32 protein-coding genes, 2 tRNA genes and 1 rRNA gene (2 of these 35 running past the window's edge) are annotated in these 52,286 nt (G+C 30.7%); 5 read left to right on the top strand and 30 right to left on the bottom strand.

Annotation, left to right across the window (positions count from 1 at the left end):
• From J3359_RS17075 to ligA, 3 genes are all read right to left on the bottom strand, one after another.
• A 16S ribosomal RNA gene (locus tag J3359_RS17075) occupies positions 1-60 on the bottom strand (it extends 1,460 nt beyond the left edge of the window).
• An 829-nt stretch (positions 61-889) separates the two neighbouring features.
• Complete coding sequence (locus tag J3359_RS17070) at positions 890-1,630, bottom strand: DUF4294 domain-containing protein (protein ID WP_243765950.1); 741 nt, start codon at positions 1,628-1,630, stop codon at positions 890-892.
• Between the two features lie 76 nt (positions 1,631-1,706).
• Positions 1,707-3,704 carry an NAD-dependent DNA ligase LigA gene (gene ligA, locus J3359_RS17065; RefSeq protein WP_208078311.1) on the bottom strand — a complete coding sequence of 666 codons (1,998 nt, stop codon included), beginning with the start codon at positions 3,702-3,704 and terminating at the stop codon, positions 1,707-1,709.
• Between the two features lie 76 nt (positions 3,705-3,780).
• On the opposite strand from ligA, the gene J3359_RS17060 reads away from it, so the two are divergent.
• The gene (locus J3359_RS17060; protein WP_208078310.1) at positions 3,781-4,443 is read left to right on the top strand and encodes a hypothetical protein; all 663 of its coding nucleotides are present in this window, start codon (positions 3,781-3,783) and stop codon (positions 4,441-4,443) included.
• 104 nt (positions 4,444-4,547) lie between these two features.
• Here the strand turns inward: J3359_RS17060 and J3359_RS17055 are convergent, their stop codons facing one another.
• Both J3359_RS17055 and J3359_RS17050 read right to left on the bottom strand, forming a co-directional pair.
• A complete protein-coding gene (locus J3359_RS17055) occupies positions 4,548-5,117 on the bottom strand; it encodes a DinB family protein (protein WP_243765949.1) in 570 nt (189 codons plus the stop codon).
• Positions 5,118-5,300: 183 nt separating this feature from the next.
• Entirely contained in the window at positions 5,301-6,743 is a 1,443-nt protein-coding gene (locus J3359_RS17050) for a glyceraldehyde-3-phosphate dehydrogenase (protein ID WP_208078309.1), read from the bottom strand.
• Positions 6,744-6,985: 242 nt separating this feature from the next.
• Here J3359_RS17050 and J3359_RS17045 point away from each other — a divergent pair, with 242 nt between their 5' ends.
• Positions 6,986-8,008 (top strand): TlpA family protein disulfide reductase, encoded by a 1,023-nt coding sequence (locus J3359_RS17045; protein WP_208078308.1) that lies wholly within the window; start codon positions 6,986-6,988, stop codon positions 8,006-8,008.
• Between the two features lie 390 nt (positions 8,009-8,398).
• Positions 8,399-9,061, top strand: a complete 663-nt coding sequence (locus J3359_RS17040) for a peptidoglycan-binding domain-containing protein (protein ID WP_208078307.1) — start codon at positions 8,399-8,401, stop codon at positions 9,059-9,061.
• A 37-nt stretch (positions 9,062-9,098) separates the two neighbouring features.
• Here J3359_RS17040 and J3359_RS17035 read toward each other — a convergent pair whose 3' ends face one another.
• Positions 9,099-9,581, bottom strand: a complete 483-nt coding sequence (locus tag J3359_RS17035) for a nucleotidyltransferase domain-containing protein (protein WP_208078306.1) — start codon at positions 9,579-9,581, stop codon at positions 9,099-9,101.
• A gap of 197 nt (positions 9,582-9,778) precedes the next feature.
• Entirely contained in the window at positions 9,779-11,179 is a 1,401-nt protein-coding gene (locus tag J3359_RS17030; RefSeq protein WP_208080514.1) for an RtcB family protein, read from the bottom strand.
• 249 nt (positions 11,180-11,428) lie between these two features.
• On the opposite strand from J3359_RS17030, the gene J3359_RS17025 reads away from it, so the two are divergent.
• Together J3359_RS17025 and J3359_RS17020 are read left to right on the top strand one after the other, a co-directional pair.
• Positions 11,429-12,427: a helix-turn-helix transcriptional regulator gene (locus J3359_RS17025; protein ID WP_208078305.1), complete on the top strand. Its 999-nt coding sequence runs from the start codon at positions 11,429-11,431 to the stop codon at positions 12,425-12,427.
• Between the two features lie 22 nt (positions 12,428-12,449).
• On the top strand, positions 12,450-13,070 hold the full coding sequence (locus tag J3359_RS17020) for a metallophosphatase domain-containing protein (RefSeq protein ID WP_208078304.1): 621 nt from the start codon (positions 12,450-12,452) through the stop codon (positions 13,068-13,070).
• A 102-nt stretch (positions 13,071-13,172) separates the two neighbouring features.
• On the opposite strand, the gene J3359_RS17015 is transcribed toward J3359_RS17020, so the two are convergent.
• From J3359_RS17015 to J3359_RS16905, 23 genes are all read right to left on the bottom strand, one after another.
• Positions 13,173-14,273, bottom strand: a complete 1,101-nt coding sequence (locus J3359_RS17015; protein ID WP_208078303.1) for a slipin family protein — start codon at positions 14,271-14,273, stop codon at positions 13,173-13,175.
• A 316-nt stretch (positions 14,274-14,589) separates the two neighbouring features.
• Positions 14,590-14,682: transfer RNA gene (locus J3359_RS17010), tRNA-Leu, on the bottom strand.
• A 243-nt stretch (positions 14,683-14,925) separates the two neighbouring features.
• A tRNA-Tyr gene (locus J3359_RS17005) sits at positions 14,926-15,009 on the bottom strand.
• A gap of 116 nt (positions 15,010-15,125) precedes the next feature.
• Positions 15,126-15,662: a tetratricopeptide repeat protein gene (locus J3359_RS17000; protein ID WP_208078301.1), complete on the bottom strand. Its 537-nt coding sequence runs from the start codon at positions 15,660-15,662 to the stop codon at positions 15,126-15,128.
• Between the two features lie 204 nt (positions 15,663-15,866).
• Complete coding sequence (gene prfH, locus J3359_RS16995) at positions 15,867-16,559, bottom strand: peptide chain release factor H (RefSeq protein ID WP_208078299.1); 693 nt, start codon at positions 16,557-16,559, stop codon at positions 15,867-15,869.
• A gap of 78 nt (positions 16,560-16,637) precedes the next feature.
• A complete protein-coding gene (locus J3359_RS16990) occupies positions 16,638-18,029 on the bottom strand; it encodes an RtcB family protein (protein ID WP_208078298.1) in 1,392 nt (463 codons plus the stop codon).
• Positions 18,029-18,700 carry a hypothetical protein gene (locus J3359_RS16985; RefSeq protein WP_208078296.1) on the bottom strand — a complete coding sequence of 224 codons (672 nt, stop codon included), beginning with the start codon at positions 18,698-18,700 and terminating at the stop codon, positions 18,029-18,031. The genes J3359_RS16990 and J3359_RS16985 overlap by 1 nt, the downstream gene beginning before the upstream one ends.
• Before the next feature lie 810 nt (positions 18,701-19,510).
• Entirely contained in the window at positions 19,511-21,814 is a 2,304-nt protein-coding gene (locus J3359_RS16980) for a T9SS type A sorting domain-containing protein (protein WP_208078294.1), read from the bottom strand.
• Between the two features lie 766 nt (positions 21,815-22,580).
• A complete protein-coding gene (locus tag J3359_RS16975) occupies positions 22,581-24,083 on the bottom strand; it encodes an MFS transporter (RefSeq protein ID WP_208078292.1) in 1,503 nt (500 codons plus the stop codon).
• A gap of 9 nt (positions 24,084-24,092) precedes the next feature.
• On the bottom strand, positions 24,093-25,535 hold the full coding sequence (locus J3359_RS16970) for a glycoside hydrolase family 30 protein (protein ID WP_208080513.1): 1,443 nt from the start codon (positions 25,533-25,535) through the stop codon (positions 24,093-24,095).
• 43 nt (positions 25,536-25,578) lie between these two features.
• On the bottom strand, positions 25,579-26,598 hold the full coding sequence (locus J3359_RS16965) for a glycoside hydrolase family 2 TIM barrel-domain containing protein (protein ID WP_208078290.1): 1,020 nt from the start codon (positions 26,596-26,598) through the stop codon (positions 25,579-25,581).
• 11 nt (positions 26,599-26,609) lie between these two features.
• Positions 26,610-27,884, bottom strand: a complete 1,275-nt coding sequence (locus tag J3359_RS16960) for a glycosyl hydrolase family 17 protein (protein ID WP_208078288.1) — start codon at positions 27,882-27,884, stop codon at positions 26,610-26,612.
• Positions 27,885-27,972: 88 nt separating this feature from the next.
• Entirely contained in the window at positions 27,973-31,410 is a 3,438-nt protein-coding gene (locus J3359_RS16955; protein ID WP_208078287.1) for a 1,3-beta-D-glucan phosphorylase, GH149 family, read from the bottom strand.
• Positions 31,411-31,572: 162 nt separating this feature from the next.
• On the bottom strand, positions 31,573-33,195 hold the full coding sequence (locus tag J3359_RS16950) for a glycoside hydrolase family 16 protein (protein WP_208078286.1): 1,623 nt from the start codon (positions 33,193-33,195) through the stop codon (positions 31,573-31,575).
• Between the two features lie 10 nt (positions 33,196-33,205).
• Positions 33,206-35,305 (bottom strand): PKD domain-containing protein, encoded by a 2,100-nt coding sequence (locus tag J3359_RS16945; RefSeq protein WP_208078285.1) that lies wholly within the window; start codon positions 35,303-35,305, stop codon positions 33,206-33,208.
• A 14-nt stretch (positions 35,306-35,319) separates the two neighbouring features.
• Entirely contained in the window at positions 35,320-36,810 is a 1,491-nt protein-coding gene (locus J3359_RS16940; RefSeq protein WP_208078284.1) for a RagB/SusD family nutrient uptake outer membrane protein, read from the bottom strand.
• A gap of 11 nt (positions 36,811-36,821) precedes the next feature.
• Positions 36,822-39,824, bottom strand: coding sequence for a SusC/RagA family TonB-linked outer membrane protein (locus J3359_RS16935; RefSeq protein ID WP_208078283.1), 3,003 nt, complete (start codon positions 39,822-39,824; stop codon positions 36,822-36,824).
• Positions 39,825-40,033: 209 nt separating this feature from the next.
• The gene (locus J3359_RS16930) at positions 40,034-42,838 is read right to left on the bottom strand and encodes a helix-turn-helix and ligand-binding sensor domain-containing protein (protein WP_208078282.1); all 2,805 of its coding nucleotides are present in this window, start codon (positions 42,836-42,838) and stop codon (positions 40,034-40,036) included.
• A 480-nt stretch (positions 42,839-43,318) separates the two neighbouring features.
• Positions 43,319-45,436, bottom strand: coding sequence for a glycoside hydrolase family 97 protein (locus tag J3359_RS16925; protein WP_208078281.1), 2,118 nt, complete (start codon positions 45,434-45,436; stop codon positions 43,319-43,321).
• 2 nt (positions 45,437-45,438) lie between these two features.
• On the bottom strand, positions 45,439-47,097 hold the full coding sequence (locus tag J3359_RS16920) for an alpha-amylase family glycosyl hydrolase (protein WP_208078280.1): 1,659 nt from the start codon (positions 47,095-47,097) through the stop codon (positions 45,439-45,441).
• A gap of 63 nt (positions 47,098-47,160) precedes the next feature.
• A complete protein-coding gene (locus tag J3359_RS16915; protein ID WP_208078278.1) occupies positions 47,161-49,035 on the bottom strand; it encodes an alpha-amylase family glycosyl hydrolase in 1,875 nt (624 codons plus the stop codon).
• 138 nt (positions 49,036-49,173) lie between these two features.
• Entirely contained in the window at positions 49,174-51,591 is a 2,418-nt protein-coding gene (locus J3359_RS16910; RefSeq protein ID WP_208078276.1) for a TIM-barrel domain-containing protein, read from the bottom strand.
• A 132-nt stretch (positions 51,592-51,723) separates the two neighbouring features.
• Positions 51,724-52,286 carry the end of a glycoside hydrolase family 13 protein gene (locus J3359_RS16905; protein ID WP_208078274.1) on the bottom strand. 1,393 nt of this gene lie beyond the right edge of the window, so the window shows 563 of its 1,956 coding nt (coding positions 1,394-1,956); the start codon falls outside the window, past its right edge; it ends in the stop codon at positions 51,724-51,726.

The following is a 52,286-nucleotide window of genomic DNA, read 5'->3' as shown; positions in this document are numbered from 1 at the left end:
TTGCATGTGTTAAGCCTGCCGCTAGCGTTCATCCTGAGCCAGGATCAAACTCTTCATTGTATATTTTTAATAATATGAATGAATAAGTTTCAAAAGAATTTACATTATTTAATAATGTGGTTATTCTACTCTTTGTTTACGCTGTCAATTTCAATATTTTCAATGAACTTCTTAGGGTATCGCACTCATACTTATCGCACTCGTTATAAATCCTAATTTGTAGAAACGTTAGACTTGAACTAACTAATAATTATACTAACTATTATTCCAAAATTTCTCTGATCGTTTTTGCTATTTCTGTTAGCGGGTGCAAATCTAAAACTTATTTTTGATTTGGCAAGTAAAAAATAAAATAAATTTTACTTTTTTTTAACCCCTAAAAAATGAACTTTACTCCCCGCTAAAACGGACGGCAAAGATACAATCTTTTTTATTTATCAACCTAATTTAAAGTTTAGTTTTTTTATTCTTTTTTTATTGCTAAAAAATGAACTTAAAGCAACACTCCCTGCACAGTTAACAAAGCTAAAAACAACATCTCAATGAACTCCGCTAAGAAATCGTATTTCCGTTAGCGGGTGCAAATATACAACTCATTTCTACATACACAACCTTTTTTTTGAATTCTTTTTAAAATTGTTTTTATACAGTTTTAATTCATTGAAAATACGGGCGTTAGAATATGAGCTTTTTTGATGTTTTTTTTTAGTAGGAGTTAATCTGTGGATTGTGGCATGGGAAATTGAGCGAGTTTGTGTTAGGGACTGAATCTTTCGACTTCGCTCAAAACAGACTTTCTGTTTAAGCTCTTTTATTGCCCTGAAGGTAAATAAAAAGCGAGTAGCGAAAGCCCGACCTCGCTTTTTCGCGAGGAAACACACGAGAAAAATTAGTTCTTCTTCTTTCTTACTTTTCCTTTTTTGCGCATTTTGGCAAACATTCTCTTGTATTCTTCTACGTTTATTTCTCCTTTCTTGTTTAATAGAATTAAAGGAAAGTCGTAATTGAGTTTGGATTTCTGTGGTACTAATTTGCCATCCTGAAACGATCTTTGGAGAATGTCTTCGATTAAATAGTCTTCGTTAACGGATTCTGGATGGTATTCTGTTTTTAAGGATAGTTTAAAGAAATTGGCTGTGGCGTTATACCAAAATGCTTTCCAGCCACTTCTAAGTCCTTTTATGTTATTGAATGCTGTTTTGCCTGTTTGACGATGAATAAGCTTAATTAATATACGACCTTCTGTTGTGGTCATCTTTTTCATTTGGTCGGTAAATTCGCCTTCGATGTATTTTTGCACCAATTTTGTGTACTTTCTTCTCTTTCTTTTAGAATCTATACGCTCTAATCTCGCATTTAATGTGTCTAATCTTTCGGAAGCCAATTTTGCAAATGGATATGCTTTTTGGACTTTTCTTGTAAACCATAAATAGTAACGAATATCGTCACGAGATTTAAATTTATGTTTTGGCAACAACGTAAATTCATTTAATTCGATTGTTAATGTATCTCCTGGCTTTACAAAAACGTAATCGTCTATATTGTCTGGTAACGAATCTATTTCTCTCTTTTGCGAAAAGCTAAGAAATGAAATTGACATTATATATATGAATAAGAGTTTTTTTATCATTTTTACTTTTTACCGACTAAAAATAGGTTATAGGATTTACAAATACTCTATGCAAATTAGATACCAAAGTGACTTTTTAACTAATTTTATCTATAAATTCTTGTTCGGAAATTATGGAAATTCCTAAATCTTGCGCTTTTGTAAGTTTTGAAGGCCCCATATTATCTCCTGCAACTATAAAGTTTGTTTTTTTAGATATGGATGAGCTTACTTTCCCTCCATTATCTTCAATTGCTTTTTTTAATTCGTTTCTGCTCATTTGATGGAAAACGCCTGAAACTACAAAAACTTGTCTTCCTAACTTATTTGTTTTGTTTTTTAAACTTTCTGCAGAAACCTCTAGTTGAACTCCCACTGTTTTTAAACGATTTATTAGTTGAATATTTGCTAAATTGTTTGAAAAATCTACAATACTTTGTGCAATTCTGTCTCCTATTTCGTCTACACTCATTAATTCTTCGAAAGTTGCCGACATTAAATTATCTATGGATTTAAAATGCTTTGCTAATTTTTTAGCGACAGTTTCTCCAACAAAACGAATTCCGAGTGCAAACAATACTTTTTCAAACGGAATTTCTTTTGATTTTTCGATTCCTGCAATGATATTTCTTGCAGATTTTTCTGCCATCCTTTCTAACGGAATTATTTGGGCTACTTTTAAATCGTACAAATCTGCATAATTTTGAATGAGTCCAACTTTTCTTAACAAGTCCACAGTTTCACCTCCTAAACCATCAATATCCATCGCTTTTCTACTGATAAAATGTTGAATTCTCCCTGTAATTTGTGGAGCGCAACCAAATTCATTCGGGCAATAATGCTTTGCATCGCCTTCTGTTCTTACCAATACTGTATTGCATTCTGGGCAACTGGTTGCGTATATTGTTGGCTGAGAATCAATTGGTCGTTTTGTAAAATCTACCCCAATAATTTTTGGTATGATTTCGCCACCTTTTTCAACAAAAACAGTGTCTTTTTCTCGAATATCTAATTTTTCAATCTGATCTGCATTGTGTAAAGAAGCACGTTTTACAGTAGTTCCTGCCAATTGAACCGGTTCTAAATTTGCAACAGGAGTAATAGCACCTGTTCTACCAACTTGATATGTAATTTCATTTAAAACTGTAGAAACCTGTTCCGCTTTAAACTTATATGCGATTGCCCATCTTGGTGCTTTTGAGGTGTACCCTAACTCTTCTTGCTGTTGTAAATTATTCACTTTTACAACTACTCCATCTGTTTCGTAAGGTAAATCGTGGCGTTTTTTGTCCCAATGGTTTACAAAATCAAAAACCTCGTCTATTGATTTTGCCAAAGTGATTGTTTTTGGAACTTTAAAACCAACTTTTCTGGCATTCTCTAAAATTTCGAAATGCGTTTTATATTTGCGTTCTTCTGTAACCACTTGATACAATAAACAATCTAAAGGTCTTTTTGCAACTTCTACACTGTCTTGCAATTTTAAACTTCCGCTTGCGGTATTTCTGGGGTTTCTATATTCTTCTTCGCCATTTGCAACACGTTCTTTATTCATTTTATTAAAACCATCTAGTGGTAAAATAATTTCTCCACGCATTTGAAAATTGGAAGCAAAGTCTTTTTTGATCGATAATGGGATGGAACGAATTGTTTTTACGTTTGCAGTAACATTATCTCCTTGAAAACCATCTCCTCTTGTAACTGCTTTTATAAATTTTCCGTTTTCGTAGGTTAAATTTATGGAAGCACCATCGAATTTTAGTTCACAAGTATATTCTAAATCTTCTCTTCCTAAACCTTTTTGAACTCGTTTTTCCCAATCTAACAAATCTTCTTTTGAATACGAATTATCTAAAGAATACATTCTATTTTTGTGTGCAACTGTTTCAAAATTTTTGGTGATGGTTCCTCCTACTCTTTGTGTTGGCGAATTTGCATCGAAAAACTCTGGGTTTTCTGTTTCTAACTTTTCTAATTCTTTTAATTTTATATCAAATTCGAAATCGGAAATTGTTGCCTTGTCTAATACGTAATAATTATAGTTGTGATTATTTAATTCGTCACGAAGTAATTGTATTCTTTCTAAAACCGTCATATTATATCTAAAAAAAACTTGTTTTTAATATTGATATTTTGTATCTTTTCTCTTCATTCAAAAATGAATTAAAAAAATGAAATACGCTATAAAAATACATAAAATTTCTACAGTTAACGAACTTGAAAATTCTTGGAATATTAATGATTACAAAGAACTTTTAATACGTTTTGAATTACCTGGCGCAGAAACTAAAGATATTAATGAGTTAAAAGAATTGCTTTTTATGGCAATTTCAGATAAAGAACCAAATGAAGCCGCTGCAATTGTGTTAAATTATAAATTATCTGAACATTTAAATGAAGGGCAAATTGATTCGCTGTCTTATGAAATGTTAGTTGATAAAATTTCTGAAGAGTATCCTAAAATTGAATTGCATCAACAACTTTTTAATATCAATCAGTTATTATACAAGGCTTACAATGGAAAATTCCCAAACACGAAAGCAACAATTGTAGATTTTGATATTACTCCGAAGGCTAATGCCGATGAAAATATTACGAAAGAAATTGCATTAAAATGTTTTGCTCAAAATTTAGATAGTCATAATGTGGTAATTCGATTATTTGGACATCAATTAGATGCTAATGAAGCTTTTGAGGAAGCAAATAATGTTATTTGGGAATTACAGAAAAATGGCGATTCTTATAGGTTAATTACTTCGGAATATTTTATGAATAAAGAAGAGTTTTTGAAACCAGAATTTGAGGCAAATATTGCGTTTTTTGAGGAGGAATAATTTTTCATTTACCATATAAAGCCATAGAAAATGTAAAGTTTTTGTGTAGGAAATTGCTTTTAGCTCCTTCAGGTTTTTAAAATCTGAAGGGTCTTTATTTATTTCTACTCCCTAACAGTCCCAGAAAAATGATTCACTTTTGAATTGATTGGGTTTCCAGAGGAACGTCTAAAACTTGCTATTTGTCCTGTGTGCCAAATTGCATCTGCAATTGGTCCATTTATTACATTAAAAAACGGAGTGGTAACTTTTCCCTCTTTTTTTATTGAAAATTCTGATAATTCTTTACTTTCTTTTATGTTGTTGCTTAGTGCTTCAAAATTTAGTAGGGTTTGTTTTCTTATTTCTAAAAACGTCATTTTTTCTTTTTCCTTCTCTTGTTTGAAATCGGTTTTTGTTAAACGCAACATCATATTTGATAAGTCGTATATATGTATAATTGTTTTTAAGCAATTTCTACCTCCTCCTTTTGGTTGATATGCTAAATCTTCTGCTCGCAAACCTTCTGTTGACCAATAATATCGGAAGCCTAAACCATCGATCATTCTGCTTACTGTGTTTTGTGCGGAATAGCTTTCTTCCATTTTTGGAATTTCGTAGTAGGGTAATTTTTCTTGTGAATTCATGGAAATGGTAAAAAACACTATTGTTATTAGGAGGATATTTAATTTCATGTTTTGCTTTTTGCTAAATTAATCTTTTTTAAAACAAATATTTATAATTAACAAACATAGGATAACACAACAAGCTAAATACCTATATATTAAAAGATTAAAAAAGAGTTATATATTAATTCTTAAATCGAACTCACGTTAAGAGTATTTTAATATCCTGATATAAAATCAGGATTAGCTCAACTAATAATATGTAAATCTTCTAACTTTTGCGATGTGTTTCGCTAAACGAATTACTTGGTGTGAATAGCCATATTCGTTGTCGTACCAAACGTAAATTACAATAGAATCTCCGTCTGTAATGGTTGCTTTGCTATCGAAAATCGATGGTGCAGTCGTGCCAATAATATCCGAAGAAACCAATTCGTTGTCCATAGAATATTTAATTTGCTCGACTAAATCGCCTTCTAAAGCGTTTTGTTTCATAATTGCATTTAAAGTTTCCTTCGTCACTTTGGTACGTAACTGTAAACTTAAAATTGCCAAAGATCCATTTGGAACAGGGACTCTAATGGCATTGGAAGTTAGTTTTCCTGCTAATACTGGCAAGGCTTTTGCTACTGCTGCTCCTGCTCCAGTTTCTGTAATTACCATATTTAAGGCTGCTGCCCTACCTCTTCTATATTTACTGTGCATATTATCTACCAAATTTTGGTCGTTTGTATATGCATGAATGGTTTCTAAATGTCCTTTTTTAATTCCATAATTATCTTCTATAACTTTTAAAACTGGCGTAATTGCATTGGTTGTACAAGATGCTGCAGAGAAAACATCTACGTTATCTGAACTGTATTGTTTATGATTTACTCCGTGAACAATATTAGGAATTCCTTTTCCTGGTGCAGTAAATAAAACTTTGCTTGCTCCTTTCGACTGTAAATGCCTGCTTAATGCTTCTTTATCTCTGAAAGCTCCTGTATTATCGATAACTAATGCGTTGTTAATTCCAAATTTTGTATAATCTACGTCTTCTGGATTGTTCGCAGAAATCATGTGAACTGTGGTTCCATTGATAATTAATGCGTTATTTTCTACATCTATTTGAACGGTTCCTAAGAAATCGCCATGTACAGAGTCGATACTTAATAAAGAAGCTCTTTTTTCTAAAACAGTTTCATTAATTTCTCCACGAGTAACCACAGCTCTTAACCTCAATTGAGAACCTTTACCCATTTTGGTCATTAATTCTCTTGCTAATAAACGTCCTATTCTACCAAAACCATATAAAACAACATCTTTTGGCTCAATGTTTTTAGCTTCTGTAGCATTTTTTAATTTCTTTTTTACAAAAGCAACTTTGTCTTCGCAAGATTTTGGACTTAAATAACATTCGTAGGCTAATTTTCCAATATCTAATTTAGATGATGGTAAGTCTATCTGCTGAATTGCTTTAGCAATATCCAAAGCATCTAAAATTGTAATTGGCTTGCTTACAAATTCTCTTGCATAATCAATTAAATTTAAAACTTCACTAGCTCTTTTATCTACCAACGGATTTCTAAACAGTACTAATTCTATTGATTTATCGTACCATAAATCGTTTACAATGTTAATAAATTGAACGGTTGCTCTTCTTGTTTGCGCTTGCGATAAAACTTCTTTGTTGTAATCTATAATTGTTGACATAGTTGTGTAACTAAAAAATTAAATTTTCGGCAAAAGTATTTCTTTTTTTTACAATACGAAATCGATTTCGTGAAATTTTCGTAAATAAAACTAAACAATTCTTAGAGTCCTCTTATTTGATCTTATTTCAATGGATAAACATTATTGCTTTTAATTATGTTTTTTTAATATTCGATTCGCTAAATACAAGTTTTAATTGTAATTATAAACTTTATATTTGCAGAAAATTAAAAACATTATAAATGAAACATTTTAGTATTTTACTTCTTACACTTTTAATTTTGGCTTCTTGTAAAAAAGAGAAAGATTTTGTAAGCTTATCAGGAAAACTAAAAAATAATAAAGATTCTTTACTTACAATTGCTGGGCAAAAAGGGCCTATAAAAACAATTAAAATTAATGCTAATGGAACTTTTAAAGACACTTTAAAGGTTAATAAAGCAGACATATTTACACTACAAATATCTAAATATAAAAGAGCTCCTATTTATTTAAAAAATGGTTACGATTTAAAATTAGAAGGAGATGCTAATAGTTTTATGAACAGCTTTCAATTTTCTGGAAATGGAGCAGATAACAGTAATTTTTTAGTTTCTCAAATTGGCGAGAGTCAAAAAATTGGAAATCCGGCTTTAATTTTAAAATTATCTGAAGAAGAATTTAAAGAAAAGGTAAGTAGTATTGAAAATAAGTTTGATAGTATTTTAAATTCTTATAAAAATCTAGACACTGCTCTGGTTTCTAAAGCCAAAAAACAAACAGACTTAATGGTTACTTATTTTAAAACAGAATATAAAAAAATAGGTGTTGTAAGAAAAGGAAATCCTTCTCCAAAATTTAAAAACTATGTAGATTTTAAAGGAGGAAAAAAATCGTTAGACTCTTTTAAAGGAAAGTATGTTTATATAGATGTTTGGGCAACTTGGTGTGGTCCTTGTTTACAACAAATTCCTTTTTTAAAGCAACTAACGCAAGAATATAAAGATAAAAACATCGAATTTATAAGCATTTCTACAGACGAGCCAAGAAGAAGTGGTGGTTCTTGGGAAACTGCTGAAAAAAAGTGGAGAAAGATGGTAAAAAATCATGGCTTAAAAGGTGTGCAGCTATGGGCTGGAGAAGATTATTCTTTTCAGCAAGCATATAAAATTACAGGGATTCCAAGATTTATTTTGATAGATCCGAATGGAATTATTATAGATGCAAATGCTCCAAGACCTTCGCAGCCAAGTTTAAAAGAGTTATTCACTAAGTTAGGGCTATAGAGGTTAACAATAATTTTGGAAAACCGAAATTCGAAACTAATTTTATGAATACAAATAAAATTACTTTACTAACTTTTCAAAAATTATTTGACTTGATTGAGGAAAATTAATTTATAAACGAATTGTTTTATATTAGAAATTTTTCATTTTACTTAAGAGAGTAAATTTAAAGAAAAAAAAAATATCTATAAAATTGAATTATTATGACACAAATTTACATATGAAATTAGGTTTTTTATTATGTATAAATGAGTTGAAAAAGAATTAACTTGTCGTTAGAAAACAGTCATAAAAATGTTAAAATGATTTTTAAGTCTTTTAATTTTATATTTCTTTATGAATAGAATTAATTACATTTGCTTACAAAGTATATCAATTTAACCAACTATTATGAAACAAATAATTATATTACTTCTTCTTATAATCGCCTTTTTTATCGGTTTTGGAAAATACCAACAATACAAAAGGTACAACACACCTAAATTAGAGTATAAAACTGATAAAAAGATAGATATAGAATTTCATAATCAAGATTTAGTTTTTAATTATTTTAATGCTATAGAAGATTTAAATAGTTGGGTTAAATTGCAATGGACAGCTAATAATATTGATGTTGTTACACCTGAAGATGATGGTACTGAAACAAAATTTGCTGTAAAAAAATATGCTGAAAAATTAGCAAAAATTAAATATTATGAAGCTAGATTAGAAAAGTCGGCTTTTTTAAAAGAAAAAGGTTTCTCTAATAAAGAAATTAAATTCTTGGAAGAAACAGGTACAGGTTTAAAAACGCATCTTCAAGAAATAGAAAAAACATCTTTTAATAATAAATTAAAAACATTGTTTGCTGACTCTAAAAAAATAGTTTACAACCAAAAAACGGCATTAATTTATGAAGTGCAAAAACTATTGGTTAAAAATGGTTTCGATATTGCTGTAGATGGAATTTATAAAGCTGAAACTTCTAATGCTATTAAATCTTTTGAAGCAAAAAACAACCTTTTTGCAGATGGTAAGTTAGATTTGTTGACTTTAGATGCTTTGTTGGAGTAAAAAAACGAACTCTTTTGAATTCGTTTTTGTTTAACATTTAAATTGAATAAAACTTTTCTCTAATAGAAACTAATAATTTATTTATCAACTCTAAATTTGGCTTCTCTCTAAGATTAGACTTATCATAAATTAAATCAAGTTTATCTTTAATTTCTGTTGCTTTCAAAACTAAATCATCATATTCAAATGCTGCATTTTTAATGGATAAAAGATAATTTCTATCTGTTCTTTTTACATTTATTTCTCCTAATTCTCCAATTTCTTTCGCCATTAATAATAATCGAAAAGTATGCATCATATTTTTTGAGTCGTAATTTTTATAATGAGAAATATTACTTTTATAACGCTCCTCATTTCTCTTTTCTACCCAAGACCAATATTCTTTATATCTTTTGCAATACGTTGAATAGCCATCTAAATTGAAATAAAGTAACCCAATTGGTTCTTGCTCTTTCGGAATAGAACTTAAACAGACTTCATTTGCATTTTTTGTAGAAATACGTTTTAACCTTGTAAACAATAAAAACTTCTTCAGAAATTTCTTTTTCAACAATTTCTAACAATGGTTTTTTAAAACTCTCTAACCTAAAATTGATATTTACCAAATCAAAAAGCAATTTGTTTTTAATTAAATCTTCAGTTTTTACTTTCTCATAAAGCATCATCTCAAAATCTTATTTTGAGATGATGTCTAATAAAAGTTCTATCGCTTTTTCTTTAACTTCTTCCATTTTTTCCATTCCTTTTACCCTGTCTTCTCCTATTTTTCCAAGGAGCATTTTTCTGCCAGTTTCCAGCCATTATACAACCATAAGGTATTACTTCATCAATTACAGTTCCTAAACCAAATTCTTCCATTTGATTTCTTACAGTTTCTGCATTTTTATATGCGGATGGTAATTCTGTAATATCAATTTCATTCGAGAAAAAACGTACATCTAAATCTTTGGTTTCTTGTTCGAAAATTTCTTCGTTTGTGCCTGTTTTACTTTTTCTATGTTGTGTTCTACTTACATTTCTTCCTGCTCCATGAGGCGCAAAACCTAAATTACTTTTGGTTGTTTTTCCTTCTACAATTAAAACAGGTTCTGCCATATTTAAAGGAATTAATCTTGGCCCAGTAATATCTGGCATAAACTTCGCATCTAAAGGAGTGGCACCTTTTGCATGATAAAATAAATCCCCATCTTTAAAAACAAAATTATGCTCGTTCCAGAATCTATTTTCTTTTTCGATTCCTAACTTTTCTAAAGTTGCATTGTGCAAAACTTCGTGGTTTAACTTCGTCCATTTTCTAATAATTTGTAAGGCTTCCCAATACGCTTTTCCTTCTTCTGTTTCATAAGGAATCCATGCATTTTGTTTTAAGGTTTCTGGAGACAATTCTTTTCGGAATTTTTCTGCAACATGCATTCCTCTTCCATATAAATTCGCTCCAAAACCCCTACTTCCATGATGTGTAATTAACATCGTGTTTCCTGTATTTTTAGATTTCCCTACAAACAAAAAGTGATTTCCATCTCCTTGTGTTCCTAGATGACTTCTTGCAGCTGAAATACATTTTTGATTGTTCAGAAAAGCATTTCCTTCAATTTCTGCTAATAAATCCATAGGAAAACGAAATTGTGTATTTCTATCTCTTCCTCCTGGTCCAAAATGGGTTATCGAATTTGCAGCGTCTAAAACATCTTTCGGATTCGCTTTTCCGAAATCTGTTAATAGTACAGAGCAACAAATATCTGCACTGTGCATTCCTGGGTGAATGGCGTTTTTCGCAACCACAATTCCACCCACAGGAATTGTTCCTTCTGGTCCTGTTGGACAAGCATCTGGCATAATTGCACCATTAACAATGGTTGGTGTTTTCATTAATGTTTCCATAGAAGTTACTACAGAGTTCACATTAATTTCTTCCAATTCGTTCTCTGCTTTTATGTTGATAATCAATTCAGCAGGATTTTCCAATAAATCGATTGTTGGTGCTGGTTTAAATTGCTCTAAATAAGCTAACATTTCCACTTCTGTTAATTTGTTAGTGTTAATAAATTCAATGGCTTCTGGAAACCATTTTGCTGGTTTAAAACCTAATTCGATAATTTCTTTTCCTGATATATTCATTTTATTTTCCATTTTCTTGTTGGTTGTGCTCTGTGAACTCCTCGTTTCACAGAGCGATTACTTTCATAAAAAACTACTTTTTTATGATTCCGATACAAACATCTTACACAAATACGCAATCTTTTTGCGTAGCTAAAATTAATTGTTATTTTTATTCAAAATTTTACAATCAAATTGTTCTCGATACAATTTCGCAAAAAAATCGAAATCACTCGAACTGACAGTCTGTGAATTATAAAAACCCACAAAATGGCATCAAACAAAAATGCGCTTATTAGATATAAAACCATTGATTATTGTTTGCGAAACAAGTTTAAAAAATGGACTTTAGACGACTTAATTGAAGCCTGTTCTGATGCTTTGTACGAATATGAAGGCAAAGATGTAAATGTAAGTAAACGTACCATTCAGTTAGATATTCAGCTAATGCGAAGTGATAAATTGGGATATAACGCACCAATTGAGGTTTACAACAGGCGTTTTTATAAATATTCTGATAAAGATTACAGCATTATGAATATTCCTGTGACAGATAATGATGTAAAAATTATGAATGACGCCATTCAATTATTGCGTCAGTTTAAAGATTTTTCTTTATTTAAAGAAATGGACGGGGTTTTACAACGTTTGGAAGATTCTGTTTATTCATCACAAAAAGACAAAAAATCGATTATTCATCTAGACAAAAACGAACAATTAAAAGGATTGGAATTTATAGATCCTTTGTACAATGCTATTCAGCAGAAAAAAGTTTTAAAAATTCGATATCAATCTTTTAAAGCACATAATGCAAGTGATATGATTGTGCATCCTCAATTATTGAAAGAATTTAACAATCGCTGGTTTTTATTGTGTTTGAACAAAAGGAAATATTATACGTTAGCTTTAGATAGAATTATCGAAGCTTCTATAGAAGAAAATATAGAATATGTTGATAATAATGTTGATGGAGACACTTACTATAAAGATGTAATTGGAGCCACCGTTTCAAATTCAAGACCTCAAAGAATTCAATTTTGGATAGAAAAAAAGAATGCACCATACGTAATTACAAAACCTTTTCATAAATCGCAAAGAGTTATAAAATATACTGATGATGGTGTTATTTTCAACATTTTTGTGCAAATTAATTTTGAATTAGAACGTAAAATTCTTGGTTTTGGAGAACTGATAGAAGTTTTAAAACCAGGAAAATTTCGTAACAGAATTTTAGGAAAATTACATCAAGCGACTGCGAATTACAAATAAAAAACTCTAATTTTGGCTTTATATGAAAATCGTCCTAATTTCAGACACACATGGTAATCATAACATTCGAATTCCAGAAGGTGATGTTTTAATTCACGCTGGTGATGTTTCTTCACGTGGCAGAAAAACAGAAATTGATGCTTTTATAAAGTGGTTTCAATCTCAACCACACAAACACAAAATTTTTATTGCTGGAAATCACGACTTTTATTTTGAAGAAGCTACACAAAACAACATTAAAATAAACTATCCAAATCTTATGTATTTAAACGATTCTGGTTGTGAAATTGACGGAATTAAGTTTTGGGGCTCTCCAATTCAGCCTACCTTTTTTAATTGGGCATTTAACAGAAATAGAGGAAATGAAATTAAAAAACATTGGGATTTAATTCCGAATAACACAGATATTTTAATTACTCATGGACCACCACATAAAATTTTAGATCTCACAAAAAACGAGGAATATGCTGGTTGCGAAGAGCTAAAAAAGAAGGTTTTAGAAATTCAACCAAAATTACATGTTTTTGGTCATATCCATGAAGCGTATGGAAAAACGACTCGAAATAACACCCTTTTTGTAAATGCTTCTTTGTTAGACGAAAGATATCAAAACGTAAATACTCCTATTGAAATTGAACTTTAAATTGTAATTATATTTAAAAATGTCTGTTCGAGCGCAATCGAGAACTATTTAGATTATTAAATACAAATAACCTTTCGACTGCGCTCAAAGAGACAACTCCTTTTACTTATTCACAGAAAAAATTTCTTTTAATTGCTTTACCATATTACCATTTCCAGAGACAGTAATCTCGCCAATTTTATCAGCAATCTTCTCTACATACTCCATTTCTTTCAACTTAAATAACATTTCGTTATCTTCCATTAACTTAGCAGTATTTAACAAACTTCTGGTAGAAGCTGTTTCCTCTCTTCTGGTAATTACATTTGCTTGCGCTTTCTTTTGCGCAATTAAAACTTGATTCATAATCTCTTTCATATCTCCAGTTAAAATTACATCTCTCATACCGCAATTCAATACTTTTACGCCTAATTGGGCTGTATTTTTAGAAACTTCTTCAAAAACTGCGTTGGCAATATTTTCTTTGTTTTCTAACAACTCATCCAACGTAAAACCACCAACATAACTTCTTAAAGCCAACTGCATTAAAATGTATAATTGCTTTTCGTAATCTTTGTTATCTAACAACGCTTTTTCTATATCAACCACTTTATATTGTGTGTAAAAGTTTATTCTTACACTCGCTTTGTCTTTCGTTAACAATTCTTGGCCTGCGATTTCCAATTGCAATTGTCTCATATCTGCTTTTGCTATTTTAATGGTGGTATCGTTTTTCCAGAATCTGTATGCTCCACCTGTTAAGGTTTTTGTATACACATCATCAATTAATAAAATTGCTTTTTCGAATGTGGCAACTTCAAATAATCTGATGTATTTATTCATTTCAAAATTGCTAAACAAAGCTTTATCGATATTCTCCGTAATATATATTTTGCTTGTATCTATTTTTTGAAATTCTCTATTGATAAAACCTTTCCAAAAGAAATATCTACCAGCAGTTAACACTCTTTTAAAGTTGTTATTTTCGTATACTAAAACCAATTCTGCATCTTTTACTTCAACAACCTCTAACATCTCTGTTAAAATTGCATTTTTTAACAAAATTTCTATGGCTACAGATGCATAAAACTCTTGCGTTAAATCGTAAACTAAAACATTCTGATTTAAAAATAACCAATGAGTTCCTTGAGTAATTACGTTTTTAAATTCTCCATTTTTGAAGACCAAACCTACTTTTCCTGCATTAATTCTTACTCTTTTCATAATTCACTTGTTAATTAACCCTGAACTCATTTCAGGGTCTGTTATTCTTATTAATTTATTCATTTTAAAAACGATACGTTAAAATGCTCATTAACTAACGGAACTTTTTTATTGAAAAGAATAGGCTGTAATTCATTTTTAAAAATGGATTGAAATTATATCTAACTTCAATTGATTTATAAAAAATCGTTCTTTTCTATTTTTTAAAATAAAAACTTCAAGTACATTTTTTGAGTGTTTATTAAAAAACACATTAAAACGTATCGATTTTTTGTTTTCATCAGTTTTAAAAGATGATGAGCTTAATAGACTCTTTTGGGAGTCAGAAAATTGGACTCGAACCAACACGCCTTTCGGCTTACCATTAACCTACATTTTGAGTGTAGTGCTCTAACCAAACTGAGCTACAAGATCTAAATTTAGTGACCTTAACAGGAATCGAACCTGTGCATTTCTATTGCATTACCCAAACTTTGCTACATAACTTTCGTTAAGGAAGGATTCGAACCTTCGTACATAGAGTTGTAGGTTTATCTTTTGGTAGAAAACCTAAAAAACCTTCAAGACCAGTTGTATGTAAAAATCTAATACAAAACTGCAAGAATTTACACAATGGTGCTATACTGAAACACGCAACAAGACTTACTTGATGTGGAAGTAGTAGGACTCGAACCTACACGTTCTTTACGAAATCAGAGTTACAGTCTGACGAGCCAACCAGTTGCTCAATACTTCCTTTACTTTTTAAAAACCTCACTTTACTCGTCGTTAAAGTGAGGTGAACTTATTTTCTCTTTCTTAATAACTCTGCAAATATTTGATACTGTTACGCAACCTTTTTGCGCAGTAAAATTATTTTTTCTTTTTCTTACGTTTTTTATCATTTTTAGATGATTTTGCATTCTTTTTCTTTGGCATTTTACCTTTAATTCTTGTTTTTTCTTCATCTATACTTTCCATAAATTCTGAATTATACGTGTGCTCTTTTGCCAGTTTTATGAAAGTCAGCGCTTTTTTATAATTTTTTAATTGTTCATATAAAATAGCTTTCTTTACATACAATAACGCTTTGTCCGAACCTTTTACTGTTAATCCAAAATTGATAAATTCTTCTGCTTCTTTATAATCTTCGTTCCATAAAAGTACTTTTATATAAGGTATATAGATTTCAAAAGCGTTAATATTTTCTGCTAAAGCTTGTTTAAAATAAGAGATTGCTTCCTCGTATTTATAAAGTTTCTCTGCATAAACTCTTCCCATTAAAGTTAAAGCCATTGTGTTTTTATCGTCATAAGACAGGGCATAATTCAACGCTTCCATTACTTCTTCTAAATCGTAAGGGTAGTTTTCTAATGCTTTAAATACATAATTGTTTACTAATGTTCCCATTTTATTAAATTTTTATCCTGCAAGACCTTTCTGACCTTGTAGGTTTTACATTTTTCAATACTTTATTTAATACCTACTAGGTTTTTAAAACCTTGCAAGACGTAATAGATATAATTTATTCCAATTATTTTCGTTTGTTATCTTCGACCTTGTGGAGAAATCTCAAAAGAACTTTAGACTTCGCTTAAGGTGATATTTGATATTTTACTCCAATTGTTTTCGTAAATCATTTTTTAGCTCATTTCTTTTATTTTTAAATGATTTTTCTTTTTTTACTGCTTTAAAATCAGTCCCTTTAAAAACTCTCACAGGATTTCCCCTTTCTATTTCTTGGTGATTTTCCCACTGATTTTTCAATTGTTCTTTTTGTTGTATTGAATTAAATTCTGCTATTTTTTGCTGTAATCTCTGAATCGCTATTTTTTTATTTTGATGTTGAGACCTGCTGTCCATAACCAAAACCTGGATTCCAGTTGAAATATGTTTTGCTCTTATTGCAGAACTTACTTTATTTACGTGCTGACCACCTGCTCCAGAACTTCTAATGGCTTGAAATTGAATTTCATTCTCGTTAATTTCTAATAATTGCGAACTTTCAACTTCAAAACAACCAATAAACCAGTTTTTACGTTTGTGAAATTTTCTAAATGTTGAGGATCCAATCCACTGAATGGTACCCAACCAATTTGTTGTAAAATCAGTAAGATTTTTTCCTTTAATTTGAATGCTTACAGATTGCACTGTGCCATTTTCTATTCCGTTTTCTTTATGTAGAATTGTATAATCAATCTTATTGTTTGCCAATTCTTTTAGGAATATTTTTAACACTTTTGCAACTACAAAAGCACATTCTAAAGGGCCTTTTCCTGCTGATATTTGTATTATTTTAGTTTTCATTTTTTTCTTTTTAAGATGATAGAAAATAGACTGTTTAAAACTAATCATCTGTCTTTAATCTTACTTCTCTTTTCTATTTTATCTATCCATTCTTACAATTTTTGGTGTAAATGTGCCTAACACCTCTACCAATTCTTGCTGATTTGCCATCACTTTTTTAATGTCTTTATACGCCATTGGTGCTTCATCAATTCCACCTCCAATTAGTGTAACATCGTTCATTTTTAATTGATGCATGATATCACTTTTAGTAAACTTTTCTTTACACTTTCTGCGAGAATGTTTTCTACCTGCTCCATGTGAAGCAGATTGCAAACTCGCTGCATTTCCCAAACCACGAACTATAAAACCTGGTGCTGTCATAGATCCTGGAATGATACCCAACTCGTTTGTTTTTGCTGGTGTTGCTCCTTTTCTATGTACAATGCATTCTTTACCATTTACGGTTTCCTTCCAAGCAAAATTGTGATGATTCTCAATTTTTGCTACAGGTTTTGAACCGATTAATTTTGCAATTCTTGAGTGAATATCATCATGACAAGCCTTGGCATAATCTCCTGCTAAATTCATTGCTTGCCAATATTCTTGTCCATCATGTGTAAATAAATCTAACCAAGCCAAATGCTGTACATTTTTGGGTAAATGGCATTGTTTGGTTGCCAAATACGTGTAATGTTTTGCAATATTTGCACCCAAACCTCGTGAACCACTGTGTGATAAAACGCCTATATACTCGCCAATTTCCAATCCGAATTCGTCGTTGTTTTCTGTGATAGCAACTGTACCAAACTCTACAAAGTGATTGCCACTTCCTGAAGTTCCTAATTGTTTATACGCTTTGTCTTTTAAACGTTTTATTAACGGAATTTCTGTAAACTCATTTCTATAAAATATTTCGTGATCATTTTTTTTAACGTGCGTTTCTCGCATTCCGAATTTTGTATGATCTTTTAAAATATTTTCAAATTGATGTTGTTTCCCTTTCAAAAATGAAACTGGAATTGGATAAACCGTCAAACACATTCTGCAACCAATATCTACACCTACTCCATAAGGAATTACTGCATTATCTGTGGCTAAAACTCCGCCAATTGGTAAACCATAACCATAATGTGCATCTGGCATTAAAGATCCTTGCACTGTTATTGGTAATTTTAAAGCATCATACAACTGAAACTTTGCTTGCTCATCAATTTCGTTTTTGCCATAGATAGAAAATGGAACTCTGGTATTTTTTAATTGATGCATTTTTACTTCCACTGGTTTTACCAAACCTTCTGCAACTTTTCCCCAAATGGCATTTCCTTGAAACTTTTCAGGAGTTAATAAAACTTCTTTGGCTTCTTCTAAAATGCGCTCTTTTGCTTCTCTTTTTCTGTATCTATTAATTTGCCCTAAAGCAATATTGATACTATTATTCTTTGGAAAGCCTAATTTGATTAAGTCTTTTCCTTTTAGTTTATTTCCCATTATATATTTTCTTTTACTATATCTTTTATAGAATATTTTTTTAAATTTTTAAGTAATTTTTTTGATATCAATTTTTCTTTTTCAACATTTCTAAAATTCCAGTTATCTTTATATTTATAGAGTTTTTGTTCTGCTTCGTAATAACCCCTTTTTAAAAGTTGATTATTAAGTCTTGCAAACTCACTTTCTAATTTTGCATCAATTATTTTTGTGTGTGTTACATAAGCTCTTGTATACTTAATTTTATAAGCTCCTTTTGGAATTCTTACATAAAACCTCAACTTTAACTTTTTTTGATACCTGTAATAGAAAGGTGTGCATAGATTTTTTGCTTTATCACTTAACTTATTGAACTGCTTTTTACTTAACGTTGGTAAATCTTTATAAATAAGGTTTTTTGATATTTGATTTAGCCATTTTTTTTGAGCTTCTTCTTTAGTTCTGCCCCAAAACATTTTTTCAACTTTAGCGTACACTTCTAAAACAGCTTCTTTGTTCTTATACAATTCAATTTTATTAGTAATTGCTATTTCTTTAAACCAGCCATTTCTAATTGGTTTATCCAACTTTAGATATCCTAAATTCCTTATTTCCTCAGAGATTTGTCTTTGTCTTTTCCAAATTTTACGAACCTCTTGTAATCTTTTCGATTTGATATGTTTTGGTTTCATTTTCCAAATTTTGAATGTTTGATTCTATAGAACTCAACTTTTAGTTGATTCCAGTAACAGATTCCTGCCTCTGCAGAAATGACAAAATGTTTCGGAAAATAATTAGGAAATAAAATCCATAAGAAAAGTCCGAAATTTTTACAACTTCGGACTTTTCATATACAATAGAATATTGCTATTTGTAATTGTGAAAGTCACGAAGTAAACAAGAAACAAAACCTAGTTCTGTTTGTATGTTTTTGTTTAATGGATAATTGAACATTTTACTTCGTTTTTTTATACTGAACTTGTTTCTGTATCTTAACAATAATTCAGCGATTTTATATTTTTATTTTTACAATTCTTTACTCGGAATTGCAATGCAAACCTAAAACGTATTTTTGAATTACACAAATAAAATTTTAATTTATTTTTCTGATAATCAATCATTTAAATTGATTTTAGACAGTAGATTTCCTATCCGCTTTTTAGCAGATGCTAAGTTTAGAAGTAACTCTTTGGCTTTGTGATATGTAACTAAAATCTACATTTGGTATTATCATCTATAATTTTTTATAAAAAAAGCGTCCAAAAAATGAATTTTGGACGCTTTTTCTATTCTATTGATAGTTTTTAATCTAGAATATAGACTGGATTAGTCGCAAAAAGCGTCCGTTTTTATGTAGTTTGAATATATTCATCAATTAAAATTTTATACTTTTCTTATTGTTTTGAGTTGCAAATATGCAAAAAACTTTGGTATTTAAAAAATGCCCAAGAAATGAATCTTGAGCGTTATTATAATAATTTTAAAATCCCCCGATAATAAAACTATCTCTTTATAAATTTAGCAGTTCCAACTGAATTGTTAACAGTGAATTTAATTAGGTAAATTCCTGAATTCAAATCTGAAACATCGATATTTTTAGAAGTGTTATTTACAGAAATCGTTTTTACCACTTTTCCTAAAATATTAAATACACTTAACTTTTCGATAGTATTTTCCGCAGAAATTGTTACAAAACTTGTTGCTGGATTTGGATATAAACTAACATTTGCTAAAGTATTATCTTTAATACTTGCTGTTGCAGAATTTAACAAAGTAATATCATCTATATAAAAAGTGAAATTTGCAGAACCATCTCCCATCGTTCCATTATCGAAAATTGTAACAAACTTATCGTACGATTTTGTTTTATCTATTGCTGAATAATCGAACGTTAATGTTTCCCATGCATTTGCTTTTGTGGTTAACACTTCTTTTTCGAAGTTAATTCCTGAATCGCCAGAGTTTTCTACTTTTACCAAAACTTTTGCGCCTACTCTTGGCGAATATACTTTCATTGTAAAGGTATCGTTTGTTGCAAAATCCATCGCCGAACTTAAAACGATTGAACTTCCTCCCCAAGGTTGGTCTGCATTTTTAACCATTTTACCAACATTTGCAGAATTGTTGTCTGCATTGTTGTATGGGTTTGTTTCTGTAGTTACAACGCCTCCATTAAAATCTACCCAAGTAGTTGCGCTTTCGAAATCTAAAGGTAAAGCTACTGTTGGGCTCGTTGTTCCTGATTTTGATAAGGTAATATCATCTATATAAAAAGTGAAATTTGCAGAACCATCTCCCATCGTTCCATTATCGAAAATTGTAACAAACTTATCGTACGATTTTGTTTTATCTATTGCTGAATAATCGAACGTTAATGTTTCCCATGCATTTGCTTTTGTGGTTAACACTTCTTTTTCGAAGTTAATTCCTGAATCGCCAGAGTTTTCTACTTTTACCAAAACTTTTGCGCCTACTCTTGGCGAATATACTTTCATTGTAAAGGTATCGTTTGTTGCAAAATCCATCGCCGAACTTAAAACGATTGAACTTCCTCCCCAAGGTTGGTCTGCATTTTTAACCATTTTACCAACATTTGCAGAATTGTTGTCTGCATTGTTGTATGGGTTTGTTTCTGTAGTTACAACGCCTCCATTAAAATCTACCCAAGTAGTTGCGCTTTCGAAATCTAAAGGTAAAGCTACTGTTGGGCTCGTTGTTCCTGATTTTGATAAGGTAATATCATCTATATAAAAAGTGAAATTTGCAGAACCATCTCCCATCGTTCCATTATCGAAAATTGTAACAAACTTATCGTACGATTTTGTTTTATCTATTGCTGAATAATCGAACGTTAATGTTTCCCATGCATTTGCTTTTGTGGTTAACACTTCTTTTTCGAAGTTGATTCCTGAATCGCCAGAGTTTTCTACTTTTACCAAAACTTTTGCGCCTACTCTTGGCGAATATACTTTCATTGTAAAGGTATCGTTTGTTGCAAAATCCATCGCCGAACTTAAAACGATTGAACTTCCTCCCCAAGGTTGGTCTGCATTTTTAACCATTTTACCAACATTTGCAGAATTGTTATCTGCATTGTTGTGTGGGTTTGTTTCTGTAGTTACAACGCCTCCATTAAAATCTACCCAAGTAGTTACACTTTCGAAATCTAAAGGTAAAGCTACTGTTGGACCTGTTGTTGCTGGATCTGATAATTTCTCTGCATTAAATTTAATATTATCAATATAAATAGTACTATTTGCTTCTCTATCTGGCTTTCCCTCTGTCCAATGAACAAATACTACCATCTGACTAATATTAGTTAAATCTCCATTAAAATTAATTCCTGAAAGATTCCAAGTTAAGGTTTGCCATTCATCAACAATTGTATTTCCAACATTCTGATCTGTTATTTGAAAAGATGTTCCACCAGAATTAGTTCCCATTTTAATACCAACAGTACCAACATAATTTTTATTAACGTCTATACTTAAGGTTAAGTTATTAGAAACACTTGTATCTATTTTCCATGTTCCAAATTTTGAATCTTCCCATTTGTTATTTACGCCTGCATAAAATGCATTTCCTGGACCAACAACAACTTTCATAACTTTTGAAGCTGTAGCATTCACCCCATCTAAATCTGGATTATCAACAATTTCTGCTGCTACTGGAGTATTATCAAACGTAAACCAATTGGCAGCGACACCATTAGGACTACCTGCTTCAAAATCAAAAACATATTGCTGTTGTTGAGTATAACCTAAAGATGTTGTTAATAAAATGATTAGTAAAGTAATATTTTTCATATTTTTATGTATTTAATTAGTTATATCCCAAAAATACATACACTTTATTAAGATATTAATAATTATTACCGCAACAAAAAACATACATCATAAAATAAATACGGATTTTCTATTAATATTTTAACTAATTATCAACAGGAATCGGATTGTAAGAAGTATTTAAGAAATTCATAAAAATCTATAATATATTATTGAAAAATAATTTTGTATAGGTAATGTATTGCTAATAAAATAGACATTAAGCCCCTAGTAATCATTCTATTGATTTTTTTAGTTAAAAAAAACATCTAATGGCTACCTATTTACTTTTATTTAAATTACTGTAGTACAATATTTTATGGAGATTAATATTTTTAAATAATAGTATTTTACTAAAAAAGAGTTTTTAAATGAAATTAAATAAATCTCCATATAGTAAAATTCAATAGGATTCGCTTGTAATAGAAAGTATAATTAAAAAACTTAAGCAACAGAAAACTAAATTATTAGAATAAATTGAGGTCAAAAATTTACAAAACAGAATATAGACGCTTTTTTAATTAAATATCAGTTCAATTTACAGTAAATAAGAAGAGGCTGTCTGAAAAGTAAATTTAGTCGTAATTTTGAGCGAAGTCGAAAAATATAAAATATTGAAATTCAATAAATAAGATTTCTCCATTACAGTCGAGATGACAAATTCTAATACTTTTGAGATAGCTTCTATGTTTAAACAAAATCTCCCCTAAATATTTATTTATCAGTTAAGTCTAAATGTAATTTTAGACTATTTCTCTCCAACTGAAATTACATTATGGAATTCACTATTATTAATTATATTGTTGTCTCTTTTATTTATCTCCCTCCTTTTTACAATTACTCTCTTGTCTAATTCTATTCTAATTTCTCTCGATTTTTGCTCAGTAACACTATAAGTACGCATTATAAACATAGCAATTAAAGTTCCTAAAATTGGAAAACCTGAATAAAAAATTCTCAGTCCTGTAACAGCACCTTCTGCTTGTACAGAAGCACTTGCATCAAAGCCTACAAAAGTCATTATTGCTCCTGTTAACAAACCTGCAATTGCAAAACCAAATTTTACCATCCACCAGTAAATAGCTCCAAAAACCCCTTCCCTGCGCTTTCCTGTATTTAATTCGTCTAAATCAATTACATCTGCTGTCATAGACATCATTAAAGTGAATAAACTTCCAATTCCGAATGAGAAAAATGGCAACGCAAAAATAAACATATATGGCTTTCCTGGAATGAATAAAAACCATAATAAAATATAACCAATAATTGAAATACCTTGTGAAAGTAAAAATGCATTCTTTTTTCCCATTATTTTAGACATTTTTGTTACTATAGGAATTACTAAAAAAGTAGTTGCCAAGGCACCAATACTTCCAAATAAAGTTGGCCAAATTCCTGCTGCTCCTGCATCTCCATTAAATAAATAATACACCACTATAAAAAAGGAGAAACTTGCAATGGTATTAAATGCATTGAATATAAAAAAAGTAGCAATACATAATTTTCTAAAAGGTTCTGATTTAAAAGCCTCTTTAAATCCGTTTAATATTTCTTTTAAACTTCCACCAATATTTTTTATTGTTAATGGAGAATAATTTTCATTTAATGTAGGTTTACTTTTTATAAAAATAGCAGGTACCATTGCAAATAACATACAAATTATTCCGACCCAAATTGCTAAATCTCTTGTGGCGATTTCCGCCGTTTTAAACCAGCCTTTGTCGTACATAATTACCCAAAACCAAGGCGCTATTACCCAAGCCCATTGCCCAATCCATTGGGCAACTGCCATTATATTTGTACGTTCGTGAAAATCATTACTCATTTCATACCCCATTGCTACATAAGGTACACTAAAAATTGTGAGTCCTAAATAAAATACAAAAGACCAAAGTAAAAAATATATAAAATTATAATCGATACCATTTTCGCGATGTAATTGCCACATAATTATAAAAGATGCGCCCATAATAATGGCACCAATAAATACATATTGTCTCCTTCTGCCCCATTTTGATTTGGTGTTGTCTGAAATAAATCCCATAATTGGATCTGTAATTGAATCGAAAACCCTTGGTAAGAAAAATAAAACACCCCACATCCAACCTGGAAAACCTAAATCTTGTACCAAAACCACCATAAATATTCCTAAAACCGCTGGAAACATTTGGTTTGCCAACATTCCTATTCCGAATGCAACTTTTTGACCAAATGGAACTTTATTTTTAACTGTAGTTTTGTGATTTGACATATATTTTTTTTAATTTGGTATTATAATTGTTTGAAGTGCTTGCGCATTTATATGAATTTCTATTTCCTTTTCTCCTAAAAGGATTTTAAAGCTTTTTTCAGCTTTCCCTTCATTAAAAACAACAACTACAATTGAATGATCTGGGTTTTCTGCTGCTGTTACTTGTAAATTTTTATCAGAATTTTCTAAACCAATAACTTTTGCTTGTGGTCTGATATATTTGCTAAAATGTGCCATGATATAATAAAGTGGCGTAAAATAAACTTCGTTTTTTTTGGGGTTAACAATTATTGGAGCAACACACCAATTTTTAAACCAGTTTGGACCACCCTGCGTGTCTAAAACCATATTCCAATCTATCCAACCATCAACCCAATTATTTAAACAACCAATAATATCTCTTGCATACCTATTAACTGGTGCATATTTTGGATGTAAATATTTATCTTCTGCCGACGCCCAATCCCAACCCCAATCTGTTGCTTCTTTTTTCCAATACCAAGCATCATTTTTCCATTCTGGAACTTCAGAATCAACACAGCCCTCTGTTTCAATTAAATATTTATTTGGTGATTTATTATGTGCATATTGTAAGGCTTCAGGAAAAACTTCGTACGTACTTTCATACCAATGAATTGCCGTTCCATTAAAATATTTTGAAGTTGCTTCGTTTTCATACATGGAATTTACCCATTCTTTTAAACCAGCTCTATTTTGGTCATATCCTAAGATAACTTTATTACCAAACCCATCTTTTTCTAATTTTGGTCCTAAATGGTATTGTACAAAATTTGTCATTTCTTTTGGCGTATAATGCATACTTTCCCAATTATTTCCATTTCCATGAGGCTCGTTTTCTACTGTAAAGCCCCAAATATCAATACCTTCTTCTTTGTAAGCGTTTAAATACTTTAAGAAAAATAATGCCCAAGTATCGTAGTATTTTGGTAATAATTTACCACCAACCCATTTTCTGTTATCTTTCATCCAGGGAGCAGCTGTCCAAGGTGACGCAATTATTTTAAAACCATCTTTTGAGATTTTTATCGCATCTTTTATCATTGGTATTAAATCATCTTTATCTTCTTTTATAGTAAAATGCTTTAAATTTATATCCTCTTTTACGGGTGAATAAGAATATTGAGATAAGGAAAAATCACAAGAATTCATGTGTGTTCTTGTTAACGAATAATTAGCTCCTTCTCTTGAAAAATATGCCTTTAAAATTGTATCTCTATTTTTTTTACCTAATTTATTTAATAAATAGGCAGAAGATTCTGTAAATGCGCCACCAAAACCAGTAATAGTTTGAAAGGTTTTTGAAGTATCTAGTTTTATGATTGATGCATTTTTACTTGAAGTAAAATTTGAAACTTTTGTTAATTTATTTCCGTTTACGGAGGTTTCAAAAACTTCTACTAATAATTTATTTGAACTTGTTTTACAACTCATTAACAATGCATAAAACAAAAAGAAAGAAATATATTTTATATTTTTATTCATTAGAGGTTTGTTTTTTACTTAAATATTGCTCTTTTACAATAGTAAAAGCTTGTTTTTTATTTCTGTTAATACCTACAATTCCCCAAAACTCTTCATTCGGTGCTCCATCATAAGGGACACCAGAACTTTTTGGAGCCCAACCTCCAATATCTTGCTTCGTGTTATTTCCTGCTTTCCACCAACCATCTGTAAAAGAAAACAAGGTAACTCCAGAACAAATGTTTGTGTTAGAAAATGTTTTCGTTATAATTTTTAAAGTCGCATCTGCTTGTGCTTTTTCGTTAATTCCTTTTTTGTAACCTGATTTTTCAACAACCATATAACTATCTGCACCAGCTTCCGATAAATACATTGGTTTTTTAGTCACTTTTTTCCATTCCACAAAAATGGTTTCTGGATTATCCCATCTATAAACATTCATTCCCCAAACATCTATATTTTTAGCAATTGATAAAGCCACAGCATCTGGTAAATCTCCATGTGCAGTTGTGGTTGGATGATTTTTATCATTTTTATGAATCATTTCAGAAGCATCATTCATTGCCTTATACCAGTTTTTAATATCACCTTCAAACCATTCTGGATGATAATTATATTCGTTTCCAAGCTCCCACATTAAAATTGCATTGTGGTTTTTAAAAGCATTTACATAGTTGATAAATGTGCCTGAGAGAATATCATTTTTACCTCCTTGATTGTAGCCAAAACCGATAATTACTTTTATCTCTGCTTTGTCAATTTCATTTAAAACAGCAACTTCTTCAATAGGTTCGTACACTCTAATTGTGTTTATTCCTGCTTCTTTCATTAAAGATAAATCTTGGGTAAGATTGCCAAAATCTCTTTTATCACTTCCTTTTGGAACTGGATGATAACAAATTCCTTTAATTAAATAAGGTTGATTATTTACCATTATTTTTCTTCCTGAAACAGTTACTTTATCACTTTTAACTTCTTTATTACAAGAAATTAAAACAAGTAGAATTATAGGAATTAATAAGATTTTTTTCATCATTTATTCGTTTATCTTGGATACTCTGTGTTTGGTGTTTGTACACTTTTTATTAAACTATCCAGATTTCCATTATATGTTTTTGTAATTGGTTTTCCGTTTCTTTTCAATCCATTAAAAACGCCATTATCTACCATTTTCCATAAGGGATATTTAGCTTCATTCTTAAGATTTATCAACCCAAAATGATTTTCTGAACCTTCAGTATTATTTGCATCTTTCCACTGCTCATCAAAAGCTTCAAAATAAAAACAGGAAATTTTATTTTTATTAGTAAAATCTCTAATTAATTGATAATATTTTGCTTGCTTATATTCGTCTGTAGCTCTAGATCCATTTGCTCCATAATGTCCGTTTGAAATTGTTGCCCAACCCGTTTCTCCAATATGAATTTGTTTTGTACTGTCAATACTTTTTACGTATTTAAAAACATTTTTATATTGATTTTTCGCAAATTCCAACGCTCTTAACATTACTTTATCTACTTTTTCAATATCACTCAAATTTTCTTCATCTTTTGAAACTTTCCAAAAAGAAGGGTTGTAATGTGAATTGTGATAAGGATAAGTGTGCATAGAAACATAATCTACAGCTTTAATCAATTCTTCTAATTCTTTTACTTTATAACTCTCATCTCCTCCACCCCAAGAAGCAAAATCGTCTGAAGAAGTAATCCATAAATCTGTTGGTAATTCTCCTTTTTTCTTTAAATTCTGAAGGTGATGTACCCATTTTAAAATTACTTTTGGTTTTACATAATAACTGGTTGCCCATTTTACCATTGCTTCGTTACCAACCGCGATAATTTTTACAATATTTGGGTATTTCTTAGCCAATGAAACTGCAGTTTCTATCTCTTTTGCATTTCTTGGATTTTCCTTTTCGTGATTTGGGTCACCATTTTCTGAACTGAAAGAATTTTCGCAATCTATCCAAGCACCCAACATCACATACATTTCGAAATTTGTATCTTCTTTTTTAAGTTGATGGATAGCTTCCAACAAATTAGACGCTTGTGCCAAATGAACATTGTAGGTTCTTAAAACCTTAATATTCATCGCAGATAAAATTTTTAAATCGTCTTTTAATTCTTGAATGGTTGGTTGAACATCTCTCGATTTTTCTCGATAACCACCATAAGAAATTGCTAAATAATTAGGGTTTCCTAAAATATCTGAAGCCGTAATTTTCGTTTTAGAGTTTGCCGTTTTTTCCTTTTTTGAATTACAATTGTAACTCAAAATTAGCATAAAAAAAACCAATAAAATTCTAAAATTCCTTTTCATTTTATTTATTCAACTAAATAATATTTACGTTTAAAAACTTCTCGATACAATTCCTCAAAAAAGAGGAATCACTCGAAGTGACAACTCGTTATTTCTTTATGAACACAACTATTTTTTCAATTGTATTTTTTCTTTCAAAAATTTCTTTACTTATTGTTGTGTTTAATTGTAAACCTTCAACTTCTTTTTTGCTTCCATCATTATAAAATAATTGAATACCGTTTTTTGAAGCCAATTTATAAACCACAGGAACTTGACAAAATGTAAAAGCTAAATTACCTGATGTTAAACTTAGATTTTTGTTTTCTCCAGAAACTGCTACATAATTAAAGACATTTTTGCTCGTTAAAAATTCATCTTTCTTTAATAATATTGGATTGAAAACTATTTTTCCATCTGTAACGAAAATACCTAATTCTCCAAATCTGTTTAAAACATCTTCCTTTACCTGCCCAGTCATTCCTGGTTGCTGTGCACCTTTTCCTGCTGGTGTGTGCGAATAGGCATCTGTTGGAAAAGCACCATATAAATTTGGTGATTTATGTACACCAACTCCTGCATTTATTTCGTAATAATGGTCTAATAATCTTCCAATAATTGCTTCACTTTCGTTATTATTCACTGCCAATAAACAGTTTTCTTGCACTGCTAAAAGTAGTTTAGAAACCATGTGCCAATAAATAGACCCCAAACCTTCGTAACCGAAAAATGTTCCTGAACGACCTGTAAAAGATTTATGGTCGAAAACTTCTTCGAAAATGTTTAAAACATCTTGACTTCCCTTTTCTAAAAGATGTTGATATTTCTCTTTTGATAATTTATTTAACGCTTCTTTTACACTATTTGCATTGTTAAAATTCCCATTGAAATGATAGTTTCCATGAACATCTTTTTCAACAATTGTTACATCGTTATTTTTGATTAAAGTTGATAAAAGTTCCGAATTTTCTGCACGTTCTGAATCAATATTATTTTTCTTCGTAAATCTTGGTAATTCTTTATTTGGATATAAAATATAGCTGTATTGGTCTTCCCTGAATAATGCACTATTTTTTAATCCATCTAACAATGCTAATGCTTCTTTTGCAGTTAAATAACCGGAGCTTAAAACCGCAACTTGCCCTTCTAACATTTCAGACAAATACGAAATAGATACTTCTTCTTTCGAATTAATCGTCATTAAATTATAAGCGTGATACATATTGTCATTACGTTTATTTGCTCTAATTGTATGCTCTAAATAGGCTTTTGTAGTTTCGAAAAACTGTACTAAATTTTCTTTTGACAAGTTTTTTTTCTCTGTTGAAAATCCGTTTTTGTAAACAGTTTCTCTATAGATACTTGCAGGGGTTCCTAAACCGTCTAAAACCGTTTTTCTATCAATATCAGAGAAACTACCTGATAAAATGTGCTTATTCTCCTCTAATGTTTTTGATACTTTATGGAAAAAATCTGCTAATTCTTCAGAAATCTCAATGTTATCAACTGCTGATTTTTTTACTAAAGTCTCATAAAAATTGATAAAACGTCTCAGGTAATTTAAGGTAACCACAGAAACTCCATTTCCAACTAAAGCGTTGTTGGCATCGTTCCATTCTGGTCTTTGTGTGTTTAACCAAATTCCACCTTCTGGAATAAAGTTGGCTATTTTCGCTAAAACAGTCACTAATAATTTTTCTATTAGATTTACTTTGTAAATGGCGTTATTTTTATCTTCAATTAAAGCACCATCTGCTCCTAAAAGTGCTCTTTTTTCATCGATTTCTGCATTTAATTTATAATCGAAATCAATCGTGTCTTTAGGGTTTTTAAGAATATCTTGATATGGTTTTATTTTATAAGGCACATTTGCATATACAAAAATATTTTCTGTAAATAATTTTAATAATTCATTCGGATAATGATCTTCTATAAACTCTAAAAACTTCAACAAATAAATAATTTGATGATCGCCCCAATAACCAATATAAGACCAAGGATCATGTTCTTCGATAATTTCCCAATCGAAACCGCCTTTGGTAACTCTGTAAGGATTATACCCTTCGAAAGTAGTGGCATTTAAAAATTTATGAATCATACTCTCAATAAATTGAGGATATGAATGGGCTAAACCTTCCCAATTCTGGAAAATATCTCGCCAGTTTCCTTCGTAATCTAAAATTTTAGAACCATCAACTTCACTTTGTGTGTTTATTGAAAACTTGTTCCAAGGCCTACTTGGATCTCCATGTCTTCTACTAAATTTTAATGGTAAATATTCTAAAGAAAGTCTCTTAAAGTCTGAATTTGAATCTTTTTCGGCAAATTCTCGTAAAAATTCTAATGTAAATTTATCTGGTATTTTTTCTAATTCTTGTTTTTTATCCCCAAAAACAGTTTTGTTTGCTTTGGATAGATATTGACTAAAATCTTCTTTTTCAATGGTATAATTATCATCAAAAATTCCACCTCTCATAATGTTGAAAAGTGTGTTTGAAAAATGTCTTGTATTTACTAATTTGTCGTTTGTTAGTTGTAAACCATCTGCACCTGCAGTTAGTTTTATTAAGTTTTTGGTTCCTAACTCTACGTCTTTTTCAACAATTTCTTGTAGATTTTTCTCTGATGAAATTAAAGAAGAAATTTCATGAATTTGCGAAACAGTTTGATTGACCTCTGCAACCTGCTTCCAGTTTTTCTCTTCACCTGAAGAAAGTGAGAAATTAAACTGAGTTAAATATGCTCCTTTTTCTGCTTTTACATCTATTTCTTCCTCCAAAGAAATTCCTCTTCTAAAATTGTTCAATTGTAATGCAGATAATAAATAAGTAGGATTTTCAATACCCAAAGACCAAACAATATTCGCTTTTAAAGCTTCACTTGGTTCTGCTTTATCCACAATAATTGCACTTAACGCATAAATACCTAAACCAACTTCTTTTTCTAATTCACATTTCTTGTACGCATCTGCTAAATTACTGTAGTTCAATTGAAAATCTGAACCAATTCCTGCAGGCAACAGATCTTGAAAACCATCTAAAGCTTCCACAGAAATTTCATCCGAAGAATTGTTTAAAAATGTTGCTTTTCTTACAAAACCAAATTTATTACTGGAATTCCACTCGTATTTAAAAGTAAGTTCCAAATCGTGATTTATCTCTTCGAAAATTACTTTATTTCCGTAAACGTTTTTATATAAATTTCTTGAAATATTATAAAGTTCTGCCTGCCTTTCAGAGAATGGTTCCCAAAGAAAAGTTTGATTATTTTTAGTTATTCTAAAGATTGATTTTGTTCCAGAAGTTTCTGCTAAATCTGTAATTTTATCATCTGTATAATATGGAAACAAAGCATTTTGCGCATTTTTTCTACCAGCTGTTAACCCTCCATTGCTGGAAATAAACATCCAATGGTTCGCGTCTGAAACAATTGTCATAAAAAACGGACGCATTAAATGACTATTAGAAATTTTATAAAACGACTCGTTATTTATAGCAACTAATTCTCCATTAGCTTCTAATTTATTTTCTTGTAAAACAATGTTCATTAATATATTATGTATATTATTTTGATTTGAAAAAAGTGTACAAAAATTATGCACTACTTTTGAATCAAAAAGTGTATTTCATTTAAAATTTGTAGCACTTGTTTTTTAATGAAAAGGTCGAATAAAATATACTCGACCTTTTACAATCAAAACAAAATTTATTTATTGAAAAACTTTAACGTAATCGATTTCCATCATATCCTCAGTAAATGCAGGATCTACTGTTCCGCCTAAAGTACCACCCATTGCTACATTTAAGATAAAAAAGAAATCTGCATTAAAAGGAGTTGTTGAATCGTTATCGAATGTATGATACACAACATCGTCTATTGCAAATTTAATTTTTGTTGCAGACCACTCTACAGTATAATTATGAAATTCTGTTGTAGAAGTTGCCAATGTTGTTTTTTCTGATGGCCCTCCACCTCCAAAATTACCTGGATAATGTAGTGTACTTAAAACTTGTGTTTTATCTGCCCCTGTTTGTTCCATAATATCTATTTCTCCTGCTGCAGGCCAACTAACCGTACTAAAATTAGCGCCAAGCATCCAAATTGCAGGCCAAGTTCCTTGAGAAGCAGGCAACTTTGCTCTTACTTCATACCTACCATAAGTGAATTCTTGTAATCCTTCCGATTTTAATCTTGCTGAAGTATAACCACTTCCATTTGCTTTGGCTTTAATCTTTAGCATTCCACCTTCAACAATAACATTTTCTGCGTTATTTGTATAGGTTTGAAGCTCGTTATTTCCCCAACCTCCAGCACCTAAATCGTAGGTCCAGTTTGCTGTATTTGGTGCTCCATCTGTATTAAAATCGTCTTCCCAAACTAAAGTGTTGTAAGCTGAATTTAAGTTATTATTTACTACTGGTTCATTTGTTAAAACCACAAACCAAGCCAAGCCATCTGCTCCAATTGTCTTTAAAGTCATTTCTGTTGCAGACCTTGTAATGATTTGATAAGAATGACTTCCTCCAACATAAAATCCGAAAAATCCATTTCCAGAAAGAGAAATTGTTTCTTGCGCATTTGGTGCAGATAATTTCCAAGTTCCATCGAAATCGTCTAAAGGGTAATTTTCATATTCGTTCCCAGGATTTGCAGCAATTCCTATATTCCCTAATTCTTGATCCATAGGTGGCGCTTGACCGAAAATAGTACCAGAAACATCGATGGTAGGATCGTCGTTTGTGCTATTTGTAATATACTTTATAGTACCATCGACATTAAACACATATGCATCGTCGTACATTCCTGTAATAGATTTTTCTCCAGGTGCAGCAGCATACCAAATTGGTGATGTTTCTGTCTCTGGCCCCACACCAAAATGTCCTGGTGCTTCAGATTTTACTCTCCATGTTTGCGAACTATCGTTTGTAAGCATCGTAATTAAATCTGCAGGAGGAGCATAAGAAGAAAATACGGTTACTTCAATTATTTTACTTGAAGAAATACCTCCTGTACCAGTTGCTACAACATTTACACTGTATGTAATTGTACCTTCTGTACTGTAATTAATAGTTTGGATTCCAGAAGGAGAAACCTTTTTTTCGTCATTTGTATAAAAAGTATAAGAGACTGCATTATCTGCTTTTGCAGAAAATTTTACAACTCCACTTCCATCTCCATTTGGGTTTGCAGCATCTGCTCCAACAATTTGGAAATCTATAGTTATGTTCGATGGAGCTACAATCTCTCCAAACTGATATTCGTTTTCTTGACAACTAAAAAAAGTAGTCACAATTAAAACAAATAATAAATTGAATATTTTATTTTTTTTCATCATAATATTTTTATTGTTTTACTAAATTGTAAGTCCAAAACACACCACTACCAACTTCTATTATAATTTCCATTTCTGTATTATTATTAGAAAGTGTTACATTATAGGTAATACTATCTGGTGCATCTGCTGGGTTTGTTAATTCTGTAGCATTATTAACTTTAGGCAATCCCAAGTAGGCTCCTTTACCATTTAATTTAATTGTATTTGCAGAAGCATCGTATTCGAAAGTTGCAGCTGTAGAACCATTATGTGGTGCTACTGGAGTTCCACAAGCATCTGGGGTTGCTCCTTGCCAACCTTCTAACCATGTATCTGTACCTAATTTATTTTCAAAAGAACCTCCTGCATTAAAAACATACTCATCATCAAAATAACAAGCTCTTTGAGTTACTCCTGCCTCGTCAATTGAAAACCATTCTCCACTTCCTGCTGAAGGACCAACTCTAAGAGAACCTGCTTTTGCAGCCACCTTCCATGTACCATCTATTGGTGTCGTTGTTACACCTGTATCTTTTATCATTTTGTACGTCCAAAATACTCCAGAACCAGCTTCTATTCTAACTTCCATTTCTGTATTGTTATTAGAAAGCGTTATATCGTATGTAATTGAAGTAGGAACTGCTACGTTTGGCAACTCACCTGCATTATTAACTTTTGGCAAACCTAAAAAAGCGCCAGATCCTGTAATAGTAACTTTGTTGTTTGCAGCATCATGCGTAAAAGTTGCTGCTCCTCCATTGTGTGGTGCTACTGGTGCTCCACATGCTTCTGGATTTGAACCTTGCCAACCTTCTAACCATGTTTCGTTTCCTAAAACATTTTTAAAGCTGAAGTCTTTACCAAATACATATTCATCATCGAAATAACAAGCTCTTTGTGCAACTCCTGCTGCATCTATAGAAAACCAATCTCCACTTCCTGATGAAGGACCAACTTTTAAAGATCCTGGTTCTGCTGCAACTTTCCAAGTACCAGCTAAAACAGATGCTGCAGAAGGCGATTTGTAAAAGTAGAAATTGTCTACATAAACAACGCCTGCAATTCCATCCGAGTCAATTAAAATTTGAGTAATTTTTTCTTTGTTTGATAAATTACCTCCTTCGAAACCAGTCATATCTAATTCTACACTTTGCCAAGAACCTCCAACAGTAGTTCCTAAAGATTCTACATCTTCTCCACCATCAATCGTATTAACAATTTTTACAGACAACTCATTTGTAGTTCCATCTGGCACCCAATAATCGATGTGCAATTTTTCCATTTTAGAAACATCTATTCCATTTCCATAATTAGTTACTATACCTAAAAAATCTAAACTTGTAAGTTTCCAAACATTATTGCCATCTATTGTAGTTGCTTCGAAATTAGTAATTGACCATGAAGTTGGTAATTCGTCTAAATTTACGTTTGTATAAGCGTCACTAAAAATTGAAACTACATCTGCTGTAGCTCTTTTTGCAGGGTTTGGTGCATTTTTTAAAGGAGCTAAAATCTCTGTAACTTCGAAAGTAGCAGTGTATTCTGTTGTAGCAATAGCACCACCTTTTGCTACAACTTTTACATCGTAAGTTCCTGGTGTTTGATATTGATAATTTAAAACATCGCCATTATTCGCAGTAGCTACAGGTTGTGTAACACCAGATTCTCCTGAATAAAACTCGTAAGTAGCTGCAAAATCTGCTTCTGCTTTGATATTTACTTGTTTAGAAACTGCTGCATCATTCTCTATTGTAACCACTAAGTTTTGAGGTGCTTGAAAAGAAACGACTAAAGACTCTGTTAATTCTGTAGTTTTTCCAACTGAATTAAAAGCGACTAATTTTACATCGTAAGTTCCTTCTGCATAGGTGTGTGTAGCAGTTTTCCCTTGTTCTAACTTTACAGGCTCTGCTGTTCCATCTCCTAAATATACATCGAAAGATGTTGCGCCTTCTGCAGAGGGTGACATTGTAACAACTCCTGTATTATCTTGTGTTACTTTAAAAGATACAGCAACATTACTTGGAAGAGGAATGTTATCTAAAAAATCTAAGTTTTTTTCTTCTGTACAAGCATTTATTATAAGTAGTATAAGTAGTGCCTTGTATATTGTTTTTATTTTTTTCATATACTTAATATATTTTAGTTTGTGTATCCTTGATTTTGCATCCAATTTCCTTGAGAAAACTGAATTTCTTCGATAGGAATTGGAAATACTTCGTTTTTACCAGATGTAAAACCAGGAATTTCTGTACCTCTATTCGTTCTTACTAAATCGAAAAAATGATGTCCTTCTCCAACCAATTCTACTCTTCTTTCTTTGTAAATAGCTTCTGTAAGTAGTGGTCCACCAACAGTAACATCGTTATTTGTATTTCCAAAAGCACGTGCTCTAACTCTATTTAAATACAACCTTGCTTTCGTATCGTTTGCACTTGGTTTTCTATTATTTGCTTCTGCAGCCATTAATAACACATCTGCAAAACGAATTGCTCTATAATTATTAGGATTTGTAAGGTTTAAATCTCCTGCAGCATCTGCACTTCTTTTTCTAGGTATGTATTTTCTATTAAAATAACCAGTATGCTTGTAACCTGTTGTAAAACTTGCTCCTGTACTTGCTGCCCATGCATCAATATCTAAAATAGCTACATCTTTACGATTATCGCCAGCTTCAAATTGATCTACCATTTCTTGCGTTGGTACGTTAAAACTAAATCCAGAAGTATATAAGTCTCCTGAATAACCTCTTACTCCTTGAAAACCAACAGCTACATTACCTTCACTACACTGTAAGCATCCAAAACCAGCACCTTGTTTATCTGTATATTGTACTTCGAAAACTGAACCAACTCCATTTTCTCCTTGGAATTCAAAAATTTTGTTGTAATCTGTTTCTAACATATAAGGTCCTTTTGTAATTACGTCCTCTAAAGTTAAAGCTGCTTTTGTAAATTTATCTTGGTATAGATATACTTTTCCTAACAAAGCTTCTGCTGCTCCTTTTGTAGCTCTTCCTATTTGAGGAGCGTTGTATGATAAATTCGCAACAGCATATTTTAAATCGCTTTCTATTAAAGCATACACTTCTGCTACTGGAGATCTTGGTATTGTTTTTTCATCACCAACAACAAAACGCCCTTTTGGTTTTATTGGAATGGGACCAAACCATTTTACCAATTCGAAATTATAATAAGCTCTTAAAAAACGAGCTTCACCTAAAATTACTTCCTTTCCAACAAAATCTGTTTTATCTTGAAATTCTATGATATAAGCAGCTCTATTTACGCCACCAAACATCCAACTCCATAAATTTTGTAATTGTGCATTTACAGGACTATGAGTCATTTCATCTACTTGTTGATATCCTGGAACATCTGTAGCACTTTCTCCACCAGACAATGTATTGTTTGATGCAATTTCTCCCATTAAAACATTTATAAATGTAGATTGTAATGGATCGTAAGCTGCTACCAAAGCATTGTAATAATCTGCTTCCGAGTTAAAGAAAGATTCTGAATCTTCTGCATAAACTCTTGTATTATCTAAATAGTCGTCTGAACAACCATTTGCAAGAAAAAGACCTGCAACCAAGATAATACTTACTGTTATTTTTTTATATATATTTTTCATCACTAGTTCTTTTAAAATTCAACATTTAAACCTAAAATAAATTGTCTTGCAGATGGATAAGTTCCATAATCGATTCCTGCACCAATTGCACCTCCATTTATTGTTGGATCGAAACCAGAATAATCTGTTAAAGTAAATAAGTTGTTAATACTAGTGTATAACCTCAACTTAGCAATACCCACTCTCTCTAGCAAATCTTTAGATAAGTTATACCCAACTTGAATATTTTGTAGACGTAAAAAAGAACCATCTTCTACAAAGAAATCTGAAAACAACTTATTGTTTGTTGCATCGTTTGTTAATCTTGGAATGGAATTGCTTGTTCCTTCTCCTGTCCATCTTCCTAAATAATAATTCGGCTTGTTAGAGTTTGGTAAGAAACGTTCGTAATTTCTTACAATTTCTTTTCCTACCTCAGCATATAAATACGCTGTAAAATCCCAGTTTTTATATTTTGCTGAAACATTAAAGCCCATATAAAAATCTGCCTGAGGTTTACCAATATTTGTTCTATCGTTAATATCTATAACACCATCTGCGTTTGTATCTTTATACCTTATGTCTCCTGGTGAAGTTACTTTAGACCCCAATTTATCTTGAGATGGATGTGCATCTACTTCTGCTTGATTTTGAAAAATACCATCCGTTTGTAATCCATAAAAATAACCTATTGGTTGCCCAACTTCCATTCTAGATGGAGGCAAGTTTCCTATGGCAAAAGAACCACCCTCTATAAAAGCACCTCCTGTTACATCTGTTACTCTGTTTTTTACATAGGTAACATTATATGCTAAATTTAAAGATGTGTTTTCCGAATCTATCGCATTAAAATTAATTGCTAATTCTGCTCCAGTATTTTTAGATGTTCCTGCATTTACTGTCGGGTTTGCTCCTCCTGGTGCTCCTGTTCCTAAAATACCTGAAACTGGGAAATTTTGAATTAATAAATTCTTTCTAGTTTCTTCGAAATAATCTGCTACCACAGTTAATTTATCGTCAAAGAAATTTATGTCTAAACCAATATCTAATTTTTCTGCAGTTTCCCATTGAGCTTGTGGGTTTGGTATTCTACCTTGTGCAGTTCCATCTACTAAAGCTCCATCGAAAACATAAGTTCCTTCTCCATTTAAAAACGATCTATTTAAGTTATTACCAACCAAGTTCCCTAAAGTACCATAACTTGCTCTTAATTTTAAGAAACTAATTGTACTGTTATCCTTCAAGAAATCTTCATCAGAAATTTTCCAACCTGTAGTTGCAGACCAAAAATAATCTACTCTTAAATCTTTATCGAAAACAGAAGCAGCATCTCTTCTAACCAAACCAGAAAATAAATATTTTCCTTTATAATCGTATTGTAATCTAGAGAAATAAGAGATTAATCTTAAATCGTTAGAACCAGAGTTTAAACTTCTTTGATCGTTTTGTGGATCTGTTAAACTTAAATCTGCAAAATCGTAAGAATTATTCGGTACGTTTATTCCAGTTGCATAAAGCCCATCAAACAAATCGTTTTGTACACTTGTACCTAATGTAAAAGTTGTATTATGGTCTTCCGCAAACGTTTTTTCATAATTAGCAAATGTTTCTAAAACAACTCTTGTAGATGTTTGTTTGTATTGATAAACTGAACTCTGTGTAGTATTAAAAACTTTGCTATCTCCATAATTTTGAATTGGAGAAAAAGAACGTCCTTTATCATTATAAATTTTATAACCAACTCTAGAAGTAAGAATTAAACCTTCTATTGGTTTATAATCTAATTTAAAGTTTCCTTCGATTCCACTCCCATCGTAAGTGCCAAATGTATTTTTTAACTGATTTAATGGGTTAATAATTTCTATTCCTAAAAAATTATTGATATCGTCTTCATTAGCACCAAATGTTGGAGCAAAATTTAAACCATTAAACAAAACAGATCCTGCAAACCCTTCTGAAGCATTTGTAAAATAGTTTGCTATTAAAGAAAAGTTTAATTTCTCTGAAATGTCTACTCCTAAATTTAATTTGATATTATTTCTAACAAAATTTGAATTTTCCTTAGCTATAATACCATCTTGCTCTGTTCTTGAAGCACTTAGGAAATATTTAAAATTTTCTCCACCTCCAGAAACACTAATATTATGATTCATTAGCAACGCATCATTAAATAACTCTTCCTGAAAATCGGTTCCAAAACCTAATTGAGAAACATTATTAAATGGTAATGATTGACCACTAGCAGCATACGCTTCGTTTAAAACTAATGCATATTCAGTAGCATTTAAATAGTTTAATTTTTTAGTAGTTTGCTGTATTGATGCATAAGTATCGTATTTTACAGTAGGCGCTTTATTCTTTTTCCCTATTTTGGTAGTTACCAAAACCACACCATTTGCTCCTCTAATACCATAAATGGCTGCTTGTGCATCTTTTAAAACCGTAATTGATTCGATATCATTTGGATTTATACTATTTAAATCTCCTTCATAACCATCTACAATTGTTAAGGGTTGGTTATTTGTATTAGAACTAACACCCCTAATTAAAATATTAACTTTGGCTCCTGGTGCACCAGAAGATAAATTAACAGCTACACCAGAAGTTGTTCCTTGTAATGCAGTTGTTGCATCAATTGGCTTTAAAGCTTCTAGGGTTTTTTCTCCTACTAAAGAAACAGAACCTGTAACGTCTTTTCTTTTCTGTTTTCCATAACCAACTACTACAATTTCATCTAAAGCTTGTGCTTCAACCTCTAAAGAAACGTTTATAGTAGAACTACTAATGGAAACTTCTTTTTGTTTATAACCTAAATATCTAAAAACTAAAATCGCTCCAGTTCTTACTTTTTCTAAGTTATACACTCCATCGAAGTCTGTTTCTGCGCCTTTAACAGTTCCTTTAACTACAACACTTACGCCAGGAAGTAGATCACCAGTAGTAGCATCTTTAACAACACCTTTTACATTTATGTTTTGTGCATTTACACAAACAGCTATAAACATAAAGAGTAATAATGTGATTTGTTTTCTCATGAATGAAAGATTTTATTTTTTTAGTAAAATTAAGAATGATTCTATGCAGAGTTGACAAAAAACACCGCAATAAAAAATATACATGATAATTTTTAACACAAAAAAGCTTAAAATATCCTTTTATAGTAAGGATTTAAATTTTTAAGAAAATTTTAAGAAAAAGAGAATGTTGTGGTTATGTATGGGTAAAAATACGATTTGATAAGGTATTAAATTTCTAAAATGTAATTTGTTAAGTTCTCATCATGCCCTAAATTCATTTTTTTTCGAAGTCTATATCTTTTTACTTCTACACTTCTTGGAGAAATATTTAATAGTGGGGCAATTTCTTTAGAAGATAGATTTAGACGAAGATAAGCACACAACCTTAGATCATTTGGAGTTAACTCTGGATGCTTGGCTTTCATTTTTTTAAGGAATTTTTTATCTGCATTATTAAATGCTTCTTGAAACATTTTCCAATCATCTGTATTGGTCATGTTCTTATCGATAATTTTAACCACCTTATCTATGCTTTGCATTTTACCTTCTAATAGCTCTTTTTTTATGGTATTTAGAAACTCATTTTTCTTTATAATACTCATTGTAGAAGTTGCCAGTTCTCTACTTTTACTTTCAATATCGTTTCTTAACTTTTCGTTATTTAACTTTATAATTTTTTGAGAACTTTCCAATTCTTTTAACTCCAACTCTTTTTGAGCTTTATCTAAAAGTTTTTCTTGTTGCTTAATGTAATGTTTTTTTGATGCTCTATGCCAAGCGTAAATAATTAATAAAAAAAGTATGACATAAATAACTATTAACAAGGTTGATAAATACCAAGGTTTTTCTATTTTAAATTGAAACTCTGCAATATTCTCACTTAACTCTCCACCCACAGAAGCTCTTACTTTAAATGTATAGTCTCCAAATGGAAGGTTTTCGAAAAACACAAAATTCGATTGTGAGAAATCACTCCACTTACTATTATAACCCTCTAACTTATGTTGGTACAATATATTCGAAGATTTTGTAAAATTAGGAACACTATAAAAGAATTCGATGCTATTTTCTTCATTTTTAAAATCTACTTTTTCAGTTAAAGAAACATTTTTTGAAGGTTGATCTAATTCATAATTATATATTTTGGTAATATCTACTGTAAAAGATTTTGGCACAGTAAATAAACTTAAATCTAAAGTTACATAACCGTTTGTTGCTCCTACTAAATATTTCTTTTTTTCTAGATGAAGAATATTTTCGAAACCAGAGGCTCCTTTAAATAATGTATTTCTTAAAGGAATTAAATCTAAACTTGGATTATTACTAAACTGCCCAGGATTTAGAAATCGGAGTCCTTTTTTGGTAAAAGACCACAATTTATTTGTAGCTGGGTCTGAAATTAATTTGGCAGTAATAAAATCTTTCTCTGGAATTAGTTTACTATATAAAGTGTCTAACACAAAATTGTTGGACGTTTTTAAGTATTTATATACTCCTTTTTTTGAAGCATACAGTATTTCGTTTTTATGCTTTATTAAACTTGAATGGATTCCTTTTTGCAAAGTACCCTCTTTAATATTTTCTAAAACAGAACTGTAATTTTTATTAATTTTTAGTTTAAAAACACCTTTATACTCGTGGTTTACAAATATTCTATTATTATCTAATAATAAAAAGTAACGTGCACTATTTTCGAAACCATCTATTTTATTTTTTAAAGACCACTTATTATTTTCTCTTTTTAAAACATACAAACCATCGTAATTACCCTGAATTAATGTGGTGTCATCTAACTTTTTAACATCCCAACTTCCTTGAATATTTACTATTAATTCAGCCTTATTTTCTTTTATTAAAAAAGTACCTGAATCGTGACCACAAAAAAGTTGGTTATCGATAATTTTTAAACTCCAAACTTGACCTTGTGTATTTTTTACAAATTGAAAATTATCATTGGAATTGTATTTTTTATAAAACAAACCTTGGTTGGTTCCTAAATACAAATTCCCTTTAAATAAAGTTGATGTATAAATTGTTCCTAAAAACAAATCTTTATTTACAAACAGTTTAAATGGCGATTTAAAATTTAAAAAATTAATTCCATTGTCTAAACCCAGCCAAATATTACTATCTATATCTTCAAAAATAGACAAAACTGTATTATTTGCTAAACCTAAATTCTGGTTAATTTGAGATTCGATTTCTCCTTTTTCATTTAAATAGATTATTCCATTAGAAACAGAACCCAAAACCATTTTATTGTCTCTCAATAGTTTTGCGCTGTAAATTGTGTTTACTTCTAAAAATTTATCAGCAGAAATAGTCCATTTTTTTAACTGACTATTTTCAAGAAAATAGAAACCTTTTTTTTGAGTTATAAAAAATAGTTTTTCCTCTTTTAAAAATATTTCGGTAATTCTATTCTCTTTTAAAACTGTTGCACTGGAAATTAACTCCGGTTCTCCATTTTCTATTTTAAACAACCCTTTCCCTAGTTCTTGAAAATATATGAAGCCATTTAGGGACACAATTTTAGCAATTAAATTATCTGCTTCTATAATTTTAAGGATACCTGTTTTTAAATTATAGATGTAAATTTTTTGAAGTGATTTAAAAAGCACCCAACCATCTAACTCTACTATTTCCCATATTTGCTCATCTTCTAGCATTTCTATTTTTTTAGCATCTACAATAGAAGTAAATTCTAAAATGCCAAATTCGTTTTTTTGCCAATACCCAAAATCTCGATAGAAACCAGTAAAAACTTTATCTCCAATACATTTTACAGAACGCAAAATCGTTTCATTTGGAGTAGGATATAATTGCCAATTTTCGCCATTATATTCTAATAAACCTTTGTTGTTTGCAACATAGATATATTTATTTTCTGCTTGAGAAATCGACCAATTCTGATTCTCCGCTCCATAATCTTCTGTCGTAAAGTTATGTATTGGCGGAATTTCCTGCGCTTGAAAAACTTGTATAGTCGATAAAAAAAAGAAAAAAAGAAATATGTTTTTAAATCTAATCATTTTTAAAATGTTTGGGAAAAATATAATTTAAAAAACTAACAATCAAATAACTAAATAAAATGTGTTTTATTATATATAGTTTTTAAGATTATGAAATTACAACATAGATTTACAAAAACCTAATTTATTTATTTCTAAAAAAAATAAAAAGCTGATCAAAAGAAAAAATATTCCTATTTTTAAAGTAAATAAATATAGGAAATGAATTGGATTAAAAATCTAGGAATTGCGAACTTTCTAATGCTACTTTTATGTGTTCTAATTATATTAGTAGCCGAATATCTTTTTTTAACTGGTGAAAAATTACACGGAATTTTTATTGGACTTTGGGTGCCAACATTATTGGGTATAATGATTTACATAAAACTTATACATCGTGAGCGCAAATAATATCGTTTTATATTTTTCCGTATTTGTTGGAATATGCGTGGTTATTTGGGCATATTACATGATTAGCGAATACAATAAAGTAACGAAAGATTAATCTTTTTTCTGGATACTAATAGCCAAACCACCACCTGCTGCTAAAGTAAATGTTTGCTTATCTTTTTTAGTAATTTCTACGGTTTCAATATCTATATCTAAAGGATTGTCGTTCCAATGTGCGTTTTTTCCATCTTTATAAATTTTAGCTTCATACGAGGTATTCTCATCCAAAAAGTCGAAATTAATAGTTATTTCACGAGAATTTTCATCGGTAATACTTCCTAAAAACCAATTACCAGTTTTACGCTCTTTTCTTGCAATGGTAACAAAATCGCCAACTTCTCCATTTAAAATCTTGGTTTTAGACCAATCTACTCCAACATCTTTAATAAATTCTAAAGGAGCAGGATTTGCCTCATAATGTTCTACTAAATCTGCAACCATTTGCACTGGACTATAAACAACCACATACAAAGCCAATTGATGTGCCAATGTTGTATTTACTTGATTTTCTTTTTTATATTCATCAAATTTGATGTTAAAAATACCAGGTGTAAAATCTATGGGACCTGCCAACATTCTTGTAAAAGCTACAATCGATAAATGTTCTGGCGGGTTTCCTCCATCTGAAGCCCAAGCATTAAATTCTTGCCCACGTAAACCTTCTCTCGAAATAATATTTGGATATGTTCTTCTTAAACCTGTTGCCTTGATTGGTTCATGTGCGTTTACAGCAACCTCATATTTTGCAGCTTTTATAGCTGCATTGTTATATTGATTTACCATATATTGTCCATGATGATATTCTCCTTTTGGAAGGATTTTACCAACATAACCAGATTTAACTACATGCATTCCGTATTTTTTCATTAATGCATATGCAGTATCTTGTTGCTTTTCGTAAGTTTCTGTTGCTGCAGAAGTTTCATGATGCATAATAATTTGCACTCCTTTTTCCTTTGCATAAGAAGTAACTTCATCTAAATTATAATCTGGATATGGAGTTACAAAATCGAAAACTCCTTCTCTATCTTCAAAACCAATCCAGTGTTCCCAACCAGTATTCCAACCTTCCACTAAAACACCTCCAATGTTATTTTTTGCCGAAAAATCGATAAAACGTTTTACATTTTCTGTAGTAGCACCATGTTTTCCATGCGCTTTTCCAGTATCTGTCCATTTTCCATCAACCATTTCCATTCCATAATCCCAAGAAGACTTTCCTAAATGCATTTCCCACCAAACTCCTGTATATTTCATGGGTGTAAACCAAGAAATATTGCCTAATTTATTTGGTTCGTTTAAATTGACGATTAAATTCGACTGAATTAAATCTGGAGCATTCTCTGTAATTTGAATCGTTCTCCAAGGAGTTACGAAAGGAGCTGTTCTCTTTACTTTATATGCTGTATTTCTTGAACCTACCAAACTACTTTTAAAACCTAAATTTTTGGTATCCACTTTTAAAGTCATTCCAGCATAATCTACTAAAGAAGCTTCATGAAAACTTAAATGAATTCCGTTTTTGCCAACTAAAGTTACTGGTGTATTTACAGCATTCTCTGGTATGTAAGTTTGTGCCAAATTCGTTTTTGGAATGTAGGATTCTGCATCAATTTCCGATAATTTTGTAGTACTATATAAATGCTCATAAATATCCCAATCTCCAGGAATCCAAAAGGTTTTATAGTCTTCTGTTAAGTTGAATTCTGTATTTTCTTCAGCAATTAAAACTTCTTTTAAGTTTTCTTGCTTAGGGAATTCATATCGAAAACCAACACCATCATTATAAACTTTAAAAACAAGGTTTACCTTTCTTTTTAAATTTTCTTTTTCTTCGAGTTCAATTCGAATTTCATTGTATTTGTTTACAACATTTTCTTGCTCTCCCCAAAGCATTTGCCATGTTTCATCTACTTTATTTGGCTTTTTAACTCTGGCAATAAAACCTTTTTCTAAATCTGGAGCATCTAATAATTTAAACCCAACAAAAGAAGTATCTATAATTGATTTCTCTTTATACTTAATGGTATAAAAAAACTGTCCTTCGTTTGATAAATAAAAATTTACTACAATATTTTCGTCTGGAGAAGTTACTTTCGATGAAGCTACACCACAAGAAAATAGCGATAAAGAAATTATAAATAAGGCGATTAAACTTTGGTTTTTCATGTCTAAATTTTATTTTTTTCCAATAATACAACATTAAATTCAGATACAAAATGTACCTTTCCATCCTTTACTTTTACCTTCTGGTTGGAATACGCATCTCTTAATTCGTCTCCATTTTTAAATATTGAAGATACCTTAATGTCGATTTTATTTTCGAACATATCAATTCCAATAATTACTTTATCATCATTTCGAACTCTTGAAAAAGTTAAACCATTTTTATCGGATATTAAAGTATGTTTTCCTGCACCAACTGCAGGATGTTTTGCTCTAAACTGACCTAATTTTTGCCAATGTGTTAGAATTTTCTGTGTTTCTTTGTTATTGTTGATGTCACTCCAATTCATAAAAGAACGCAAAGTTGCATCACCAATTGTGCCTTCGATTGTTAAATCTCTGGCAGATTCATCTCCATAATAAACTTGCGAAGTTCCAGGTGTTAACAACAACATGGTCGCTGTTTTAAATGGCATACTTCTTTCTTTATCAAAAGGTTGTCCATCATCATGAGAGGTCAGATAATTCATGATCCCGTAGTTTTTTAAATTGCCACTTAATATAGAGTCGTATTTATAAAAAACCTCTTTTGCTTTCAGTTGTTTTACATTCCATTTCAACTCAAAATTGATTAAGCTATTGAAAGCTTTATCGAAATAATTAACCTTTTTATCGCCAAAATCAAAGGCTTTTCCGTGAGAAATTGCGTAATTATACACTTCTCCTACCAAATAAAAACCATTGTTATCTAAAACTTTATCTGCATTATTTTTCTTGTATTCTGCAAAAGCGAAATCGCATTCTTTCCTGAATTCTTGCCATACAAATTCCTCTGTATGTTTTACTGTATCTACTCTGTAACCGTCAATTCCAAATTCTGTAATATAATCTGTCAACCATTTTATAATGTAGAATCTTGGTGCTCTTGGATATCCTGTTCTTTCGAAAAACGCATCTAATTCTGCTACTTCTTGCTCATAACGTCCTTCTTCTTTCCATTTTGCAACTAATTGTGGAGGCAGTGCTACATTTTCGTTGCTTTCTGTTTTAATATCTGGTAAATTTTTAACCAACGCACAAGAAACTGTATGTTCGTAATTGTCATATGTACATTGTGGTTCTGTACGAACCCAATCGTTTGGCCAAACTGGGTCTTTTTCTGTAACAGGACCTGTGTGATTAATTACAGCATCTAAAACCACACGAATTCCGTTTTTGTGCGCAACTTTTACCAACTCTTTTAAATCTTCTTTTGTTCCATAATTGGGGTCGATTTTCGTCCAATCTTTAGCCCAATACCCATGAAAACCATAAGAAAGTCCTGTTCCTTCGTCTGTTCCTCCATGAATTTGCTCTACAATTGGCGTCATCCAAATGGCATTGATACCTAATTTGGTAAAATAACCTTCTTCAATTTTTTGAGTAATTCCTTTAATATCTCCACCTTCGAAACCTCTTAATTTTCCAGTTTCTCTAGTTCTGTCGAAATTAATATCGTTGGAAGTATCTCCGTTATTAAAACGATCTGTTAATAGGAAATATAAGTTTGCGGCTTCCCAAACAAATTCGGTTTTGGCAGTTTCTTTTGGGTTTGTTTTTCCTGATAAATTCTCTTTACAACCAACGATAGATGCAAAAATGAAGATAAAGAGTATTTTTTTCATAATTAAATGTATTATTTCAAGCCTCAAAGGTTTTTAAAATATTTGAGGTTTAGTAGTAAGTTATTATTGAATTTTTAAGATAAAAGATTCTAAAGGATTGATAACAATATTGATATTTCCTTCTGAATTATTTACTTCTAAATTAAATGATTTCGAATTGTATAGTTGGTCTTTCATTTTATAGATTCCGTCTTTTAAATTCCATTTTTTAATAATTTCTGAAGGAATTTTTAACTGAAATTTAAAAACCTCATTATCATCAAAATTAGAAATAATTACTAACTTTTCATCCTCAGAAAAACGTACAAAAGACAAAATTTTATGCGTGTAATTTTGCGTATTTTCTCTATTATAGTTGTGTAAATCTACATATTCGCCCATTAAAGCATCACTTTTAATGGTAAAATTTAATAAGCGTTTGTAAAAATCTCTTAAATCGAGTTCTTCTTTGGTAGATTGTCCTCCATCGAAATTTTTATCATTTACCCATCTTTGTAGAGAAGGAACACCCACATAATCGAAAATTGATGTTCTTGACGGACTTCCAAACCCTGCATTTTCTGAACCATCTTCTCCAAATTCCTGTCCAAAATAAACCATGGTTGGTGCAGTGGAAATGGTTGTAGAAATAACCATTGCTGGTTTTCCTTTTAAAGCATTTCCTGCAAATTCTGGACTCGCAATTCTTTGCTCATCATGATTTTCTAAAAAATGCAACATATTATGCTCAATATCTTTTAAATCTTCTAAAATTGGTGGAATATTATCTGTTAATCCATGACCTTGCATAACGTGCTTTATGGTGTCATACAACTGCACTTTGTCATACAAATAATCCATTTTTCCTTTTTTAATGTAATCTCTATACAAACTCGGATTGTACACTTCTGCCAATAAAAAAGCGTTTTCATTTTTCATTTTGATAGCAGAATTTAAATAACTCCAAAATTCTACTGGTACCATTTCTGCCATGTCATATCTAAAACCATCCACACCTTTTTCTATCCAATACAAGCAAATATTCCTAAATTTTATCCAAGAATTTGGTGCTTTTTTATCTTTCCAAAACTCGAAATGTTTTTTGTAATCTTCATTTTCGAAACCTGCTGGTAATTCGTCAAAATCTTTTTTTCCATCAGGAGAAATTCCATAATTTACTTTTACAGTTTCGTACCAATCATAAAAATTGGGTTTTGGAGAACGCGCGCCATTTCCTGTCCATTTTGCAGGATTTTCATCAAATTTACCATCAGAAAGTGGATGTTTTTCTCCACCCAAAGGTTTGTAGTCATTTAAAAAATCGGGAACTTCGAATGCTTTGTTTGGCACATAATAAAAATTATTATTTACATGATATTCCACAGAAGTATTATCATCTGCTCCAAAATCTTTGGTTCCTTCTGGATTTGTTAAACTTTGGTAATTTCTTGCAACGTGATTTGGAACGATGTCTATAATCACTTTTAAATCGTTTTTATGCGAACGATCTATTAAAGCCTCAAATTCTTGCAATCTGTTTTCTACATTTTCTGCCAAATCCGGGTTTACATTATAATAATCTTTTACTGCGTAAGGCGAACCTGCTCTACCTTTTACCACATCTGGGTCGTCATTAGAAATGCCGTATTTTGTATAATCGCGAATTACATCATGATGTGGAACACCTGTGTACCAAATGTGTGTAACTCCTAAATTTTTAATTTCAGTTAGCGCTTTATCTGTAAAATCGTTGAATTTTCCAACTCCATTTTCTTCAATCGTTCCCCAAGGTTTGTTGGTGGTATTTGTGTTGCCAAACAAACGTGTAAAAACTTGATAAACAACTGTTTTTTTCTTCGTAATTGTACTCTTCATCTTCTTTTCTGAATCTTTTTGAGTGCTACAACTCATTAGAATTGATATAAAAACTGTGGCTAAAAAAATATTTTTTTGTTTCATATTTAATTAATATTTATTTTATGTTGCTTCAAATTAAAAAAGACCACAGAGGTTTTAAAAACCTTTGAGGTCTAAAACTGCTAAACTTTAAAAGCTCTTTATCTTTTTCAATTCACTATTTTAAATTAATAATTCGGTTTATTTTAATGATATTTTTATTGCTACTTCTTTTTTAGGATTCCATTTTACTGGAATCTTTAGAACATTATTTTGCGGTGTAATTCTTTTTCGTTTACCTGCAACTTTTATCTTTTTAGGATTCCAATTGATGTTATGAATAACCAACATTATTTCTTTTTCTGATGATTGCCAATTGCTACCAAATTCGGCTTCCAATTCAATTTCTAACCATCTTTTGGAGATTTCTGCTTCAAATTCTAACAACTCGTAATTTCTTTTTTCGAAAGCATTTGCTGTAATTCCATCATCATTATAAAAAGTTCTTTCACTTTCTTTTACAGAAGCATCATAATAATAATGCAGTTCCAATTTATTGGCTTTGTAATTGTCTGTGGTTTGCACAACATCTGTCATCAAAATAAAAGCGCCACCTCTTACATAAGTGGGTATTGATTTTTCTTTCACTTTTACAGTTTTTGTTTGTCCTCCTTCTATTTTTTCATCAACATAAAAATTGAACCAATTTGCCGTTTTTGGAAAATAAATTTCTTTCGTTTTTACAGAATCTTGTAAAATTGGCGTGATTAAAAAATCTTTTCCCCATAAATACGTTTCTGAATTACTCATTAATTTTTCTGCATCTTCTTCAAAGAAAATCGGACGCATTAATGGCGTTCCTTTTTGATTATTTTCGAATGCTAAATTGTAATTGTAAGGCAACAATTTGTAACGCAATTCAATTGCTTTTTTTGCTAATTTCTTTGCTTTTTCGCTTCTAAAAACGGGTTCACTTGCTACATCTTCTTGTGCATGTGGTCTAAAAATAGGCTGAAAAACGCCATATTGTAACCATCTTACATATAAATTATCATCTAAATTTGCACCTGCAAAACCACCTAAATCGGAATGCATATAGCCAAAACCTTGCATGCCCATTTGTAGCGCAATTTCTGGCTGACTTTGCAAACCTCCCCAAGTTCTATTTACATCTCCAGACCAGGGAATCATTCCAAAACGTTGTGAGCCTGAATAACCTGCTCGCATTAAAATGAAAGGTCTTTCGTTTGGAAACTCGGTTTTATAACCTTCAAAAATTAGTTTTGCCCAATCATGACCATACGTATTGTGGACTTCGTTTGCAGAACCTGTTGCGTGTTGCACCCAAGTTGGATGTACTTCTGGCTCACCCAAATCTCCCCAAAGTCCTTTTACACCTAAACTTAAAATGTCTTTATAAATGTTCCAAAACCAATCTTTTCCTTCTTTTTTATAGATATCTACAATTCCTGTATTTCCAAAATAGAAATCATACTTTGCAGGATTTCCTACAGAATCTTTCCCCAAAACATCTTTTTCTACAGCTTCATTCCATTTTTTTGAATTGGTTAAAATAAATGGCTCTGTAATGAATACTGTTTTTACTCCTTTGTTTTTAAAATTTGAAATCATTCCTTTTATATCTGGGAAAGAATCTTTGTAAACTTCTAAATTCCCCATGGTTCCTTGAATGTCTTTTCCAAACCAATACAAGTCTAAAATTACAGCATCTACAGGAATTTTTGCTGACTTAAATTTAGCAATCGTGTTTTCTGTTTCTTGCTGAGAATGATACCCAAATCTGCTTGAAAAATTTCCTAAAGCCCATCTTGGTGGTAAAGGTTGTTTTCCTGTTAAATTGGTATAATTATCAATTAAATCTATCCAAGAATCGCCAACAATTACTTGGTAGGTTTTTCTTCCAGAAATGGTTTCATACGTTAAACAATTGTCTTTTTTACTGTCTAAATCTAAATAACCAACAGGTGCATTATCGAAATGAAGCATGTATTTTTTTGATGAAATTACAATTGGCAACGTAAAATTCATCAGTTCTGAATGTGTTTCATAACCATAATGAGCTCTGTTGAATAATGCCAAACGATTTCCACGTCTGTTCATTCCTAAAGCTCTTGCTCCTGCTCCATATAAAACTTCGTTATCCGTTAAATTGAATTCGATTTTTTCTGTTTCTTTTGCAATAATATTTCCTTTTACATTTTCTAGAGGAATGTGTTTCGACTTGAAATACCCTTGTTTTTCTGAAATGATAACTTCGTTATTATACTTATAAATAATTTGAAATGGATTGTGATTTACATGAACTGAAATTCCGTTTGAAAAAAACTCACTTTGGTTGCCTAAAACAGGTGTAATTTCTAAATCTTCCGCTTTTAGAACTACAGCATGAGATTTCATGTTTACTTCTTCTCCTTTAGGAAAAAAAGTAGTTTCCACTATTTTTTCGTTAATAAAAGTGATTAGATATTTACCATCATTTACATTTATTTCTAATCCGTTTTTAGTTTGTTCTATGTTCTTAAAAACTCTATTAGAATTCTGAGCGAAACCAACAATATATATAAAAAGTAATGGAAAAAGAATTTTAATATTTTTCATAATTAGTTTTTAAATGTTCTCGATACAATTTCGATGAAAAATCGAAATCACTCGAACTTACAGACTCTTAATTATTAGTTTTTTTTTATATTCTCCTAAACTTCAATGGTTTTAAAAACTTTTGAGGTTTGTTTAATTCAATTTTGTGGTTAAAAGAATGCTTCCTTTTTTAGATAATTCTATGGAATCTCCCCAAGTAAATTTTTCTTCTGTAATTATATTTTTTAATATTTTTCCTTGTAAACCAATTTCTTTATATCGTTTTAAGTCGATTGTAATTGGGTTTTCATTTTTATTGATGATGTTTACGACAACTTCATCCTTTAAAACCCTGAACAAGAAATACGTTCCCATAAAGGGTGCAAAATGCACTGTCTTTCCTTCGTGAATTGCTTTAGAATTTTTTCTGAAATTCAATAATTTCTTAAGAAAAGATTGCATATTTTTTTGGCTTGGTTTTAAACCTTTGCCTGTAAATGCATTTATTTTATCATCTTTAAAACCTCCAGGGAAATCTGTACGAATTAAACCATGATCGCCTGGTTTTTTAAAATCGTCCATTAAAATTTCTGTTCCGTAATAAATTTGCGGAGTTCTTGGCATCATTAAATACATAGCAAGTGCCATTTTTGTGTTTTCTAAATCGCCATTTAATTGCGTGTAAATTCTGCTCATATCATGATTGTCTGGAAAAA

This window comes from Polaribacter cellanae (assembly GCF_017569185.1).
Lineage (GTDB): Bacteria > Bacteroidota > Bacteroidia > Flavobacteriales > Flavobacteriaceae > Polaribacter > Polaribacter cellanae.
This window is presented reverse-complemented; position numbering and strand designations above follow the sequence as displayed.

Coding starts and splice junctions, on each gene's coding strand:
- J3359_RS17045 (WP_208078308.1), top strand. CDS start 6,986: ATGAAACATTTTAGTATTTTACTTCTTACACTTTTAATTTTGGCTTCT.
- J3359_RS16985 (WP_208078296.1), bottom strand. CDS start 18,700: ATGAAACCAAAACATATCAAATCGAAAAGATTACAAGAGGTTCGTAAA.
- J3359_RS17055 (WP_243765949.1), bottom strand. CDS start 5,117: ATGAAATTAAATATCCTCCTAATAACAATAGTGTTTTTTACCATTTCC.
- J3359_RS16980 (WP_208078294.1), bottom strand. CDS start 21,814: ATGAAAAATATTACTTTACTAATCATTTTATTAACAACATCTTTAGGT.
- J3359_RS17040 (WP_208078307.1), top strand. CDS start 8,399: ATGAAACAAATAATTATATTACTTCTTCTTATAATCGCCTTTTTTATC.
- J3359_RS17025 (WP_208078305.1), top strand. CDS start 11,429: ATGGCATCAAACAAAAATGCGCTTATTAGATATAAAACCATTGATTAT.
- J3359_RS16910 (WP_208078276.1), bottom strand. CDS start 51,591: ATGAAAAATATTAAAATTCTTTTTCCATTACTTTTTATATATATTGTT.
- J3359_RS17020 (WP_208078304.1), top strand. CDS start 12,450: ATGAAAATCGTCCTAATTTCAGACACACATGGTAATCATAACATTCGA.
- J3359_RS16940 (WP_208078284.1), bottom strand. CDS start 36,810: ATGAAAAATATATATAAAAAAATAACAGTAAGTATTATCTTGGTTGCA.
- J3359_RS17070 (WP_243765950.1), bottom strand. CDS start 1,630: ATGATAAAAAAACTCTTATTCATATATATAATGTCAATTTCATTTCTT.
- J3359_RS17050 (WP_208078309.1), bottom strand. CDS start 6,743: ATGTCAACAATTATAGATTACAACAAAGAAGTTTTATCGCAAGCGCAA.
- J3359_RS17015 (WP_208078303.1), bottom strand. CDS start 14,273: ATGAAAAGAGTAAGAATTAATGCAGGAAAAGTAGGTTTGGTCTTCAAA.
- J3359_RS16965 (WP_208078290.1), bottom strand. CDS start 26,598: ATGAAAAAAATCTTATTAATTCCTATAATTCTACTTGTTTTAATTTCT.
- J3359_RS16925 (WP_208078281.1), bottom strand. CDS start 45,436: ATGAAAAACCAAAGTTTAATCGCCTTATTTATAATTTCTTTATCGCTA.
- prfH (WP_208078299.1), bottom strand. CDS start 16,559: ATGAAAACTAAAATAATACAAATATCAGCAGGAAAAGGCCCTTTAGAA.
- J3359_RS16955 (WP_208078287.1), bottom strand. CDS start 31,410: ATGAACATTGTTTTACAAGAAAATAAATTAGAAGCTAATGGAGAATTA.
- J3359_RS17000 (WP_208078301.1), bottom strand. CDS start 15,662: ATGGGAACATTAGTAAACAATTATGTATTTAAAGCATTAGAAAACTAC.
- J3359_RS16950 (WP_208078286.1), bottom strand. CDS start 33,195: ATGAAAAAAAATAAAATATTCAATTTATTATTTGTTTTAATTGTGACT.
- J3359_RS16960 (WP_208078288.1), bottom strand. CDS start 27,884: ATGAAAAGGAATTTTAGAATTTTATTGGTTTTTTTTATGCTAATTTTG.
- J3359_RS16975 (WP_208078292.1), bottom strand. CDS start 24,083: ATGTCAAATCACAAAACTACAGTTAAAAATAAAGTTCCATTTGGTCAA.
- J3359_RS16935 (WP_208078283.1), bottom strand. CDS start 39,824: ATGAGAAAACAAATCACATTATTACTCTTTATGTTTATAGCTGTTTGT.
- J3359_RS17030 (WP_208080514.1), bottom strand. CDS start 11,179: ATGAATATATCAGGAAAAGAAATTATCGAATTAGGTTTTAAACCAGCA.
- J3359_RS17060 (WP_208078310.1), top strand. CDS start 3,781: ATGAAATACGCTATAAAAATACATAAAATTTCTACAGTTAACGAACTT.
- ligA (WP_208078311.1), bottom strand. CDS start 3,704: ATGACGGTTTTAGAAAGAATACAATTACTTCGTGACGAATTAAATAAT.
- J3359_RS16930 (WP_208078282.1), bottom strand. CDS start 42,838: ATGATTAGATTTAAAAACATATTTCTTTTTTTCTTTTTTTTATCGACT.
- J3359_RS16915 (WP_208078278.1), bottom strand. CDS start 49,035: ATGAAACAAAAAAATATTTTTTTAGCCACAGTTTTTATATCAATTCTA.
- J3359_RS16945 (WP_208078285.1), bottom strand. CDS start 35,305: ATGAAAAAAATAAAAACAATATACAAGGCACTACTTATACTACTTATA.
- J3359_RS16920 (WP_208078280.1), bottom strand. CDS start 47,097: ATGAAAAAAATACTCTTTATCTTCATTTTTGCATCTATCGTTGGTTGT.
- J3359_RS16990 (WP_208078298.1), bottom strand. CDS start 18,029: ATGGGAAATAAACTAAAAGGAAAAGACTTAATCAAATTAGGCTTTCCA.
- J3359_RS16970 (WP_208080513.1), bottom strand. CDS start 25,535: ATGAGTTGTAAAACAAGTTCAAATAAATTATTAGTAGAAGTTTTTGAA.